Source organism: Nocardioides jejuensis, from assembly GCF_004337475.1.
Classification (GTDB): Bacteria; Actinomycetota; Actinomycetes; order Propionibacteriales; family Nocardioidaceae; genus Nocardioides; species Nocardioides jejuensis.
On record NZ_SJZJ01000023.1, the window covers coordinates 1 to 57,189 of the forward strand.

Annotated in this window: 53 protein-coding genes (1 of these 53 only partly in view); 12 read left to right on the plus strand and 41 right to left on the minus strand. The window is 70.3% G+C overall.

Features of this window, described 5'->3' with window-relative positions:
• Positions 1-30 precede the first annotated feature (30 nt).
• Positions 31-804, minus strand: coding sequence for a ParA family protein (locus tag EPD65_RS12720; protein ID WP_131584724.1), 774 nt, complete (start codon positions 802-804; stop codon positions 31-33).
• A 78-nt stretch (positions 805-882) separates the two neighbouring features.
• Here EPD65_RS12720 and EPD65_RS12725 point away from each other — a divergent pair, with 78 nt between their 5' ends.
• A complete protein-coding gene (locus EPD65_RS12725; RefSeq protein ID WP_131584726.1) occupies positions 883-1,767 on the plus strand; it encodes an SDR family NAD(P)-dependent oxidoreductase in 885 nt (294 codons plus the stop codon).
• Positions 1,768-1,770: 3 nt separating this feature from the next.
• Here the strand turns inward: EPD65_RS12725 and EPD65_RS12730 are convergent, their stop codons facing one another.
• From EPD65_RS12730 to EPD65_RS12750, 5 genes are read right to left on the minus strand one after another with little or no spacing between them, the layout of a single operon-like run.
• A complete protein-coding gene (locus tag EPD65_RS12730; RefSeq protein WP_131584728.1) occupies positions 1,771-2,391 on the minus strand; it encodes a MarC family protein in 621 nt (206 codons plus the stop codon).
• Positions 2,388-3,281, minus strand: a complete 894-nt coding sequence (locus tag EPD65_RS12735) for a PHP domain-containing protein (RefSeq protein WP_243640580.1) — start codon at positions 3,279-3,281, stop codon at positions 2,388-2,390. Before EPD65_RS12735 ends, EPD65_RS12730 begins: the two co-directional genes overlap by 4 nt.
• A gap of 31 nt (positions 3,282-3,312) precedes the next feature.
• Entirely contained in the window at positions 3,313-3,867 is a 555-nt protein-coding gene (locus EPD65_RS12740; RefSeq protein WP_243640581.1) for a DUF6758 family protein, read from the minus strand.
• A gap of 51 nt (positions 3,868-3,918) precedes the next feature.
• On the minus strand, positions 3,919-4,569 hold the full coding sequence (locus EPD65_RS12745) for a class I SAM-dependent methyltransferase (protein WP_131584730.1): 651 nt from the start codon (positions 4,567-4,569) through the stop codon (positions 3,919-3,921).
• Complete coding sequence (locus EPD65_RS12750) at positions 4,566-5,123, minus strand: histidine phosphatase family protein (RefSeq protein WP_131584732.1); 558 nt, start codon at positions 5,121-5,123, stop codon at positions 4,566-4,568. Before EPD65_RS12750 ends, EPD65_RS12745 begins: the two co-directional genes overlap by 4 nt.
• Before the next feature lie 54 nt (positions 5,124-5,177).
• On the opposite strand from EPD65_RS12750, the gene EPD65_RS12755 reads away from it, so the two are divergent.
• Positions 5,178-6,548, plus strand: a complete 1,371-nt coding sequence (locus tag EPD65_RS12755) for a cytochrome P450 (protein ID WP_165872999.1) — start codon at positions 5,178-5,180, stop codon at positions 6,546-6,548.
• A gap of 15 nt (positions 6,549-6,563) precedes the next feature.
• Here the strand turns inward: EPD65_RS12755 and EPD65_RS12760 are convergent, their stop codons facing one another.
• The 8 genes from EPD65_RS12760 to EPD65_RS12790 all read right to left on the minus strand — a co-directional run bounded on the left by EPD65_RS12760 (position 6,564) and on the right by EPD65_RS12790 (position 14,605).
• Positions 6,564-7,598, minus strand: a complete 1,035-nt coding sequence (locus tag EPD65_RS12760; RefSeq protein ID WP_131584734.1) for a MaoC family dehydratase — start codon at positions 7,596-7,598, stop codon at positions 6,564-6,566.
• Positions 7,599-7,659: 61 nt separating this feature from the next.
• On the minus strand, positions 7,660-7,827 hold the full coding sequence (locus tag EPD65_RS16330) for a DUF5302 domain-containing protein (protein ID WP_165873000.1): 168 nt from the start codon (positions 7,825-7,827) through the stop codon (positions 7,660-7,662).
• Between the two features lie 99 nt (positions 7,828-7,926).
• Positions 7,927-9,120, minus strand: a complete 1,194-nt coding sequence (locus EPD65_RS12765; RefSeq protein WP_131584736.1) for an acyl-CoA dehydrogenase family protein — start codon at positions 9,118-9,120, stop codon at positions 7,927-7,929.
• A 129-nt stretch (positions 9,121-9,249) separates the two neighbouring features.
• Positions 9,250-10,449, minus strand: a complete 1,200-nt coding sequence (locus tag EPD65_RS12770; RefSeq protein WP_165873001.1) for a phospholipase D-like domain-containing protein — start codon at positions 10,447-10,449, stop codon at positions 9,250-9,252.
• A gap of 124 nt (positions 10,450-10,573) precedes the next feature.
• A complete protein-coding gene (locus EPD65_RS12775; protein WP_131584739.1) occupies positions 10,574-11,716 on the minus strand; it encodes a hypothetical protein in 1,143 nt (380 codons plus the stop codon).
• Between the two features lie 14 nt (positions 11,717-11,730).
• Positions 11,731-12,870 carry a sulfotransferase family protein gene (locus EPD65_RS12780; protein ID WP_131584741.1) on the minus strand — a complete coding sequence of 380 codons (1,140 nt, stop codon included), beginning with the start codon at positions 12,868-12,870 and terminating at the stop codon, positions 11,731-11,733.
• Positions 12,871-12,872: 2 nt separating this feature from the next.
• Positions 12,873-13,085, minus strand: a complete 213-nt coding sequence (locus tag EPD65_RS12785) for a DUF6752 domain-containing protein (RefSeq protein ID WP_131584743.1) — start codon at positions 13,083-13,085, stop codon at positions 12,873-12,875.
• Positions 13,082-14,605 (minus strand): SAM-dependent methyltransferase, encoded by a 1,524-nt coding sequence (locus tag EPD65_RS12790; RefSeq protein WP_131584745.1) that lies wholly within the window; start codon positions 14,603-14,605, stop codon positions 13,082-13,084. The genes EPD65_RS12785 and EPD65_RS12790 overlap by 4 nt, the downstream gene beginning before the upstream one ends.
• Before the next feature lie 159 nt (positions 14,606-14,764).
• Between EPD65_RS12790 and EPD65_RS12795 the strand changes: the two genes are divergently transcribed.
• From EPD65_RS12795 to EPD65_RS12815, 5 genes are read left to right on the plus strand one after another with little or no spacing between them, the layout of a single operon-like run.
• Positions 14,765-16,705 (plus strand): alkaline phosphatase family protein, encoded by a 1,941-nt coding sequence (locus EPD65_RS12795; protein WP_165873002.1) that lies wholly within the window; start codon positions 14,765-14,767, stop codon positions 16,703-16,705.
• 19 nt (positions 16,706-16,724) lie between these two features.
• On the plus strand, positions 16,725-17,978 hold the full coding sequence (locus EPD65_RS12800) for a magnesium transporter MgtE N-terminal domain-containing protein (protein WP_131584749.1): 1,254 nt from the start codon (positions 16,725-16,727) through the stop codon (positions 17,976-17,978).
• Entirely contained in the window at positions 17,975-18,502 is a 528-nt protein-coding gene (locus EPD65_RS12805; protein WP_131584751.1) for a DUF1003 domain-containing protein, read from the plus strand. Before EPD65_RS12800 ends, EPD65_RS12805 begins: the two co-directional genes overlap by 4 nt.
• 57 nt (positions 18,503-18,559) lie before the next feature.
• Positions 18,560-19,705 carry an Mrp/NBP35 family ATP-binding protein gene (locus tag EPD65_RS12810; protein ID WP_131584753.1) on the plus strand — a complete coding sequence of 382 codons (1,146 nt, stop codon included), beginning with the start codon at positions 18,560-18,562 and terminating at the stop codon, positions 19,703-19,705.
• Positions 19,706-19,736: 31 nt separating this feature from the next.
• Positions 19,737-20,066: a sec-independent translocase gene (locus EPD65_RS12815; RefSeq protein WP_131584755.1), complete on the plus strand. Its 330-nt coding sequence runs from the start codon at positions 19,737-19,739 to the stop codon at positions 20,064-20,066.
• A gap of 29 nt (positions 20,067-20,095) precedes the next feature.
• On the opposite strand, the gene EPD65_RS12820 is transcribed toward EPD65_RS12815, so the two are convergent.
• On the minus strand, positions 20,096-20,623 hold the full coding sequence (locus tag EPD65_RS12820; RefSeq protein WP_131584757.1) for a hypothetical protein: 528 nt from the start codon (positions 20,621-20,623) through the stop codon (positions 20,096-20,098).
• A 186-nt stretch (positions 20,624-20,809) separates the two neighbouring features.
• On the opposite strand from EPD65_RS12820, the gene EPD65_RS12825 reads away from it, so the two are divergent.
• Both EPD65_RS12825 and EPD65_RS12830 read left to right on the plus strand, forming a co-directional pair.
• Positions 20,810-21,355 carry a LysM peptidoglycan-binding domain-containing protein gene (locus tag EPD65_RS12825; RefSeq protein ID WP_131584759.1) on the plus strand — a complete coding sequence of 182 codons (546 nt, stop codon included), beginning with the start codon at positions 20,810-20,812 and terminating at the stop codon, positions 21,353-21,355.
• The gene (locus EPD65_RS12830) at positions 21,352-21,879 is read left to right on the plus strand and encodes an Rv3235 family protein (protein WP_131584761.1); all 528 of its coding nucleotides are present in this window, start codon (positions 21,352-21,354) and stop codon (positions 21,877-21,879) included. The genes EPD65_RS12825 and EPD65_RS12830 overlap by 4 nt, the downstream gene beginning before the upstream one ends.
• Positions 21,880-21,960: 81 nt before the next feature.
• Here the strand turns inward: EPD65_RS12830 and secA are convergent, their stop codons facing one another.
• The 14 genes from secA to EPD65_RS12900 all read right to left on the minus strand — a co-directional run bounded on the left by secA (position 21,961) and on the right by EPD65_RS12900 (position 37,973).
• Positions 21,961-24,789 (minus strand): preprotein translocase subunit SecA, encoded by a 2,829-nt coding sequence (gene secA, locus EPD65_RS12835; RefSeq protein WP_131584762.1) that lies wholly within the window; start codon positions 24,787-24,789, stop codon positions 21,961-21,963.
• Positions 24,790-24,852: 63 nt separating this feature from the next.
• Positions 24,853-26,073, minus strand: a complete 1,221-nt coding sequence (locus tag EPD65_RS12840; protein ID WP_131584764.1) for a winged helix-turn-helix domain-containing protein — start codon at positions 26,071-26,073, stop codon at positions 24,853-24,855.
• Positions 26,074-26,082: 9 nt separating this feature from the next.
• The gene (locus EPD65_RS12845; protein ID WP_131584829.1) at positions 26,083-26,757 is read right to left on the minus strand and encodes a response regulator; all 675 of its coding nucleotides are present in this window, start codon (positions 26,755-26,757) and stop codon (positions 26,083-26,085) included.
• 56 nt (positions 26,758-26,813) lie between these two features.
• Complete coding sequence (gene hpf / locus EPD65_RS12850) at positions 26,814-27,434, minus strand: ribosome hibernation-promoting factor, HPF/YfiA family (RefSeq protein WP_131584766.1); 621 nt, start codon at positions 27,432-27,434, stop codon at positions 26,814-26,816.
• 93 nt (positions 27,435-27,527) lie between these two features.
• Positions 27,528-28,229 (minus strand): ComF family protein, encoded by a 702-nt coding sequence (locus EPD65_RS12855; protein ID WP_243640583.1) that lies wholly within the window; start codon positions 28,227-28,229, stop codon positions 27,528-27,530.
• Positions 28,230-28,438: 209 nt separating this feature from the next.
• Positions 28,439-30,145, minus strand: coding sequence for an LpqB family beta-propeller domain-containing protein (locus EPD65_RS12860; RefSeq protein ID WP_131584770.1), 1,707 nt, complete (start codon positions 30,143-30,145; stop codon positions 28,439-28,441).
• Positions 30,142-31,743 carry an MtrAB system histidine kinase MtrB gene (gene mtrB / locus EPD65_RS12865; protein ID WP_131584772.1) on the minus strand — a complete coding sequence of 534 codons (1,602 nt, stop codon included), beginning with the start codon at positions 31,741-31,743 and terminating at the stop codon, positions 30,142-30,144. Before mtrB ends, EPD65_RS12860 begins: the two co-directional genes overlap by 4 nt.
• Positions 31,744-31,745: 2 nt before the next feature.
• On the minus strand, positions 31,746-32,450 hold the full coding sequence (gene mtrA, locus EPD65_RS12870; protein WP_279387569.1) for an MtrAB system response regulator MtrA: 705 nt from the start codon (positions 32,448-32,450) through the stop codon (positions 31,746-31,748).
• Between the two features lie 35 nt (positions 32,451-32,485).
• Entirely contained in the window at positions 32,486-33,925 is a 1,440-nt protein-coding gene (ahcY, locus tag EPD65_RS12875; RefSeq protein WP_131584774.1) for an adenosylhomocysteinase, read from the minus strand.
• Between the two features lie 111 nt (positions 33,926-34,036).
• Positions 34,037-34,972, minus strand: a complete 936-nt coding sequence (locus EPD65_RS12880) for a DUF808 domain-containing protein (protein ID WP_131584776.1) — start codon at positions 34,970-34,972, stop codon at positions 34,037-34,039.
• Between the two features lie 28 nt (positions 34,973-35,000).
• Positions 35,001-36,020 carry an SIS domain-containing protein gene (locus tag EPD65_RS12885; protein ID WP_131584778.1) on the minus strand — a complete coding sequence of 340 codons (1,020 nt, stop codon included), beginning with the start codon at positions 36,018-36,020 and terminating at the stop codon, positions 35,001-35,003.
• A 15-nt stretch (positions 36,021-36,035) separates the two neighbouring features.
• Positions 36,036-36,200 (minus strand): Trm112 family protein, encoded by a 165-nt coding sequence (locus tag EPD65_RS12890; RefSeq protein WP_131584780.1) that lies wholly within the window; start codon positions 36,198-36,200, stop codon positions 36,036-36,038.
• Positions 36,197-37,573, minus strand: a complete 1,377-nt coding sequence (locus EPD65_RS12895; protein WP_131584782.1) for a phosphomannomutase/phosphoglucomutase — start codon at positions 37,571-37,573, stop codon at positions 36,197-36,199. The genes EPD65_RS12890 and EPD65_RS12895 overlap by 4 nt, the downstream gene beginning before the upstream one ends.
• A 31-nt stretch (positions 37,574-37,604) precedes the next feature.
• Positions 37,605-37,973 (minus strand): DUF3499 domain-containing protein, encoded by a 369-nt coding sequence (locus tag EPD65_RS12900; RefSeq protein WP_131584784.1) that lies wholly within the window; start codon positions 37,971-37,973, stop codon positions 37,605-37,607.
• A gap of 63 nt (positions 37,974-38,036) precedes the next feature.
• Between EPD65_RS12900 and EPD65_RS12905 the strand changes: the two genes are divergently transcribed.
• Positions 38,037-38,483, plus strand: a complete 447-nt coding sequence (locus tag EPD65_RS12905; RefSeq protein WP_243640584.1) for a metallopeptidase family protein — start codon at positions 38,037-38,039, stop codon at positions 38,481-38,483.
• Between the two features lie 18 nt (positions 38,484-38,501).
• Here the strand turns inward: EPD65_RS12905 and EPD65_RS12910 are convergent, their stop codons facing one another.
• The 3 genes from EPD65_RS12910 to EPD65_RS12920 all read right to left on the minus strand — a co-directional run bounded on the left by EPD65_RS12910 (position 38,502) and on the right by EPD65_RS12920 (position 43,043).
• On the minus strand, positions 38,502-39,887 hold the full coding sequence (locus EPD65_RS12910) for a DUF5719 family protein (RefSeq protein ID WP_131584786.1): 1,386 nt from the start codon (positions 39,885-39,887) through the stop codon (positions 38,502-38,504).
• The gene (locus EPD65_RS12915) at positions 39,884-42,700 is read right to left on the minus strand and encodes a glycosyltransferase family 2 protein (RefSeq protein WP_131584788.1); all 2,817 of its coding nucleotides are present in this window, start codon (positions 42,698-42,700) and stop codon (positions 39,884-39,886) included. The genes EPD65_RS12910 and EPD65_RS12915 overlap by 4 nt, the downstream gene beginning before the upstream one ends.
• An 88-nt stretch (positions 42,701-42,788) precedes the next feature.
• Positions 42,789-43,043, minus strand: a complete 255-nt coding sequence (locus tag EPD65_RS12920) for a WhiB family transcriptional regulator (protein WP_131584790.1) — start codon at positions 43,041-43,043, stop codon at positions 42,789-42,791.
• 257 nt (positions 43,044-43,300) lie between these two features.
• Here EPD65_RS12920 and EPD65_RS12925 point away from each other — a divergent pair, with 257 nt between their 5' ends.
• Complete coding sequence (locus tag EPD65_RS12925) at positions 43,301-44,062, plus strand: DUF3105 domain-containing protein (RefSeq protein ID WP_243640585.1); 762 nt, start codon at positions 43,301-43,303, stop codon at positions 44,060-44,062.
• 124 nt (positions 44,063-44,186) lie between these two features.
• On the opposite strand, the gene EPD65_RS12930 is transcribed toward EPD65_RS12925, so the two are convergent.
• Positions 44,187-45,272, minus strand: coding sequence for a mannose-1-phosphate guanylyltransferase (locus tag EPD65_RS12930; RefSeq protein WP_131584794.1), 1,086 nt, complete (start codon positions 45,270-45,272; stop codon positions 44,187-44,189).
• Between the two features lie 70 nt (positions 45,273-45,342).
• Between EPD65_RS12930 and EPD65_RS12935 the strand changes: the two genes are divergently transcribed.
• Positions 45,343-46,062: a TIGR03089 family protein gene (locus EPD65_RS12935; RefSeq protein ID WP_131584795.1), complete on the plus strand. Its 720-nt coding sequence runs from the start codon at positions 45,343-45,345 to the stop codon at positions 46,060-46,062.
• Between the two features lie 4 nt (positions 46,063-46,066).
• On the opposite strand, the gene EPD65_RS12940 is transcribed toward EPD65_RS12935, so the two are convergent.
• The 8 genes from EPD65_RS12940 to EPD65_RS12975 form a co-directional block, all read right to left on the minus strand.
• Positions 46,067-48,892 (minus strand): FG-GAP-like repeat-containing protein, encoded by a 2,826-nt coding sequence (locus EPD65_RS12940; protein ID WP_131584797.1) that lies wholly within the window; start codon positions 48,890-48,892, stop codon positions 46,067-46,069.
• Positions 48,893-49,086: 194 nt separating this feature from the next.
• On the minus strand, positions 49,087-49,869 hold the full coding sequence (locus tag EPD65_RS12945; RefSeq protein WP_131584799.1) for an ABC transporter ATP-binding protein: 783 nt from the start codon (positions 49,867-49,869) through the stop codon (positions 49,087-49,089).
• Positions 49,869-50,744, minus strand: coding sequence for an ABC transporter permease (locus EPD65_RS12950; RefSeq protein ID WP_131584801.1), 876 nt, complete (start codon positions 50,742-50,744; stop codon positions 49,869-49,871). Before EPD65_RS12950 ends, EPD65_RS12945 begins: the two co-directional genes overlap by 1 nt.
• Positions 50,741-52,720 carry a glycosyltransferase gene (locus EPD65_RS12955; protein ID WP_131584802.1) on the minus strand — a complete coding sequence of 660 codons (1,980 nt, stop codon included), beginning with the start codon at positions 52,718-52,720 and terminating at the stop codon, positions 50,741-50,743. Before EPD65_RS12955 ends, EPD65_RS12950 begins: the two co-directional genes overlap by 4 nt.
• On the minus strand, positions 52,720-53,907 hold the full coding sequence (gene glf, locus EPD65_RS12960) for a UDP-galactopyranose mutase (RefSeq protein WP_207891547.1): 1,188 nt from the start codon (positions 53,905-53,907) through the stop codon (positions 52,720-52,722). The genes EPD65_RS12955 and glf overlap by 1 nt, the downstream gene beginning before the upstream one ends.
• A gap of 47 nt (positions 53,908-53,954) precedes the next feature.
• Positions 53,955-54,887: a glycosyltransferase gene (locus EPD65_RS12965; protein ID WP_243640586.1), complete on the minus strand. Its 933-nt coding sequence runs from the start codon at positions 54,885-54,887 to the stop codon at positions 53,955-53,957.
• A complete protein-coding gene (locus EPD65_RS12970; protein WP_131584805.1) occupies positions 54,884-55,819 on the minus strand; it encodes a glycosyltransferase family 2 protein in 936 nt (311 codons plus the stop codon). Before EPD65_RS12970 ends, EPD65_RS12965 begins: the two co-directional genes overlap by 4 nt.
• A gap of 26 nt (positions 55,820-55,845) precedes the next feature.
• A protein-coding gene (locus tag EPD65_RS12975) for an LCP family protein (RefSeq protein WP_131584807.1) crosses the window boundary here: on the minus strand, positions 55,846-57,189 show its 3' portion. Its footprint extends 117 nt past the window's final position; 1,344 of the gene's 1,461 nt are visible here — the last part of the coding sequence; its start codon lies off the right edge, out of view; its stop codon occupies positions 55,846-55,848.

Below are 57,189 nucleotides of genomic sequence, written 5' to 3' on the forward strand. Positions count from 1 at the left end.
AGACTGACAGTTTCGCGCCGGGGTGATTCCTCAGCGAGCGGCGCGTGCGACGAGCTTCGCCGCCACCTCGCGGTACGCCGCAGCGCCCTTGCTGGTCTTGCTCGTCGCGAGGATCGAGCGACCGGCAGCCGGCGCCTCGGCGAACTTGATGGTCTTCGGGATCGGCGGCTCGAAGACGTCGAGCTCGTAGACCTCGGAGATCGTGTCGAGCACCTTGCGCGCGTGGTTGGTGCGGCCGTCGTAGAGCGTCGGCAGCACGCCCCAGACCTCGAGCTTGCGGTTGGTGAACCGGCGTACGTCGTGGACCGTGTCGAGCAGCTGGCCGACACCGCGGTGCGAGAGCGTCTCGCACTGGAGCGGCACCAGGACGCCGCGCGCCGCAGTCAGCGCGGCGACGGTCAGGACGCCGAGCGACGGCGGGCAGTCGAGGAGCACCCAGTCGTACGCCTCCCCCGCCTCGGCGAGGTCCTCGAGGACGCCCTTGAGGACCTGCTCGCGGCCCGTGCGGGTCAGCAGGTCGGCCTCGGCGCGGGCCAGCTCGATGGTCGCGGGCAGCAGGTCGACGCCGTCCTCGGTCTCGATGATCACCTCGCGGGCGTCGAGGCCCTTGGTCAGCACATGGTGCACCGACGCGTCGAGGTCCTCGGGGTCGATGCCCAGGGAGAACGTCAGGCAGGCCTGCGGGTCGAGGTCGACGAGCAGGACCTTGTGGCCGGCCTCGGCCAGCGCAGCACCGAGGGAGGCGACGGTGGTCGTCTTGGCGACGCCACCCTTCTGGTTGGCGATCGCGAGCGTGGTGGTCATCAGGGGCCATTGTGCCCGACGCGTGGGCCACGTCACGTGATGACCGCCCCGTGTCACCCCGCCACTACCCTTGCGGACATGGCTGACGCGCACGACCACGACCACGTCCACGGCGACGACTGCTCCCACGAGCACGACCTCCTCCCCCTCGCCGACCAGGAGGACGGCGCAGGCTGCGGTCCCGACTGCCGCTGCGGCCAGCCGCAGACCGCGCTGATCACGGGTGCGACCGCCGGCATCGGCCACGAGTTCGCGCGCCAGCTCGCGTCGTACGGCTGGAACCTGGTGCTCGTCGCGCGCGACGAGACGCGCCTGACCGAGGTCGCCGAGCAGCTCCACGCGGAGTACGAGGTCAACGTCGAGGTGCTTGCCGCAGACCTGGCCGACCCGGCCCGTCGTGCCGCAGTCGCCGGCCGCGTGGCCGACCCCGAGCACCCGGTCGACCTGCTGGTCAACAACGCCGGGTTCGGCCTCAAGGACAAGTTCCTCGACAACCCGTTCGCCGAGGAACAGCGCATGCACGACGTGCTGGTCACCGCCGTCGTCGAGCTGTCGCACGCTGCCCTGGGCGCGATGTCCGAGCGCGGCCATGGCGGCATCATCAACGTCTCCAGCGTCGCGGCGTTCATCCCGCGTGGCACCTACTCGGCCGCCAAGGCGTACGTGAACCGCTTCAGCGAGTGGGCGCACAACGAGTACGGCCCGCAGGGCGTCGCCGTCATGGCGCTGTGCCCGGGCTTCACGAAGACCGAGTTCCACGGCCGCCTCGGCATCGACCGCGACGCCTCGGCGCCGAAGTGGATGTGGCTCGACGTCGAGCGCCTCGTGAGCGACGCGATCAAGGACTTCGAGAAGGGCAAGGCGTTCTCGATCCCGTCGAAGCGCTACAAGGCGCTCGTGACGGCCTCCCGTGTCGTGCCGGGCCCGGTCAAGCAGAAGCTGCAGGGCCTCGGCCGCAAGTGAGCCTCAGGCAACGCCGGTGACGAACGCCCGGATCGCGTCGGCCAGCATCTGCACGGCGATCGCCGAGAGCAGCAGGCCCGCGATGCGGGTGACCAGCAGGACGCCACTCGGGCGGATCAGCCGCATGATCGGCAGCGAGAACCGCATCGCGACGTAGATGCACAGGTGCACGCCGATGATGCCCAGGACGACTGCGCTGAACGACCCCACGGAGTCGATCTCGCGCACGAAGAGCATCGTCGCGACGATCGCACCCGGGCCGGCGAGGAGCGGGGTGCCGAGCGGCACCAGGGCGACGTTCTGCTCACCCTTGACGCCCTTCTCCACGTCCTCGTCGCCGGTCAGCAGCTCGAGCGCGACCAGGAGCAGCAGCAGTCCGCCCGACGCCTGGAGTGCCGGCAGGGAGACGTGCAGGTAGTCGAGGATCTGCTGGCCGAAGACGGCGAAGGTGGTGATCACCAGCAGCGACACCGCCGGCGCCTGCCACGCTGCCCGGCGTACGACGGAGGCCGAGCGGCCCGAGGTCAGCGCCAGGAAGATCGGGATCGAGCCGGGCGGGTCCATGATCACGAAGAGCGTCACGAAGACCTCGGTGAGCAGGACGACGTCGAGGACCGAGCTCATGCCGTGACCACCTCCGGAGTCGTGCGACCCGATGCAGCGGCCGCCGCGGCCGCACGCGCGAGCAGGCGTTCGTACTCGCGCGGTGCCGTCGTGTTGCAGCCCAGGTCGTGACCGACCTTGCCGGCACCGTGGTGGTCGCTGGAGCCGGTCACGACGAGGTCGAGGTCGCTGGCGATCGCACGCAGCTGCCGACGGGTGTCGGGGCCGTGGTCCTCGTGGTCGACCTCGATGCCCGCGAGACCGACGGCGGCAAGGTCCGCGAAGCCCGCCTCGTCGAGCGGACCGGGGTCGTTGCTCCTCCCCCACGCGTGCGCGACGACGCTGACGCCGCCAGCCTCGGTCACCGTGCGGATCATCGGCTCGAGCGGCGCCGCATACCGGTCGACGTACGCCGGACGGCCCGGCCGCAGGAACTCGTTGAAGGCCTGCTCCCGGTCGCGCACCACGCCGGCCGCCACGAGTGCGTCGGCCAGGTGGGGGCGTCCGACGGCCGCAGCGTCGCCGGACACCCGGCGTACGTCGTCGAGGGTGATGTCGATGCCGAGGTCGTGGAGCTTGCCCAGGATCGCCGGCACCCGCGAGTTGCGGCCGTCGAGGACCTTCTGCAGGGCGTCGACGAGCGGACCGTAGGTCGGGTCGGGCAGGAACGCCAGCAGGTGCACGTCGCGGCCGCGGTGCCGGGTGCTGATCTCCATGCCGCGCACCAGGTCGAGACCGACCTCGGCGGCTGCCGTGGCCGCCTCATCCCACCCGGCCGACGTGTCGTGGTCCGTGATCGCGAGGACGTCGAGGCCGGCAGCCTTCGCCGCGTGCACGAGCTCCGTCGGCGACTGGGTCCCGTCACTCATCCGCGAGTGCGCGTGGAGGTCGATGCGGAGGTCGGGGCTCACCCGAGCAGCCTAGGGGACGCCCCCTTTCCACTCACCACTCCGTGGGCGCACTGCCGAACGGGACCGCGAGCAACGGCGCACCGATCCCCGAGGCGTCCGCGAAGTGCCACGCCTCGTGCATCAGCAGCAGCGCGGACGCGGGCCGCACCACGAGCCAGAGCCAGCGTCCGTCCGCCTCCCCTGCCAGCACCGACCGGTCGAGCTCGCCGGACACCTCGTGCGTGGAGACCGTCCACATCGGCACGGTGCTGCCACCGACCCGCAGCCGGGCGTCGGCCCGTCGGTTGGCGATGTCGGCGCCCGGGTCGGTCTGGACCGTGCCCGCCACCTTCGCGCCGAGGCCACAACCGGGCTCCTCGGCGATCGTCGTCAGCGACACCCCGCCGTCGTCGGGGCTGACGCCGTGCACCGAGACCAGCGTCGCGCGGGGCCGGCCCGGTTCCCCGACCGCACCGAAGTCCGCCACCCGCCACCCCGCGGCGAGCGGCCACGGCAGGTAGGTGGGGAACCCTGCGGTCCGGGCCAGGTGCTCCGCCATCGATGCGTACGACGGATGCTCGGGCCGCCAGAACTCGTCCGGCGCCATTCCCCCACGGTAACCCCGTGACCCGCGCCGGGTCAGCAGGCAGCAGGGCGCTCAGCGCCGCGCGGTCAGCACCTCGAACGTGCCGAAGACCGTCCGCAGCCGGTGCACCCGCTCCACCCCGGAGAATCCGGTGGCGTCCATCAGCTCGGGCACACAGCCCTCGACGTTGCGCTGGGTGTTGTCGAAGCCGTCCAGCAGCTGCACCGGGAGGAACGCCGCCCGCATCAGCGGGTCGTGCGGACGGCCCCAGTCACCGACCATGAGCAGGCCCCCGGGTCGCAGCACGCGGTGCATCTCCCGCAGCGCGGTCTCCTTGAGGTCCAGCGGCAGGTGGTGGAGGACCAGCGTGCAGACGACCGTGTCGACCGAGCCGTCGGCGTACGGGAGGAGGGTGGCGGAGCCGATCTGCCAGCGGACGTCGCCGGCGTCCTCCTTGGCCTGGGCGAGCGCCATCACGTCGGGGTCGAGGTCGAGGCCGGTCACCACTCCGGGGCCGAGGCGGGACGCCAGGGCGATGGCGAGGGTGCCGGTGCCGCTGCCGACGTCGAGCACCGTCGCCGGCTCCTCCTGCGCCACCAGGTCCACGATGCGCGGTCGCCAGTGCGGCTCGCGCATGGAGACCGCGATGGCGGTGTCGTAGAAGCGCGTCAGCCCGGCGAAGCCGAGCGCCGGGACGTGCCCCTCGAGGTCGGAGCGGCTCATGCGTTCCACCGTTGGATGACCGGGGTCTCGCGCTCCCAGCCGAGCACCGAGACAGTGGCGGTATCGAGGCGGAAGTGCGCGCCCGCGGCGACCGGCAGGCCGAGCCAGCGTGCGGTCAGCACCCGCAGCGCGTGGCCGTGCCCGAAGACGAGCGCCCGCTCGACGCCGCGGGTCCCTGCGACGACGCGATCCAGCCGGTCCCCCACCTCCTGCGCCGTCTCGCCGCCGACAGAGGGGTGTGTCCACACCGTCCAGCCCGGGACGCTCTCCCGGATCTGGGGCGTGGTCAGGCCCTCGTAGTCCCCGTACGCCCACTCGGCGAGGTCCTCGTTCGGCTCGGCGCCGGGGAATCCCGCGAGCTCCGCCGTACGCCGGGCGCGCAGCCGCGGCGAGGTCAGCACGAGATCGAACTCCTGCCCGGCCAGCCGAGCGGCCAACGACGACGCCACCCGCTCCCCCTCCTCGGTGAGTGGAAGGTCGGTGGTCGAGGTGTGTCGCCCGGCGCTCGACCACGCGGTCTCGCCGTGCCGCACCAGCCAGAGCTCGGACGTCATGGTTCCACCCTAGGGTGGAGGCGGCGCCCCGACCTACGCCCCTACGCTGCAACGGTGACGACCACCGCGCGGCTGCACCCCGGCTCCTTCCTGCTCGGCTCCACCCGCGAGCTCCTGGCCAACCAGGTCGAGTTCCTCGCCTCGACGTACGACGGGGAGCACGATGTGGTCCGCTTCCGGATCGGACCGCCGGGACCGCTGCGCCGCGAGCTGCACGCCGCACACGGCCCCGAGGCCGCCGAGCAGATGCTCAGCGCGAAGACGTTCGCGGGCTGGCGCAAGGACAACGTCTTCTACGACGAGATCCGCCTGGCGCTCGGCAACGGCATCCTCACCGCGCAGGACGACGACTGGCTGCGGCAGAAGCGCTTCGTGCAGCCGGTCTTCACCCGGGCCCGGGTCGACGGCTACCTCGAGGCGATGGTCGAGGAGATCGCGGCGATCATCGGCACCTGGGAGCAGCGGGAGGACGCCGAGGTCGACCTGCACGAGGAGATGACCGCCCTCACCCTCGCCATCGTCGCGCGCACCCTCTTCGGCGACGACCTCCACGAGCTGGCCGCGGAGGTCAGCGACTGGTCACCGGTGGCCAACGCCGCGATCCTCGGCCGCGTCGCGCTCCCCGCGCGCGTGCCGCTGGCCTGGCCGATTCCCGTCAACCGCACCATCCGCGACGCGCAGGAGCACCTGTACGCCGTGTGCGACGAGATCATCCGTCGCCGCCGGGCCGGCATCGACGTGGGCGACGACCTGGCCAGCCTGCTGATCGAGGTCCGCGACGGCTCGGACGCCCTGAGCGACGAGGAGATCCGCGACCAGATGCTCGTCTTCCTCCTGGCCGGGCACGAGACGACCTCGACCAGCCTCACCTTCGCCCTCCACCTGCTCGCGAAGCACCCCGACATCCAGGCGAAGGTGCTGGCCGAGGTCACCGACGTGCTCGGCGACGCAGCCCCCACTCCCGCGCAGGCACACAGCGGCCTGCCGTACACGACCGCTGTCCTCAAGGAGGCCATGCGGCTCTACCCGGCGGCGCCCTTCACCGGACGCCGGACGGTCGAGGACACCGACCTGTGCGGCGTACTCGTGCCGGCGGGGTCAGACGTCGTCGTCTCCACCTGGTCGATCCACCGGCGCGCCGACCTGTGGCCCGACCCCGAACGCTTCGACCCGGAGCGCTTCCTCGGCGACGCCGACAAGGGCCGTCACCGCTACGCGTGGATGCCGTTCGGCGCGGGGCCGCGCGCGTGCATCGGCCAGCACTTCTCGATGCTCGAGTCGGTTGCTGCGCTGGCCATGCTCGTGCGTGCCTTCGAGCTCGAGGACCGCACCGACGGCGACGTCCGGGTCGCCTCGGCCATCACGCTCTTCCCGCTCGACCCGGTGCGGACGCAGATCAGGCCCCGGCGGAGCGCCGGGGCCTGATCTGGATCCTGTGAATCAGCGCGGGATGAAGACCCAGTAGTCGAGGTCGAGCAGGACGCCGTCGGCGTACTTGCCCTCGTCGGTGCGCAGCGTCATCGACTCGTCGCGGCCGGAGGTGGCGACCAGACGCAGGCGCAGGGCACCGACGGTGTCGGAGATCTCGGCCTTGTCGAGCACCTCGGACCACGCATAGACGGTCGTGCCCGCGAACGCCGGAGCCACGTGCGAGCCGCCGTTGATCGCGGAGATCATCTGGGCGTTGGCCAGACCGTTGAACGACAGGGCGCGGGCCATCGAGATGACGTGGCCGCCGTAGATCAGGTTGCGGCCGTCGGGGCGCGCCTCCTTGTTGAAGTGCACCTTGGCGGTGTTCTGCCACAGGCGGGTGGCCTGCTGGTGCTCCGACTCGGTCAGCGTCACGCCGTCGACGTGGTCGATCTTCTCGCCGACCGCGTAGTCGTCGTAGCGGAACGGCTCGCCCGCGAGCGCGAAGTCGTACGCCGCGAAGTCCAGGCCCGCGGGGATCACGAGGTCCTCGACCGCGACGACCTTCGCCAGCTCCGGCAGCACGGTCTCGGGCGCCGGCAGCTCGGTGTCGCGCTTGTGCACCATCACCCAGCGGACCCACTCGAGCGCGGTCTCGCCGCGCTGGTTGGTCGCGGTCGAGCGCACGTAGACGACGCCGGACTTGCCGTTGGAGTTCTGCTTGAGGCCGATGACCTCGGACTTCGTGGACAGCGTGTCGCCCGGCACCACCGGCTGGTGGAAGCGGAGCTCGGCGTAGCCGAGGTTGGCGACGGCGTTGAGCGAGACGTCCGGGACGGTCTTGCCGAACGCGATGTGGAACGCGATCAGCTCCTCGACCGGGTGCACGGCCAGGCCCGAAGCGGCCGCGAAGACCGCCGAGGACGGGATCGCGAAGCGGGTCGGGTAGAGCGAGCCGTAGACGGCGCGGTCACCCTCGGTCACGGTGCGCGGCACGGCGTGCTCGATGACCTGACCGATCTGGAAGTCCTCGAAGAAGTTGCCCGGGTTCGTCTTGCTGCTCATGGGCAGCATCCTGCCGTACGGCGGACAGCCCGCGGGACCGGTGTCCGCCGTGATGTCGGCCTCAGGAACCGCCGCCGGCCTTGCGTCGATGCATCTTCGGAGCGCCACCGACCACCTCGGAGCCGTGGACCTTCTCCTGCGTGGCAGCACCCTTCGCGGTCGCGTGCGAAGCGCCGTTCTTCTTCTCCAGCGCCTCGCGCATCTTGGCCTTCAGGTCGTCGTTGCTCATGTGTCCTCCAGGAACGCAGCAGGGCCGGGATGTGCAGGCGTCTCCACCTTCACACCCCGGCCCCGCCGGTGTCGACCGAATAGCCGGATACGGCTCAGGTCAGAGCGCGTACTCCTTGAGGAGCTGGCGACCGATGATCATCTTCTGGATGTCGGAGGTGCCCTCGCCGATGAGCATGAACTTGACCTCGCGCATCAGGCGCTCGATCTCGTACTCCTTGGAGTAGCCGTAGCCACCGTGGATGCGGAACGAGTCCTCAACGACCTCGTTGGCGTACTCCGACGCGAGCATCTTGGCCATGCCGGCCTCGACGTCCAGGCGCTTGCCGCTCGCCTTGAGGCGGGCAGCGCGGACCATCATCGTGTGGATGGTCTCGACCTTGGTCGCCATCTCCGCGAGGCGGAAGAGGACGGCCTGGTGGTCGGCGATCTGCTTGCCGAAGGTCTTGCGCTGCTGGGCGTAGGAGATACCGAGCTCGAAGCCGCGCCAGGCCAGACCGCAGGCGCGGGCGGCGACGTTGATGCGACCGACCTCGACGCCGTCCATCATCTGGAAGAAGCCCTTGCCCGGCGTGCCACCGAGGATCTGGTCCGCGGCGATCTTGTGGTCCTCGAGGATGAGCTCGGTCGTCTCGACGCCCTTGTAGCCCATCTTGTCGATCTTGCCGGGAACGGTGACGCCCTGGGCGGTCTCGCCGAAGCCGGCCTCCTTCTCGACGATGAAGGTGGTCATGTTCTTGTAGACCGAGTCAGCACCCTCGTCGGTCTTCGTGAGGAGCATGACGAGCGTGGACGTCGCGCCGTTCGTGAGCCACATCTTCTGGCCGGTGATCGAGTACGAGCCGTCCTCGAGCTTGGTGCCCTTGGTCGAGATCGCGGAGACGTCGGAGCCGAGGCCCGGCTCGGACATCGAGAACGCGCCGCGCATCTCGCCGGTCGCCATCCGCGGAAGGTACTTGGCCTTCTGCTCCTCGGTGCCGTGCTGCATGAGCAGGTACGCCGCGATGAAGTGGGTGTTGATGACGCCGGAGACCGACATCCAGCCGCGGGCGATCTCCTCGACGACGAGCGCGTAGGTCAGGATCGACTCGCCCAGACCACCGAACTCCTCGGGGATGGTGAGGCCGAAGACGCCGAGCTCCTTGAGCCCGTCGATGATCTCCTGCGGGTAGGTGTCCGAGTGCTCCAGGTCCTGCGCGACCGGGATGATCTTGTCGTTCACGAACTGGCGAACGGTGGACAGGATCTCCTGCTGGATCTCCGTGAGGTCCTCGGTCTGGCACAGCTTGGCCATGGGGGCATTACCTTCCTGAGCGCGGGCGCAAAACACGCCGAGTCTAATGTGCGCAGGCCCTCCTCTGCGGACAGCGTCCGCATGAGAAGGGCCACGCGACTGGATCGGTCCGGGGACCGGCGAGCTGGATCAGCCCCGGTACGCCGGGGTGGTCGTCGGGTAGATGCCGAACTTGTGGGTGTAGTACGTGTTCATGTACGTGAAGCGCGAGAAGAACCCCTGCTGCCACGTGGACCCGATCAGACCGATGCAGAGCTCGTCGTTCATGAAGGACATGCCGGACCAGTTCTCCGAGCCGGTCCAGAGTGCGCGGGTCGCGACACCGTTGTAGGTGCCGCTGATCGCCATGCCCTTGAGGTGCGAGTAGAAGTCGACCGTCGAGGTGCCGTCTTCGTTGTAGATGTACTTGTAGTCGGCGCTGCGCACCGGGATGCCGGCCTCGCGCAGGATCTTGATGACCTGGCCGCCGGCGACGCTGGTGATGATCTTGATGTCGCAGCCCTGCTTCTTCAGCTGCGCGACCTCGTTGGCGATCCAGACACCGCGGTCGCCGTTCCAGCCGTACATCATGATCCGGATGGCGGTCTTGCCGTTGATGCCGGTGCCCGGCTGCGCCGCGCAGTCGATCGCCTTGAGCCGGTTCATCACCGGGTCCTCGGCAGCCGTGGGGGTCCGCGAGTAGCTGACCGTGCGCGTGGAGGCCTCGCCGTCCTGCGTCCGGTAGAACTGCGCGGTCAGGCCGGGCTGCTCGTAGTACACCCAGCGCGGGTCGACGGCCTCGTCGTACTTGAGCTCGTTGAAGACCTTCACGAACGCGTCGTGGAGGCCAGGCACGTTGCGCAGGGTGACCAGGTCGTTCCACTGGAGCTGCACGGCACGGTCGGTCATGTTGGCCGAGCCGGTGATGACGACGTCGCTCGCGCTGCCGCTGCGGGTGAAGGCGTAGACCTTCATGTGCAGGTTGCCGGCGCCGCCGCGGCACGAGCCGTGGCACAGGCGCAGGAAGTTCTGGTACTTCGGGTTGCCGCCGAGCTCGGTGCGGAGGCGACGCGTCTGCGGCGAGATCCAGTTGTCGTTGAGCACGATCTGGACCCGGACGCCGCGGCGGTGAGCCTTCACGAGCGCGTCAGCGACGTCCTTGCGGTCGAAGGAGTACGCCGCGATCTGGATCTTCTCGCCGGCCGGGGTCAGGTTGATCGCCGAGATCACCTGCTTGCCGAGGGCGTTGCGCGTCGCGGCCTGGGGCGAGACGGGGTTGTTGAACTTCTCCCCGTCCTCGAGCGCCTGGGCCGACGACGGCGCGAGCAGGGCGATGAGCAAGACGGACACGAGCACCGTGAGAACGCGGCGAAACACTTGGACTACCCCCATGAATCTGCTGAACGGTCAGTAGAACACACGCCACCGACGCCGTGGGCGGAACCGGACCTACATCACACGCGACCCCACAGAATCACGAGCGACCCAGGACCCGGCGCACCCTCCGCCGGCGCGAGCCGGCCTCTGCCTCGGCTGCCGCGGCCTCTGCCGCAGCCCGGGCCGCAGCAGCGTCGGCCGCCCTGCGGTCGCGGGTCTCGTCCATGCGGTCGCTCATGATCCGCGCGAGCGCATGGGCGGCGGAGTCGAGCAGCTGCTTCTCGCTCGTCACGAAGCCCTCGGCGGTGAAGGCCGCCGGTGCGGGATCGAGATCGGCGAGGTCACCGGTCACGTCGTAGCCGCCAGCCCTGATCGCGTCGGAGTAGCGCGTCGAGAGGTCGCGCACCCAGTCGGCGTACGCGGCGGGGATGCGGATCCGGTCGCCGTTCTGCGGACCGAGGACCTGCACGGCGAACCACCGCTTGCCGACCTCGCCGTAGACGTCGCGGAGCCGGTTCTCCTCGGGCAGGCGGTAGTTGACCCGGCGCAGCAGCTCGGCCTGGATCATGCCGATGCCCCGGTTCGAGCTCGCCACCTCGCGATCGAGGCGGGTCCAGTCGATGCCGAGCACCTCGCAGAACCGGTGCAGCAGCACCTCTGGATCCCCACCGGGCGCCGGCACCGTCACGACGTGGATCCGCTCGGCCGGGACGTGCGCTGACCAGCGCGTCAGGATCGCCGCGACGTCGGTGCTCCGCCAGTGCTTGCTGTGCACCTCCCCCTCGGTCGAGCGCATCGTCTCGAGGTAGCCGTCCCAGGTCGCGTATCCGCCGGACTGGATCAGCTGCTGCCAAGCGGACGGAATCTGCCGACCGAGGTCGCGCAGCGTGACGATCAGGTGCACCTCGCGGTCGCCGCAGGCTGCCAGGAGGCGCTCGATCTGGTCGTCCGGCGCCGGGGCGAAGGACTCCTCCGTGATCAGGGCGCGATCGCCCGGAGCCTCGGCGAGCTGACCGGGAAGGCGGTCCAGGGCACCCACGACCGATGCCGGGTCGAGGTGAGGCTGATACCGGTCCCGCGCGCGCAGCATGAGGTGGAAGGTGTCGCGCTTGCTGCCCGGCACCATGTCGAGTCCCTGGGCGGCGAGCTCCTCGACGTTCTGCCAGAAGATGCTCTGGAGGTAGGACGTCCCCGTCTTCTGGAGGCCGATGTGGATGTAGAGGGGCCGCACGCCGGTCATGGCCGTCATCCTAGTCAGGAGCCAGGCTCGGCCGAACGCCGCAGCCGGCGGCGCAGGCCACCGCGCTGTGACTCCGGAGCCGGCTCGTCGGCCGCGACGACGCGCGCCGCCAGGTCGTCGATCTCCGCCTTGAGACGGGTGTTCTCCTGGCGTGTCGTGCGCATCGTCGCCAGCACTCCGCGGACGGTGGCGGTCGCGACCTCCAGGAGCTCGCCCTCCGTCACGGAGGCGGGGTCCCGACCGGGGACGTTCGCCGGTACACGGAGCCGCTGCAGGTCACCCTGCACGTCGAATCCGGTCCCCTCGAGCCAGGCGACAGTCGCATCGGCGCGTGCCCGCAGCTCCTCGACCCGCGCCTCCGACGGCCGCGGGCGATCGCCGCCGCGTCCGACCAGCTGGCCGTGCGCGAGGAACCCACGCAGCCAGACACCCCGGTCCAGGGCGGTGCTGAAGTCGTCGAGGCCCGCGCTGACCCGCCGCATGAACTCCGCCTCGACCACACCGAGGGAGTTGTTCTCCCGCGCTGCGTCGAGCGCGAACGTGTCGGCGTCCGCGATGCCGAGGATCCCGGCGAACTGGAGCCACAACGTCTCCCGCGGCTCGCTCGCATCGGGAAGCACCAGGAGATGCACCCGCTCCGGGGGTACGACGACGGTCCACCGCCGCAGCACCTGCTCGAGATCGAGGGTCCGCCAGGTCCACTCCTCCCACGACGTGCCGTCGGCCGGGAAGTCGTCGAGGCCGCGCTCGAAGAAGCCGTGCTTGACGAACTCCTGCCAGTAGGACGCCACGACGGTCAGCACGTCGCGCGCCGTCACGACCAGGTGCACCTCGGCGTCGAGGTCGGCGATCGCGCGGGCCGCCTGCTCCTCCGTCGCCGCACCGAAGAACTCGTGGCTGATCACCGCGGGACCCTCGTGCGCGCGGACCTGCTCCACGATGCGCCCCCACGAGGTGCGCGCGGGCGCCTTCCGGTTGGGCAGGCCGGGGTGCTCGCGGACGACGAGGGTCGCCCACATCTGGTCACGCGCGTGCCGCCCCGGCAGCAGGATGCCCTGGGCGTCGAGCGCGTCCTTGTTGGCCCACAGCACCGACTGCAGGTACGTCGTTCCCGTCTTGGGCAGGCCGACGTGGAGGTAGACCCGAGACGCCACGCTCAGAGGCTGTTCTGGTACTTGGCCAGGAGCTCGGTGAGGCGCGCCTCGTCACGCTGCGCGACGGGCAGCAGGAGCTCGCTCACGATGTCGGTCAGCTCCGCCAGGCGGAGGTTCATCCGACGGCACTCCTGCACCTCGTCCTCGAGCACGCGGACGCGTCGACGCAGGTCGATCACGGCCGCGCCGCTCACCTTGCTCCGGAGCTTGCTCATCGATCCCATGCGACCACCATTCGACAGATACGGGAGGCGGATTCCGCCCCGTCCTTGCTGCTCACCGGGAGCACCTCCCGGCGTACGACTGTGCCACCGCTCTCGGCGATCTCGGCGGCGATGACCTCCGGCCGGAGCGGCCGGGCCTGGATCGACGCGGCGTAGCCGTCGTCGCCCTCGACCGCGAGGAACTGGAGATAGAGCCGACCGCCGGAGCGCGTCATCATCGCCGTCGTGCGCCAGAGCTCGCGACGGCCCCGCGCGTGGATCGAGTCGATCATGTGCCGCGACATCAGCACCCGCGGTCCGGGCGAGCGCGCGAGCAGCGCTGCCGTGCTCAGGGCCGAGCGGAGCTCGAGCGGGTTGAAGAAGAGGTAGTGGGCATCCAGACCCTCCTTGGCGGTGCGATCAGCCATCCGCGCATAGGCACCCCGGACGAAGTCGAGCCCGGTCGCCCGGACACCCTGCCGCGCGAACCACGCGACGTCCGTGCCGTAGCCGCACCCGAGGTCGATGACGTGCTGCGCGTCCGGCTCCTCCGCGGCGACCCACGACGCCGTGTCGGACGGCTCGATCGCCCGGCTGCGGCGCGCCGAGTAGTAGCGGTCCCAGATGTTGCGCCCGTCGCGGGTGCCGCGGAACCAGGCGTTGAAGCGCCGGTGCGTCGACTCCGGCGTCGGGAAGTGGAACGCCGGGTCCGGCACGCGCCACGTCGGGCCATACGTCGCCGCGAGGAACTTGTCGGTGTTGGCTGGCGCCGCGAAGTCGAAGCCTTCGAGCGACGCCGTGCCGAGCGGCGTGATCCACTCCCGCTTGAAGTCGGTGCGGATCTCGCCCATCAGGTGCAGCTTGCCGTCGAGCATGAAGCCGCCGAAGACGTCGAGCCCGCGCACGGACCCGTCCGACTCGCGCACGTCGACCTTGAAGGCAGCACCCGAGTAGCGCGTGACCGGATACCCGCGCGCCACGATCTCGCGCTGCAGGTGGAAGGACTCGCGCATGACGTCGACCGGGTGCTCGTGGCGCGAGACGTAGCCGAGGTCGGCATCGCTGTCGTGCCCGATCAGCTGACCGTTGCGCACGGCGCCCAGGAGCGTGCCGTACGCGATGAAGGCGTCGATGCCGAGGTCGTGGAGGACGTTGAGGACGTCGTCGATGGAGCGCATGAGCGGCGCCGTGTGCTCTGCGGAGCGGGTGTCGAAGGTCTGGACGCGGCGCCCCGACTTGTCGAGCGCCAGCGGACGACCGTCGGGCGTCTCGATCCGGATCCGGCCCTCGCCCGACCCGAGCGTGATGTCGTCGTCGAAGACGTCCTCGCCCGTCGCGTGCACCCGGATCTGCAGGCGCGCGGTGCCCTGCAGCAGCGGCACGAGCGTCGCCGGCCACTCCACGAGGTGACCGTCGCGCCCGGACGACGCGGCGTCGCGGTGCAGCCAGAACGAGAAGATCCGGCGCTCGTCGATGAGGACGTCGAGGATGACCTCTGCCTTCGAGACGGCGCGGATTCCCTCGTCGTCCACGCGAACGACGGTCACTGCGGACCGCTTCGACCTGCCACTCAAGCGCCGGGCTCCTGCTCTGTTTCGGTGCCGCCGTCCGGCCGCACCGTGCCCCGCATGATAGCCAGCACCGCGCGCGTCCTCGCGGTGATCCACTTCGCGCCGACCTACGATTCACAAGTGACTGGAGTGATTCTCGGGACGACCGACCCCTCGCGCGCACGGCGTACGGCGGGGGTGATCGCGGCAACCGTGGTCCTTGCCCTGGTCGTGACCGCGTTGCTGGTGCTGCGCTGCGGAGGCCTCCACGGGACGCAGCGGGCCGATCGGGCCGAGCACGCCTCCGACTCGATCTCGCGCCTGGGTTCGACCCGCTGGCGCATGGCGACGTTCAACGTCCTCGGCTCCGGGCACACCGATGGCCCGGGCGCCGACACGACCGGCTACCCCTCGGCGAAGGTCCGCATGGGCAACACGGTCGAGATCCTCAAGCGCGAGGGCCTCAGCATCGTCGGCTTCCAGGAGATGCGCCTGGACCAGTACGACGAGTTCAACGACCTCACCGGCACGGGATGGGACGTGTGGCCCGAGCGGCCGACCAACACGACCGTCTTCGCGCAGCGCCACATCGCCAACACCCTCGCGTGGCGGACGAGCACCTGGAAGGCCGTCCGCCAGGAGTACGCCCAGATCCGCTACATCAACGACGAGTCGACCGTGAACTACCCCGTCGTCTGGTTGAAGAACCGGGTCACCGGGCAGACCGTGATCGCGGCCAACTTCCACAACGTCTCGGACAAGTTCACCGACGAGATCGCCGGCGGCTCCGTGAAGCGCCGCGCCGAGGAGGTCGGCGACGAGATCGCCCTGGCCAACCGGTTGCGCGCGGAGAACCCGGATGTGCCGATCCTCTTCTCCGGCGACTTCAACGAGCGCGAGACCTTCTTCTGCCGGATCGCCGCCGCCACCGCGCTGCGTGCCGCCAACGGCGGATGGGCCACCTCGACGGGCTGCCAGCCGCCGTCGGCCCCGCTCCCCGTCGACTGGCTGCTCGGCACGACCCCGGCGACGTTCAGCGGCTGGACCCGCTTGCGCGACTCCCTCGTGAAGCAGACGACCGACCACCCCGTCGTCATCGCCCAGGTCGCCGTGCCGCCCGCCGTCGACGTGACCGCGCCGGTCGACCACGTCGTCCTGGTCTCCCTCGAGGGGGTCCGCTCCAAGACCATCGCTGCCCTGGGCGCGTCGGCGAGCGGCTTCAACCGCCTGCGCAAGTACGGCGCCTCCACCCTCAACGCCCGCACCGTCGAACGGACGACGAGCCTCAGCAACGTCACGTCCATGCTGACCGGTCGGCCGGTGAGCACCAGCATCGGCGGCCACGGCGTTGTCGACGGAACGTCGGCCACCACCGTGCACCAGACCGCGGGGCGGTACGTCGCGAGCGTCATGGACCTGGTCCACGACCGGGGCCTGCGCACCGCCCTCTTCACGAACGACCCCCGCGCCGCGATCCTCGACCGCTCGTGGAACGCAGCCAACGGGGCGTCCGACCTCAACTGGACGAACAACGGCCGCGACAAGATCAGCACCTACGGCTACTACGCCCGGCCTGGCGGCACGGCCGGAGCCCTCTACCGGAGTCTCGTCGGCAGCTCGCCCGCAGCGTTCACGTACGGCCAGCTCTCCCTGGCCGACGACGTGGGCCACGCCTCGGGGTTCAGCTCGGATGCCTACCGGTCCGCGGTGATCCAGGTGTCGAAGCAGGTCAACCAGATCGTCGACGCGATCGACGCGAACCCCGTGCTGGCCGGTCACACCCTGCTCATCGTGGCGGGTGAGCACGGCGGTTCGGGCACCAGCCACCTGAGCCACGACGTCCTCGCCAACGTGCGGGTGCCGCTCTTCGTGCGCGGTCCGGGCGTGCCCAAGGGCGCCGATCTCTACGCCATGAACCCGAACTACGTGGACCCCGGATCGGGCATCCCGGGGTATCACGGCGGTCAGCCGATCCGGCCCGCGATGATCGCCGATCTGGCCACAGCCGTCCTCACCCTTCCGGCGGTCCCGGGCAGCACGATGAACACGCAGCAGAACTTCACGGTCTTCGGGGCGCCGTGACCCACTACCGTTGGCTGACGTGAGCACCTCGCCCTCTCGCGTCTTCGTCGCCCGCCTCGCCGGGCTGCCGATCTTCGACCCCCTGGGCGACCAGGTCGGCAAGGTCCGCGACGTCGTCGTGACCATGCGCACCGACGGCCGCCAGCCGCGCGTTCTCGGCCTCGTCGTCGAGGTGCTCGGCCGCAAGCGGGTCTTCGTGCCGATGACCCGCGTGACCAGTGTCGACAGCGGTCAGGTGCACACCACGGGTCTGGTCAACATGCGCCGCTTCGAGCAGCGCAGCACCGAGACGCTCGTCGTCGGCGAGATGCTCGACCGCCATGTCACCGTGGTCGGCAGCGGGGTCGCCGGCACCGTCTACGACGTCGCGATGGAGCAGGGCCGCGCCCGTGACTGGGTGCTCTCCCGGGTCGCGATCCAGGAGGCCGGCAAGGGCCTGCGACGCCGCGGGCAGAGCCACGTCCTGGAGTGGGACGAGGTCGTCGGTCTCGCCCACGCCCACGCCGCCCAGGGCGCCACGCACCTGCTCGCCTCGCTGAGCGAGATGCGCCCCGCCGACGCGGCCAACATCATCCACGACCTGCCCCCCGAGCGGCGTACGGCTGTCGTCGCGGGCATGGACGACGAGCGCCTCGCCGACGTCCTCGAGGAGCTCCCCGAGGAGGACCAGGTCGAGATCCTCGAGCGCCTCGACTCCGAGCGCGCCGCCGACGTCCTCGAGGAGATGTCCCCCGACGACGCGGCCGACCTGATCGCCGACCTCTCCCCCGAGACGGCCGCCACCCTGCTCGAGCTGATGGAGCCGGAGGAGGCCGAGGACGTCAAGCGCCTCCTGTCGTACGGCGAGGAGACGGCCGGCGGCATGATGACGGTCGAGCCCGTGATCCTCGGCCCGGACGCGACGATCGCGGACGCACTGGCCCACGTGCGCAACCCGGACCTGACGCCGTCCCTGGCCTCGCTCGTCTACATCTGCCGCGCCCCGCTCGAGCCGCCCACGGGTCGTCTCCTCGGCGTCGCCCACATCCAGCGCCTGCTCCGCGAGCCCCCGTCGACCCTGGTCGCCGCTGCACTCGATGCCGGGCTCGACCCGCTGCGCGTCGACGCCTCGATCCAGGACGTCGCGGCACACCTCGCGACGTACAACCTCGTGGCGGCGCCCGTCGTCGACGACGAAGGCCGCCTGCTGGGCGCGGTCACCGTCGACGACCTCCTCGACCACATGCTCCCCTCCGGCTGGCGCGACCAGCGCGATCCGGGAGGGCGCCGATGAGCACCACCCCGAAGCGCCTCGACCTCCCCCGCGACAAGCGGCGGTCGCTGCGCGCCCGCGCGCTGAACACCGAGGACTTCGGCGTCTTCGCGGAGAAGTTCGCCCGGTTCATGGGCACGGCGAAGTTCCTGATCTGGATGACCGTCTTCGTCGTCATCTGGCTCGGCTGGAACACCATGGCGCCGAAGGACCTCCGCTTCGACCCGTACTCCTTCACGTTCCTGACGCTGATCCTCAGCCTGCAGGCGTCGTACGCCGCTCCCCTCATCCTTCTCGCGCAGAACCGCCAGGAGCAGCGCGACAAGGTGATCGCGGAGCAGGACCGGCAGGCCAACGCCCGGGCGCACGCCGACATGGAGTTCCTGGCCCGCGAAGTCGCCTCGCTCCGCATGTCCGTCGGCGAGGTCGCGACCCGCGACTTCCTCCGCGGTGAGCTCCGGTCCTTCCGCGAGGACCTGCTCGACGGCCTGGCCGAGCAGTTCACGGAGCTGCCCGAGGCCGGCGACGAGGACCACGTCCGCTGATCCTGCGTCCTGACCGGTGGCGGGAGTGCCGCGGGTGACCACGTACGCTTGGACACCATGAGCACCCCCACCCTCGAGCAGGTCAACGCCGCGCTGGCGACGGTCAACGACCCCGAGATCAAGCGCCCCATCACCGAGATCGGCATGGTCGGCTCCGTCGACATCACGGACGCCGGCGAGGTCACGGTCGGGATCCTGCTGACGGTGGCGGGTTGTCCGATGAAGGACACGCTCACGCGCGACGTCACCGCCGCGGTCTCGAAGGTCGCGGGCGTCTCTGGCGTCGCCGTCGACATGGGCGTCATGGACGCCGACCAGCGCGCGAAGCTCAACGAGACGCTCCGCAACGGCAACGCCCAGCGCGAGATCCCCTTCGCAAAGCCGGGCTCTCTCACCAAGGTCTACGCGATCGCCTCGGGCAAGGGCGGCGTCGGCAAGTCCTCGATGACGGCCAACCTGGCCATCGCGCTCGCGAAGCAGGGCCTCAAGGTCGGCGTCGTCGACGCCGACATCTACGGCCACTCGATCCCGGCCATGCTCGGCGTCGCGGACTCGCGCCCGACCCAGGTCGACGACCTGATCATGCCGGTGCCGACCGCCTCGGGTGTCTCCGTCATCTCCGTCGGCATGCTGAAGCCGAAGCGCGAGCAGGTCATCGCCTGGCGCGGCCCGATGCTCGACCGCGCCCTCGTCCAGATGCTCGCCGACGTCTACTGGGGCGACCTCGACGCCCTTCTCCTCGACCTTCCGCCGGGCACCGGTGACATCGCAATCTCGCTGGGCCAGCACCTGCCCAACGCCGAGGTCCTGGTCATCACGACGCCGCAGGAGGCCGCTGCCGAGGTCGCCGAGCGCGCCGGCACGATGGCCTCGATGATGCACCAGCGCGTCGTCGGCGTCGTCGAGAACATGTCGTGGATGGACCTGCCCGACGGCTCCCGCATCGAGCCGTTCGGCTCTGGTGGCGGCCAGCGTGTGGCGGAGACGCTCTCGCAGCGCTTCGGCTACGAGGTGAAGCTGCTCGGCCAGGTGCCGCTCGACCCGTCCCTGCGCGAGGGTGGCGACGCCGGCAAGCCGGTCGTCGAGTCCGACCCGACGTCCGCGGGTGCGCAGGCGATCACCGCGATCGCCTCGGCCCTCTCCGGCCGTGGTCGCAACCTCGCGGGCATGCAGCTCGGCCTGACGCCGTCCAACAAGTTCTGACCGGCTCATCGGGTCCGGCTAGGCTGCCCGCGTGTTCGACATCGGTCTGGGCGAGCTCGTCGTCATCGCCCTCGTGGTGGTCGTGGTCATGGGCCCCGACCGGCTGCCGGAGTTCGCCGCACAGGCAGGTCGTTTCGTCCGCCGCCTGAAGAAGTACGCCGACGCTGCTCGCGACGACCTGCGCCGCGAGCTCGGCCCGGAGTACGCCGACCTGGAGCTGCGCGACCTCGACCCGCGGCGGATCGTGCGCCAGCACCTCACAGACGCGCTGCGCGACGACCCGGCCGACGAGCCGGTCCGCGATGGCCTGCGACCGCTGGAGCCCGGCGAGCGGCCCCCGTACGACACCGACGCAACCTGAGGCGGCCTGAGACCTCCGCCGGCGCCGCCTCATCGGCGTACGGCTGCCAGCGCGGACCAGGCGACCACCACTGGCTGCCCCGCGTCAGGGTGCACCTCGACGAAGTCCGCACCGACGCGACCCACGCGACCCTCCACCCGGCTTCCGGAGCGCAGGCGGAGCACTGCTCGCTCCCCTGCCAGCCCGCGCAACGCTGACCCGAGGCCGAGACGGGACGTCACGGGCCAGGCCTCGGGCGCGACCGCGCCCGGGGCGACACCTCGGGCAGTCTCCACCGCATCGAGCAGCACGAGCCACGACACCCCGCCAGCCTCGATGAGGCACCAGCCGTCGGCCACGCGCACGAGCTCGCCGGACAGCGGACCGACGTCCTGCACGACGAGGTGGATCTCCTGGCCACAGCTCGCCATCAGCCGCGCCGCCAGCGAGACCCGGGCGTACTCGGCGCGGGCCCGCTCCTCGACCTCGAGGTGGCGCTCGGCCGTCCAGGCGCCGGACGCCTCCTGCTCCAGCTCATCGAGGAAGGTCGCCAGCCGGCGGTCGTGGTCATGGGTCATCTGCCACCTCCCGAGTGGTGTCGCACCCCATGAAACCTGTGTACGACAACCTTGACAATGCCCGAGAACCGACGTGTAGTGATGCAAACACACGCAAACGAACGGATCGGGGTCGTTCTCATGTCTCGGGAGTCTCGGCGCGCACCCGCCCTCAGGTGCCTTCTCGTCTGGTCTGCGGTCAGCGCGGTGACCGCCGCACTGCTCGCACTGATGCACCACGACATCGCCCGCACACGCGACACGCTCCTCCTCCGGAGCGAGCCCGGCGACTTCGCCGACGTCCTCGGGGCAGCAGCGACCGTGGCGGTCGGAGTGTGCGCCGTCTGGCTCTGGTGCATCACGACGGCCGCGACGCTCGAGGCGTTGCACGGAGTCCACGACGTCGAGCTGAGCGGTCTCCGCGGAGGCGTGCGCCGCCTGGTGCTCGCCGGTTGTGGCGTGGCCCTGGCGGCCGCGATCACGCCGGCGCAGGCCGACGACCTGAGCACCGTTGCCGGTCAGCCGCCGCAGCCCCTCGCCGCGAGCGCCCCTGCGCCGGCTCCCGGCCACACCGTGCATGCCGGGGAGTCGCTCTGGTCGATCAGCGCCGACCGCCTCGGTCCGCACGCGACGGATGCCGACATCACCCGCGAGTGGCACACCCTCTGGCAGGCCAACGCCGCCACCATCGGCGACGACCCGGACGTCATCGAGCCGGGTCAGCACCTCCAGATGCCGGAGTCGCTCCGATGAGCGCCGCGGCCGCCGAGCGCGTCTGGGCTCCCGCACCCCTCCGGGTCGTGCAGGAGACGCTCGACCTCGAGGGTGGCACCCTCGACCGGACCTCGTCGCGCCTCGGCTCCCCCGTCGTGCCCGAGACGTCCGTGCTGCGGGGCGCCGACGCGGTCGTCGTCGTTCCCGCCGTACGCCGCGACGTGCACCGCTGGGCGCTCGCCTTCGGCCAGGCAGCCGTCGAGACGGTCCTGGGAGACCGCCCGACGTCGCAGCTACTGCGCTGGACCACGCCATCCGTCCACCGCGAGCTCTCCTACCGCGCCCGGGTCGTCGCACAGGCGACCCTGCGCCAGGCGGGCGGCCACGGCCAGCGGCGCCCCTCGGTGCGGCCGCAGGTGCGTCAGGCGCGGGTCTGCTTCGTGGATGCGGGCGTCGCGGAGGTCGCCCTCACCGTGCAGTACGGTCCCCGGCTCCGTGCACTGGCGGCCCGCCTCGAGCTGCGCGACGGCCGCTGGCTCTGCACGGTCCTCGAGTTCGCCTGACCAGCCAGGCTGCAGAGACAACAGCGCCGTCCGGAGGTGGGGTCCCTCCGGACGGCGCTGTCCAGTCAGCTCAGGGTCAGGTCACCCGTTGACCCGGGTGGTCAACCCCGTGGGGCCTCCCGGGGCGCCGTGGCACTGCTTGAACTTCTTGCCCGAGCCACAGGGGCACTGGTCGTTGCGGCCGATGCCTGCGAACGGGTCGGCGACCGTCTCGCGGGTGACCGCGACCTCGCCGTCCTCGGTCGGACCGGCGTAGGAGAGGTTGCGGGGCTGCTCGGGGGCCTCGAGGCCCTTCGCCTTCACGACCGGACGCTGGGCCGACGGCGGCTCGGCAAAAGCACCCTCGTGCATCGGGCCGTCGTGCCGCGAGCCGTCGGCGTGGAAGTGGAACTCGCCACCCCCCGCGACCGGAGCCTCCTCGACCTGGACCTCGACGTTGAAGAGGTAGCCGACAGCCTCCTCCTTGATGCCGTCCATCATCGCGGTGAACATCTCGAAGCCCTCGCGCTGGTACTCGACGAGCGGGTCACGCTGCGAGTACGCACGGAGGTAGATGCCCTCGCGGAGGTAGTCCATCTCGTAGAGGTGCTCACGCCACTTGCGGTCGAGCACGGAGAGCAGCACGCGGCGCTCGAGCTCGCGCATCGTCTCCTCGCCGATCTGCGCCTCGCGGGCGTCGTAGGCGCCCTGCGCGTCGGTGCGGATGGCGCTGATCAGCTCCTCACGGTCGAGGCCCGCGACGCCGCCGGAGGTCGCGGCGAGATCACCGTGCTTGAGCGACACCGGGTAGAGCTGGCGCAGCGCGGTCCAGAGCGCGTCGAGATCCCACTGCTCGGCGTAGCCATCGGTGGCGCCCGTGACATAGCCGGCGACGACGTCGTCGATGAAGTCGCGGATCAGCTTCTCGAGGTCGGCACCCTCGAGCACCTCGCGGCGCTCGGCGTAGATGACCTTGCGCTGGCGATCCATGACGTCGTCGTACTTGAGGACGTTCTTGCGGGACTCGAAGTTCTGGCCCTCGATCTGACCCTGCGCGTTGGCGATGGCACCGGTGACGCGCTTGTTCTCGATCGGGACGTCGTCCGGGACCTTGAGCATCGTGAGGACGCGGTCGACCCAGTCCGACTTGAACAGCCGCATCAGCTCGTCCTGCAGGGACAGGTAGAACCGGGACTCTCCCGGGTCACCCTGACGGCCCGAACGGCCACGGAGCTGGTTGTCGATGCGGCGCGACTCGTGGCGCTCGGTGCCGACGACGTAGAGGCCACCGAGCTCCTTGACCTCGTCGTGCTCGGCCTGGACCGTCGCCTTGATCCGCTCGACGGTCGCCGGCCACGCCTCGTCGTACGCCTCGGCGGTCTCGCCGGTGGGCTCGAGGCCCTTCTTGCGGAGCTCGGCGTCAGCGAGGAACTCCACGGAGCCGCCGAGCATGATGTCGGTGCCTCGACCAGCCATGTTGGTCGCGACCGTGACCGCGCCCTTGTGACCGGCGAGGGCGACGATCTTCGCCTCGTCGGAGTGGAACTTGGCGTTCAGCACCGAGTGCGGGACGCCCTTCTTCTTCAGCAGCTGCGAGATGTGCTCGGACTTCTCGACTGAGACGGTGCCGACCAGGACCGGCTGGCCGGCCTTGTTGCGGGCGGCGATGTCCTCGACGACGGCGTGGTACTTCGCCTCCTCGGTCCGGTAGACGAGGTCAGCCTGGTCGATGCGGGCCATCGGCTTGTTGGTCCGGATCGGCACCACGCCGAGGTTGTAGATCTTGTTGAACTCGCCGGCCTCGGTCATCGCCGTGCCGGTCATGCCGGAGAGCTTCTTGTAGAGGCGGAAGTAGTTCTGCAGGGTGACGGTCGCGAGCGTCTGGTACTCCTCGCGGACCTGCACACCCTCCTTCGCCTCGATCGCTTGGTGCAGACCCTCGTTGTAGCGACGACCCGCGAGCATGCGGCCGGTGTGCTCGTCGACGATGAGCACCTCGCCGTTCATGACGACGTACTCCTTGTCGTTGCGGAACAGCTCCTTCGCCTTGATCGCGTTGTTCATGAACGAGATCAGCGGGGTGTTGACCGTGTCGTAGAGGTTGTCGATGCCGAGGTGGTTCTCGACCTTGGTGATGCCCGGCTCGAGGACGGAGATCGTGCGCTTCTTCTCGTCGACCTCGTAGTCGACGTCCTTGGTGAGGCGGGTCGCGATCTTGGCGAACTCGCCGTACCACCGGGGCTCGTCCTGCGTCGGGCCGGAGATGATCAGCGGGGTGCGGGCCTCGTCGATGAGGATCGAGTCGACCTCGTCGACGACGGCGAAGGCGTGGCCGCGCTGGACGCAGTCCTCGATGCTGGTCGCCATGTTGTCGCGCAGGTAGTCGAAGCCGAGCTCGTTGTTGGTGCCGTAGGTGATGTCGCAGGCGTAGGCCTCGCGACGCTCCGCCGGCGACATCGACGGCAGGATCACGCCGACGCTCATGCCGAGGAAGTGGAAGACGCGGCCCATCATCTCGGACTGGTACTTCGCGAGGTAGTCGTTGACGGTGACGACGTGGACGCCCTCGCCCGCGAGCGCGTTGAGGTACGCCGGCAGGGACGCGGTCAGCGTCTTGCCCTCACCGGTCTTCATCTCGGCGATGTTGCCGAGGTGCAGCGCTGCGCCACCCATGACCTGGACGTCGAAGTGACGCTGGCCGAGCACACGCTTGGCGGCCTCACGGGCGACCGCGAAGGCCTCCGGCATGAGGTCATCGAGCGACTCGCCCTTCTCCAGGCGCTCACGGAGCTCGGCGGTCTGACCGCGCAGCTCCTCGTCGCTCATCGGGACGAAGTCGTCCTCGATGGCGTTGACGGCCTTGGCAACGGCCTCCAGCTCACGGAGGATCTTGCCCTCGCCGATGCGGAGGATCTTGTCGAGCACGGCCACTGAGGTCGCTCCTGGTGAAGTCGTCGGGAAACGCGGGTCATGCTACCCGCGTCACAAACAGGGTCAGCCCCGTCCTGCAGCCAGCGCCACCGTGAGGGCCGGAGCAAGGTCGCCGCGCGCCCCCACCTCGATGTCACCGAGGCCCAGCCAGCCGGCGAGGCGGCGGAGCTCGGTCGCGAGCTCCTCGGCGGTCTCCCCCGGGGCATCCGGCTCCGAGAACGCTCCGGGCACCAGCAGCGTGCCCGTCGCGCGGTCCGCCTTGAGGTCGACGCGAGCCACCGGACGGTCGCCCAACAGGAACGGGAGGACGTAGTAGCCGTGCACACGCTGGGGCTCGGGCACATAGATCTCGATGCGGTAGCGGAAGTCGAAGAGCGCCTCCGCGCGCGCCCGCTCCCACACCACCGGGTCGAACGGGCTGAGCAGCGTGCGCGCCCTGACCCTGCGCGGCACGCGCGCCTCCCGGTGGAGGTACGCCGGGCGGCGCCACCCCTCGACCGTCACCGGCAGCAGCTCCCCGGCCTCGACGAGGTCGGCGACGGCGGCACGCGTGTCGGCGACACCCATCCGGTAGTAGTCGCGCAGGCACTGCTCGGTGGCCACGCCGTGGCTGACCGCAGCCCGCCGGATCAGCTCGCGGTGCGCGTCGGTCGGGGTCGGCGTCGGCGTCTCGAGCACGTGTCGGGGCAGCACCCGCTCGGGGACGTCGTACAGCCGCTCGAAGGAGCCGTTGCGCCCGGCGACGGTGAGGTCGCCGGCGTAGAAGAGGAACTCGAGGGCCTTCTTGACCTCCGACCAGTTCCAGCCCCAGTGGTCCTTGGTGCGCTCCGCGCCGCCGGTGAGGTCGGCGTCGATCTGGCGGGCGCTGCGGGCACCGCGCTCACGGACATCGGCCAGCACGTCGCGGACCAGGTCCGGCCGCTCGCGCGCGATCGAGCGGGGACCGCCCCAGGCGCGCTCATGGGCACGGGCCATCCGGTGCTGCATGTGCGGCCAGAGGTCGACCGGCATGTAGGCAGCTTCGTGGGCCCAGTACTCCACGAGGCGCCGCGGCCGCTCCTGCGCCGCGCGTCGCAGGAGCTCGGTGTCGTAGGGCCCCATCCGCGCGTAGAGCGGCATGAACTGGGCACGCTGCAACACGTTGACTGAGTCGATCTGCAGCACGCCCGTGCGGCTGAGCACGCGATCGAGGGTGCGCAGCGTGGGCTGCGCATGCGGCGGATCGAGAAAGCCCTGGGCGGCCAGCGCGACCCGACGGGCCTGGGCCCGACTCAGCGACTCCACGCGCGCTGCTTACGGGATGTCGAGCAGCTTTTCGCGGACGGCATACATGACCGCCTCCATCCGCGAGTGGAGCTGGAGCTTCTCCAGGATGTTGCGCACGTGGTTCTTCACAGTGTTTTCGCTGATGAAGAGCTGGCGCGCGATCTCACGGTTGTTCATGCCGGTCGCCACCAGGCGCAGCACCTCGAGCTCGCGCTCGGTCAGGCGCAGCGGCGAGACCTGATCGCGGTCGGGGCGCGACATCTGCTTGAACTCGTCGATCAGCTTGACCGCCATCGACGGGCTGATCAGGGACTGCCCGTCCGCGACGACGCGCACCGCCTGGGTGACCTCGTCGATCGAGGAGTCCTTGAGCAGGTAACCGGAGGCACCCGACTTGACCGCCTCGTAGAGGTCGGCCTCCTCGTCGCTGACCGTCAGCATGATGATCTTGGCCGACGGGACCGTCTCCTTGATCGCCACGCACGCCTCGATGCCGGAGCGCTTCGGCATCCGGACGTCGAGGAGGACGACGTCGGGGGCCAGGCTGGCGGCGAGGGAGGTGCCCTCCACGCCGTCGCCCGCCTGGCCCACGACCTCGATCGCCGGGTCGGTGCCCAGGATCATCGTCAGTCCACTGCGAAAAAGCTCCTGGTCATCCACAACCAGAACCCTGATCGGCTCACGCTCAGCAGAGCTATCCATCGCAGTCACCCGAGAATCATGGCAGAACGAACCGACAGAACTTGTCGCCTGACTAGTCAGCCGACCAGATCGAGCGAGATGACTCCATAGTCATATCCCTTGCGGCGGTAGACCACCGCCGGACGCTCGCTCTCCTTGTCGACGTACAGGTAGAAGTCGTGCCCCACGAGCTCCATCTCGTAGAGCGCCTGGTCAAGCGTCATCGGGTTGGCAGGGTGCGACTTCTCGCGTACGACGAGCGGTCCATCGCCGAGGACGGCGATCGGACCGACCTGGTGCTCGAGGACGACGTCCTCGGAGGGTGCAGCCTGGCTCGGCACCGACGCACTGCCGGCGAGGGCCTGGCCTACCGACACGGGCGTGTGGCGGCCGTGGTGCACCCGGCGGCGGTCTGCCGCGCGGCGCATCTGGGACGCCATCTTGTCCAGAGCCAGATCGAGCGCGGCCATCTTGTCGACGGCGCACGCCTCGGCCCGCACGACCGGGCCCTTCGTGAAAGCAGTCAGCTCGACGCGCACACTGCGCTCCTGCTGACGGGGGTTGCGCTCCTTCTCCACCTCGACCTGCATGCGGATGATCCGGTGATCGTGCTTCTCCAGGCGTGCGAGCTTCTCCTCGACGTGGCTGCGGAACCGGTCGGACACATCGCAGTGCCGCGCGTTGACCACAATTTCCATGGAGACCTCCGTGATTCCTCGGTGTCGTTGCTGGTTATCAGCGCTCCACCGTCATCCGACGGCGGAGGGACCGGAGCATGGAGTCGTCATCGTCTACGGCATCGACGTGGGTGCGGGGGCCCCGAGAGGGCGTCCCGCCGTGGCATCCACGGAACCGGACTGACTCCATGCACCGACGCTAGACCCGAACGCCAAACGATGAAAGGACTCTTGCTGAACTTTCGCTGTGGGTCTCACGGACCGGCGCCGGGCTGCGGCCACGACCGCGATGCCAGCGATGTCGACGCCGCTCGCTGCCAGCGCCCGCTGGGCTTCGCGGGCGGTGGATCCCGTGGTGAGGACGTCGTCGCACAGCACCACGACCGCTGCCGGACGACTCCGCGCCAGGCGCGCGAGACGTCTGCCGTCAACCCGCATCGCACCCGCCAGGTTGACTGCCCTGCCTGCGGCCGACAGCGCGCGCTGATCCTCCACGCGGCCCATCCGCAACAGCTCCGCGACGGTGACGTCGACGCCCTGACGGCGCAGCACCGATGCCGTACGCCGACAGATGTCGCGGACCGGCGCGTGGCCCCGCCGGCGCGTCGACCCCGGTCGGGACGGGACCGGCACGAGGACCACCGGGACATCCGGCGACTCCGGGATCAGACCGCTCACGGCTCCTGCGAGGAGCAGCCCGAGCGGGCGGACGAGTGCCAGCCGGTGGTGCTCCTTCAACCCGAGGACCAGTCCACGCAGGACGCCGGAGTACTCCCCCGCTGTGCGCGCCGGCGCAAGGCCGGCGGGACACGGCACCGGCTGGACGGGGCACGACTGCAGCGGCAACGAGGACGCGCAACCGGCACACAACTGCCTCCCGGGACGGCGGCACCCGATGCAGGCGCTGCCCGCGAGCAGGTCGAGGACCGGATCGACCCAGGTCCCGTCCGTCAGCACCGCCCCATGTCACCGTGCCGCGGGCAGCGGGACAACCGGCGATCGCCCCGCCTGTGGACGGACCCGCCTCAGCCCACCCCGGTGAGGGCCTGGACGTCCGCCTGTGGCGCGTCGGCGCGCACCGGACCGGTGCCGATCAACACACCCTTCGCGGTGACGGCCCAGGCAGGCTCACCGTCCGCGCCGGAGGAGACCACCCGGCGTACGTCGTCGAAGATCGTGTCGACGGGGAGAGCCTCGCGCACGTCGTCCGGGGCCCCGTCGAGGGAGACCCAGCGGAGCTGGGCGACCCCGCCGCGCTCGGTCAGCGCGACCACCAGCGACGGCCCGGACCACGCCAGGTCCCGCAGCCCGCGGGCGTCCGCGATCGGGGTGGCCGGCGATGCATGGACCGCGTCGGAGGACCAGTACAGCCGGCTCACCGCCACCACGTCGTGTCCTCCCTGACGCACGGCCGCGATCAGGCGGGTGCCGTCGCGCGAGACCAGCAGGTCCCTCACGTCTCGTCCGCTCACCCCGAGTATCGGCACCGCGACCGGTCGGCCGCCGACCACGACGCTGACGACGGCTCCCGACGTACGTCGGTCGAGCAGCCAGGTGCGTCCGGCAGCGTCCCAGGCCGGATGGGCGAAGTCCTCGCCGCGGACCGTCGTCGGTGATCCCGCGGTGTCGAGCGGTGCGATGCGCACCTCGCGCCCATCGTCGCGGACCCCGGCTGCGCGACGACCGTCGAGGTCGACGCCGATGTCGCGCAGCCGCAGGCCGTGCCAGACCTTCGCCTCCACCGGCTGTGCACTGGCACCGTCGAGTCGCACCGGGTGTCCGGCGACGAGGCCGAAGAGCCCGTCACTCGCCGACGCGTCGGCGGGATCGAGCTGGGATCCACGGCCCACCGGGATCTCCGTGAGCCCGCCCTCGAGGGTGAGCGGTGTGTCGTTGATACGCACCTCGAAGGTGCGCACGCCGTCGACCTGGCGCAGGGCCCAGGCCAGCTGGGCCGCGAGATCGGCCCGCGCACCCGGGGTGCCGAGCTCGGCCTGACCGGTGAAGTCGATCCTGGCCACACCGCCCGCCACCGTCACGGCGCCGTCGGCAAGACGGAGGTCCTGCAGGCGGTTGACCAGCCAGGGCGCTGCCGGGTCCGGGGGGCCGTCGAGGAGCGACCGCACGAGCGCGGTCGCGAGCTGACCTCCGCGGGGCTCGAAGACCGGCTCGGGCACCAGGATGGAGCGCGTCGGGTCCAGGAAGTGCACAGCGAACTGGCCGTACTCACGCGTGAACCAGCTGCGGCGGGCCAGCAACGCGTCAGGCAGTGCGTCGATCCGCCACTCCCCCTTGTCGCGGACGAGGCCGAGGTGGATCCGGCGTTCGTCGGCCGGCAGGGCTCCGCGCCAGCGTCCGTCGCCGTCCACCCAGTCGGCGTCGGCCAGCGTCAGGTCACCGGGAGCGGCGCCCGCCGCGGCGTCGACGCGGCCGTAGACGATCACGCGCTGCTGCGGCTGCCAGCCCTCGGCCGCCCGCGCCGTGAGGAACTCGCGGGCGGTCGAGGTCTGCACCGGGCTGGCCAGCATGGCGTCGAGGAAGCCGCTCACCACGGCACGCGCGGACGCCCCCGGCACTGGACCCGGCGGCACGTAGCGGATGCCGCTGTCGGACGTCGGAGCGGCACCATGGTCGGCCTCGACGGCGCCGTTGTCGGGCAGGCTCACGCACCCTGCGGAGGCCAGCACCGCGAGGAGAACGCCGGCCAGGGCCGTCCGGCGTACGGGTGTCACGGGGCGTCGCCCGCGTCGGAAGGCACCAGCGGCAGCGCGGACTGGCGCAGCAGCGCGCCCGCACGCCGCGGGACGGTGAGGCGGAACTGGGCGCCTTTGCCGGGCCGACCCCAGGCCTGCAGCCAGCCGCCGTGGAGGTGGGTGTCCTCGAGCGCGATGGAGAGGCCGAGACCGGTGCCGCCCGACGTACGGGTGCGGGCGGGGTCGGCGCGCCAGAAGCGGTTGAAGACCAGGGCCGATTCGCCGACCGCGAGGCCGACACCGAAGTCGCGGACCGTGACGGCGGCCGAGTGGTCGTCGCCTGCCACGCGTACGACGACACCGGTCGCGGGGTCGGCGTGGTCGATGGCGTTGGTGACCAGGTTGCGCAGGATCCGCTCGACGCGGCGGTGGTCGACCTCGGCCCGGACCGGCCAGTTCGCGATCTCGACCGTCACCGTCGTGCCCCGCTGGTCCGCGAGCGGCCGGGTCATGTCGACGACGCGCCGGGCCAGCTCGCCCAGGTCGAGGTCCTCGACGTCGAGGGCGGCCGCGCCCGCATCGAAGCGACTGATCTCGAGCAGATCCCCGAGCAGCCCCTCGAACCGGTCGAGCTCGGTCTGCAGCAGCTCCGCAGAGCGGGCGGTGACCGGATCGAAGTCACCCTTGGCGTCGTGCAGCACCTCCGCGGCCATGCGGACCGTCGTGAGCGGCGTACGCAGCTCGTGGGAGACGTCGGAGGTGAAGCGGCGCTGGACGCGGGAGAGCTCCTCGAGCTGGCGGATCTGCCGCTGGAGGTTGGCCGCCATCTGGTTGAACGACTGCGCGAGGCGGGCCAGGTCGTCCTCGCCGCGGACCCGCAGCCGCTCCTCGAGCTGACCCGCCGCGAGGCGCTCGGCCACGCGCCGCGCGAGCCGGATCGGGGTCAGCACCTGGTGCGTGACGGCCCAGGTCAGCAGGCCCACGAGCACGACGAGCAGCGCGCCCGCGGTGATCAGGGCCCGGCCGACGAGGTCGATCGTCTCCTCCTCCTGCTGCATCGGGAAGAGGTACTCGATGACGTAGCGCCCCCGGTCGGCGGGGAGGACGACGACGTGCCCGACGGCCACGCCCGCCACGTCGATGTCGTGCCGGGACGGGTCGGAGGCGTCGATCCGGACCCGGGTGAAGGACCACGACGACCGGTCGCTGTCGACGAAGTGACGCGTCAGCGAGGCCGGGACCGAGGAGACGTCGAGGCCCGGCGAGGAGCGGACGCCCGGGGCAGTGCTCCGGTCAGCGCTCACCGGGCCGGTCAGGACGACGCCGAACCCGCGCACCTGCCCGAGCTCGGCCAGCGGCTCGAAGAGCAGCGCCACCTGCTCGGCGGTGTCGTAGTCCGTGCCCGGAATCGCGGCGAGGCGCGTCTCGACCTCCTGGGTCTCGTGCGCGGCCTCGGCCACGGACGAGGCCACCTTCGCGTCGACGAGTCCCGTGCGGATCTCGCTCATCAGGAACCAGCCGGTCGCACAGATGACGACGGCGCCCAGCGCGATCGCGCTCAGCACGATCCGGACCTGGAGCGACCGGCGCAGGAACGCCGGCCCCCGGCGTAGCGCCACCGTCAGGCGGCCGGCCACGCTCAGCTGCGTCCGGCCTTGTAGCCGACGCCGCGGACGGTGACGACGATCTCGGGGTTCTCCGGGTCGAGCTCCACCTTCGAGCGCAGCCGCTGCACGTGGACGTTGACCAGGCGGGTGTCGGCAGCGTGGCGGTAGCCCCAGACCTGCTCGAGCAGCACCTCGCGGGTGAAGACCTGCCAGGGCTTGCGCGCCAGGCAGACCAGCAGGTCGAACTCGAGCGGCGTGAGGTTCACCGGACGGCCGTCGCGGGTCACGACGTGGCCGGCGACGTCGATCGAGACCGGCCCGATGCTGAGGGTCTCGGGGGCAGGAGCGTCGAGGCGGCGCACCCGGGCGCGGATGCGCGCGACGAGCTCCTTGGGCTTGAACGGCTTGGTGACGTAGTCGTCGGCCCCGGACTCGAGACCGACGACCACGTCCACCGTGTCGCCCTTGGCGGTGAGCATGACGATCGGCACGCCGGACTCGGCGCGGATCTCCCTGCACACGTCGATGCCGTCCTTGCCGGGCAGCATCAGGTCGAGCAGGACGACGTCGGGGCGGAAGTCGCGGAACGCCGCGAGGGCCAGGTCACCACGTGCGCACACGCGGCTCTCGAAACCCTCCTGACGCAGCACGATCGTGAGCATCTCGGCGAGGGACGCGTCGTCGTCGACGACGAGCACCTTGCCCTTGGTCGCAAAAGCGACGGTGTGATCGCTCACCACAGTGTCCTACCTCCGGCCCGACGTCGCCGCACTCAGTAGCGGTAGTGGTCCGACTTGAACGGACCCTCGACCGGGACGCCGAGGTAGTCGGCCTGGGCCTGCGAGAGCTCCGTCAGCTCGACACCGATGGCGTCGAGGTGCAGGCGGGCGACCTCCTCGTCGAGGTGCTTCGGCAGCACGTAGACGCCGATCGGGTACTCGTCGAGCTTGGTGAAGATCTCGATCTGCGCCAGCACCTGGTTGGTGAAGGAGTTCGACATGACGAACGACGGGTGGCCCGTCGCGTTGCCGAGGTTGAGGAGGCGACCCTCGGACAGCACGATGACCTTCTTGCCGTCCGGGAAGATCCACTGGTGGACCTGCGGCTTGATCTCGTCCTTGACGATGCCCGGGATCTTGGCCAGGCCGGCCATGTCGATCTCGTTGTCGAAGTGGCCGATGTTGCCGACGATCGCCTGGTGCTTCATCCGCTCGAAGTGCTCGACGCGGATGATGTCGAAGTTGCCCGTCGTGGTGATGAAGATGTCGGCGAAGTCGACGACCGACTCGAGGCGCTTGACCTCGTAGCCGTCCATGGCCGCCTGCAGCGCGCAGATCGGGTCGATCTCGGTGACGATGACGCGGGCGCCCTGGCCACGCAGCGACTCGGCCGAGCCCTTGCCGACGTCGCCGTAGCCGCAGATGACCGCGGTCTTGCCGGCGATCATGACGTCGGTGCCACGGTTGATGCCGTCGATGAGCGAGTGGCGGCAGCCGTACTTGTTGTCGAACTTCGACTTGGTGACCGAGTCGTTGACGTTGATCGCCGGGAAGAGCAGCGAGCCGTCCTTGTAACGGTCGTACAGGCGGAGGACACCGGTGGTGGTCTCCTCGGTGACGCCCTTGATGCCGGCGCCGATGTTGGTCCAGTACGTCGGGTCGTTGTCGAGGGAGCGCGCGAGGACCCGGAGGACCTCCTTGTACTCCTCGTTGTCCGTGCTGTCCTGCGAGGGAACCGCGCCCGCCTTCTCGAACTCGGTGCCCTTGTGGACGAGGAGCGTGATGTCGCCACCGTCGTCGAGGATCATGTTCGGGCCGATGGCGTTGCCGTCGGCGTCCTTGAACTGGAAGACCTTCTCGGCCTCGTCCCAGTACTCGGCGAGCGTCTCGCCCTTCCAGGCGAAGACCGGCGTGCCGTTGGGGGCCTCGGGCGTGCCGGTGCCAACGACGACGGCCGCGGCCGCGTGGTCCTGGGTGGAGAAGATGTTGCAGGTGGCCCAGCGGACGTCGGCACCGAGCGCGGTCAGCGTCTCGATGAGGACACCGGTCTGGATCGTCATGTGCAGCGAGCCGGCGATGCGGGCGCCCTTGAGGGGCTGCGAGGCGCCGTAGCGGCGGCGCATCTCCATCAGGCCGGGCATCTCGTGCTCGGCGAGGGTGAGCTCCTTGCGGCCGAACTCGGCCAGGGAAAGGTCAGCAACCTTGAAGTCCATGAATTTCCTCATGCAGTGAAGAAGGGTGTCTTGCGGTGCATCTGCACTCGTCCGGGATCTCCCGCGCACGACAGTGACCCAGCGTACAAGCGGGTCGGCGTGACCGACGACTCAGTGCGCCTCATCCGCGCCGTGGCGGTGCGGCAGCACGTGCAGCACGACCGCGACGACCGCGCCGACGACCAGGCCGACGACCGCGGAGCAGCCCGTGTTGACCAGCCAGCCGACGATCCCGCCGTGCACGGAGTGCTCGAGGTGGTGGACCAGCTCGTAGGGCGCTTCCCACCAGCCCAGCTCGTGGACGTTGACCAGCAGGATGTGGCCGCCGACCCACAGCATCGCCACGATGCCGACGGTCGAGAGCGTCGAGAGGACCTTCGGCATCGCGGCGACCAGACCGCGTCCGAGCTTCTGGATGCCGGCGGACTTCCGCTGGCTGAGCAGGAGGCCCACGTCGTCCATCTTCACGATCGCGGCGACCACGCCGTAGACACCGATCGTGATGGCGATCGCCACGACGACCAGGATCGCCAGGCGCGCCAGGAACGCCTCGTCCTTCACGGAGTCGAGGGCGATCACCATGATCTCGGTCGACAGGATGAAGTCGGTGCGCACGGCGCCGGCGATGAGCTGCTTCTCCTCGTGCGGCGTGTGCTCGACGGTCTCGAGGTCGCCGACGTGGTCGTCGTGGTGCGCGAACGCCTCCCAGACCTTCTCCGCCCCCTCGAACGCCAGGTAGGTGCCGCCGAGGATCAGCAGGACCGGCAGCGCCGACGGCAGGAACTGGCTGAGGAGCAGCGCCGCGGGAAGGATGAAGACCAGCTTGTTGCGCAGCGAGCCGATCGCGATCTTCTTGATGATCGGCAGCTCGCGCTCGGCGGCGATGCCGTGGACGTACTGCGGTGTGACGGCCGTGTCGTCGACCACCACGCCCGTCGCCTTCAACGTCGCCTTGCCAGCAGCAGCGCCGACGTCGTCGATCGAGGCCGCCGCGAGTCGGGCCAGGGCGGCGACGTCGTCGAGAAGACCGAAGATTCCTGCGCTCATGGCGCGAAGGCTATCGGCCGCGCGGTCGCTACTCCCCGGCCAGGCCCACGCCGAGGTACTCCGCGGCGTACGACCCGGCGAGGAGGAGGGACGCATAGCGCGCGACCTCGCTGCCGGCGTCACTCGCCAGCGCCTCCACGCGTACGCCGGCGCGCGCGGCCGCCGTCTGGAGCCGGCCGCGCTGCTCGCGCACGACCGGGTCGTCGGCACCGTCGTCGAGGACGATCAGCAGCGGTCGCAGGTCGGAGCCGTCGACCGGGTCGTCGAAGAGGTTGCGGGGTCGGGTCGCCTCGATCACCGGCAGCAGGTGCTCGGCATCACCGGCAAGCGCGCTGCGCCCGGACGAGCGGCGGAACTGCTCCGCCAGCCGGCGGGCGGCGCGGGCCGCGAGCGTCGATCCGCCCCAGACCAGCGGGAGCGCCTCGGCGAGCGCGATCGCGAGCTCCTTGGACGGGTTGGCCGCGAGGTTGGTGTGCGGCGATGCGGCCACCGCGACCGCGTCGAGCGACGCTGCAACCTCGTCCGCAGCGCAGGACGGCCCGAGACCGACGCGGTGCAGGAAGTCGAGCATGACCACGGCCGTCGCCAGCTGGTCTCCCGTGGTGGTCGGCAGCAGCGTGGACCAGCGGCCCTCGGCGTGCTCGGCCACCATCGACCCCGGACGGCAGGCCACGACGACCTGGCAGCCCCGGCGGACGGCCTCGGCGACGGCGGAGGCCGCGGCCGGATCCGATCCCTGCGGCGCCAGCATCACGACGAGGTCCAGGCTGCCGGCCCAGCCGGGCAGACCCGGCGCAGGCCAGGCGACGAACGGCACCGGACACCACGGCTCGAGCACGGCGCGGAGCAGCCGGGAGTCGGGCCCGGCGGCGATCACGGCACGCGGCCGCTCTCCCCCACGCTCGGAGACCGCCCGCACGATCGCGTCGGCTGCCTCACCCGCCTCGCGGCGTACCCGGGCACCCGACTCGGCGAGCTCGCGGAGCCGGAGGTCCGCCGCAGCCAGTGCCTCGGCATCGTCCAGACGCGCCTCGTCGAACTCGGCCATCAGTGCCTCCGTGCCTCAGGCCGGTCGGCGAGCTTCGTCGACGAGCAGCACCGGAATGTCGTCGCGGACCGGGTAGGCCAGGCCGCAGCCCTGGCAGACCAGCTCCTCGGCGACCGGGGCCAGCAGGCCCTGGCAGTCGGGGCAGCGGATGATGTCCAGCAGGCGGGGGTCGATCTTCATCGCTCGCTCCTGATCACGGTGAGTACGGCGTCACGGACCGAGGCCATGGTGGCCTGGTCCTTGCCCTCGGCGTTGAGGCGCAGCAGGGGCTCGGTGTTGGAGGCGCGGACGTTGAACCACCAGTCGGCGTGCGCGACGGTCAGGCCGTCGAGCTCGTCGATCGTGACGCCCGGCTGGTCGGCGTACGACGCCGTGAGCTCGGCGAGGACGGCGCCCTGGTCAGCGACGGTCGAGTTGATCTCGCCCGACATCGGGTAGCGCGCGTAGTCGGCGAGGAGTGCCGACAGCGGCTGGTCGGTCTCCGCAAGGGCCGCGAGCGCGTGCAGCGCCGCGAGCATGCCGGAGTCCGCGCGCCAGAAGTCGCGGAAGTAGAAGTGGCCCGAGTGCTCGCCGCCGAAGATGGCGCCGGTCTCGGCCATGGTCGCCTTGATGTAGGAGTGGCCGACGCGCGTGCGGACCGGGACTCCGCCCTGCTCGACGACGATCTCGGGGACCGACCGGCTGGTGATCAGGTTGTGGATGATCGTGCCGCCAGGCTCCTTGGCGAGCTCGCGGTGCGCGATCAGCGCGGTCAGCGTCGAGGGCGAGACCAGGCCGCCCTTCTCGTCCACGAGGAAGCAGCGGTCGGCATCGCCGTCGAAGGCGAGGCCGATGTCGGCCCCCTCCTCCAGCACCTTCTTCTGCAGGTCGACGAGGTTCTCCGGCTCGATCGGGTTGGCCTCGTGATTGGGGAACGTGCCGTCGAGCTCGAAGTACATCGGCACCAGCTCCGCCTGCTCGGCACCGAGGCGCTCGAAGACGGCCGGCGCGGTCAGGCCGGCCATGCCGTTGCCCGCGTCGGCGACGACCTTCAGGGGGCGACCCTTGACCGGGGCCAGGTTGAGCAGGTGGGCGGCGTACGCCTCGAGGACGTCGTGGCTGGTGATCTCCCCGATGCGACCCGACGTGGGCGCGGTGCCGGCCAGGACGAGGTCGCGGATCTCCGCGAGGCCGGTCTCCATGCCCACGGGCGCGGCGCCCGGACGGCACAGCTTGATCCCGTTGTACGCCGCGGGGTTGTGGCTCGCGGTGAACATGGCACCCGCGTGGCCGAGGCTGCCCGAGGCGAAGTAGAGCTGGTCCGTGGAGGCCAGGCCGATCAGGACGACGTCGGCTCCGGCCTGGGCCGCGCCGTCGGCAAAGGCACCGGCCATGCCCGGCGAGGACGGCCGCATGTCGTGGCCCACCACGACGGTGTCCGCACCGAGGACCTGGACGAACGCGGCGCCGATCCGGTGCGCGAGCTCCTCGTCGATCTGGGAGCCGACCAGACCCCGGATGTCATAGGCCTTGAAGATGGCATTGAGGTTCTCCGCGGAGAGCGTCTCGGGCATGGCGCCGAGCCTAGCGGTGTCCGGTCGGTGTTCAGTCAGAGGACAGGGCGCGGAGGTGTCCGCGCCGCGCCGTCTCGCGCATGCCGCCGTCCGCGAGGCGCGGGTGCACCGGCTCCGGCGGGGCGATCGGGCGGGCAGCCTCACGCACGGCGTCCGCCAGGGCGAGCAGGTCGTCGGTCGACGGACCGGCCATGGACGGGTCGGCAGCGAGGCGCAGGACCTCCCAGCCGCGCGGCGCCGAGAGGCGCTCGCTGTGGAACTCGCACAGGTCGTACGCATGCGGCTCGGCGTGGATCGCGAGCGGGCCGACGACCGCGGTCTGGTCGGCGTAGACGTAGGTCAGCGTCATCACGGCCGGACGGCCGCAAGCAGTCTTCGAACAACGACGGGCTGAACTCACGGAGCAGACGCTACCGCCCGATTCCTCCGCTCTGGCTGAGGCTCGCCCAGATAGGGTGCGGCCGTGGCTACGAGACATCGTCGGGACCGGCGCGGACGCGGCATGCGCGGCCCCGGCGTCCTGCCCGCGTGGGCCGGCGGTGTGCGCTCGATCCCGGCGCGGCCAACGCGCCGTGAGCGGTTCGACGACCTGGTGCTCGCGATCGCCGATGCGATCGACGCCCGGTGGCAGCGCGAGCTGCAGGCCGTCGGCACCCTCGAGTACGCCGTGGAGGACACGCCGCTCCTGCCCGAGGGCTGGGCGCACGACACCACTCCCCTCGCCTCGATGGTCCGGGGCGGCCCGGGACGGCCGCACCGCCTGGTCCTCTTCCGGCGTCCGATCGAGCACCGTGCTCCCGAGCGCGAGGACCTCGAGGCCCTCGTTCTCACGCTAGTGGTCGAAAACGTCGCCGAGCTCCTCGACCTGCCGGCCGAGGACATCGACCCGCGCTACCAGCCCGGCGACTGACCCGCGACTGACCCGCGACTAGCGCGGCGGCCAGGCCGGACGGACCGCAGGCACCAGCAGCTCGGTGGCGACGGCGCGGAGCGGCAGGAGTGCGGCGCCGTCCTTCGTCTGCGTGCGAACGACGGCGGCGACCGGTGCGTCCGCGTCGAGCGTGACCAGGTGCGCGTGCTTGGGAGCAGGAACCGCGAGCGTGGTGCCGGCGTTCAGCTGGACCGTCGTCTCCTGGCCGCTGTCCCACCGGACGGTGACCTTGCCTCCGGTCTCCCCCGCGGTGAGGACGAGGGTCGGCGCCCCGACGTCGGGCACGACGGAGGAGAGCAGACCGGTGCGCAGCTGGATGGCCGGGTGGTGGACCAGGTCGCCGGCCACGGTGGCGCGCAGCCCCGCTGCGACCGGGACGGTGGAGCGCACGATCAGCGAGGTGTCCTCGCTCCCGGTGACCTTCGCGAGCGCCTTGGTCAGGTCCGTCACGACGACCCGCCCTGCGGGGACCCGGATCTCGGCGACTCCGCTCGGGGCGAACGTGCTGCGCCCGCCAGCGATCGCGAGCGTCACCTGTGCCTCGCTGTGACCGGGGTTGACCAGCGTCAGCACGCGCGACGACGCCTTCCTGGTCAGGCCGGGCAGGACCTGGACGAGCGACGGCGACGCGCCGGCCGGCAGCGCATCCGTGCGGAGCGCCTCGCCGACCTTGCCGAACTCGTCACGCACGGACGCCGCCAGGCGTCCACGCGAGACGACGACCCGGACGGCCAGCTCGTGGGCGTCGGGAGCCAGCGACTCGAGGGCGAGCGTCGACACCTTCCCGCCGCTGATGGTCAGCCCACGCGACTCGATGTCCTGCAGCTCGCCGTCGGTCGACCAGATCGTGATGTCGGCGACCGCCGGGCCGCCGTCGGGGTTGGCCAGGGTCAGCGTCGACAGGTGCGAAGCACCCGACCCCGCGCCCACGAACCAGCGGACGCCACCCGGCGCCGCACACTCACGTGCGGACGGTCGCGGCTCGCCGAGCCGTGCCCCGGTGAGCCCGGGAGCCAGGCCACCCTCGGCGTGCAGGAGCACGCCCTCCGGCGAGTCGATCGTGCGACTGCCACCGACCTGCAGCGGCACCGCGGTCCGCGTGGAGGTGCCGGGCCTGCGCTGCGTGAGGGACCCTGCGTCCGTGCTGGTCGAGGCCGAGGCGATCCGGATCGAGCCGCGGTCGGACGCCGGGCAGAACAGGTCGGCCGACGTCAACGCGTGCGTCGTCGGCTCGTAGCGCGCGGTGTCGTGCTGCGTGTCGGCGGGAGCCTGGACGAGGAGCGCGAGCAGCGTGATCGCGGGCGCGCCAACGGCGATCGCGGTGGCCGGACGGACCTTGCGGGCGTTGCTCAGGGCAACGCGACGGCCGGGGAAGTCGTTCACGCGTCCTCCTCCTGTCGCGTCGGGCCACACAGGACGGCGACGACGAGAATCGCCAGGAGCTGGAGGGTCACCAGCACCCGGTGCCACCACGGGTCCTGGCCCGCCACCGCGTCACCCGCGGCGGACTTCTCCAGCTGCCAGGCGCGCGTGCGCGGGTCGGGCGCGCTCGCCTGGGTCAGGCCGTCGGCTGCGTCGAGCCCGGCGGCGACCTGGGCCGAGGCGGGCGTCGGCAGCAGGACGTAGTCGATGCCCTCGGCCGTCAAGGTGTCGAGGATCTGCGGCGTGGCACGGGAGACGAGCGAGCGGACCGCCCGGTCGAGGCGCTGGTCAGGGCCGGTCAGCGCGAGGACCTCGTCCTCACCGAGCGTGATCCCGGAGCCACGGTGGACCTCCCAGGTGATCCCCTTGTGGGCGTCGCCGCGGATCACCAGGACACCGTGCCCGCGTCCTTCGTCGGCCGCCTGCACCATGTACGCCGGGACGTCGGTGCCCGGGGGCCGGTCCAGCTCGTTGTCGCCGTCGAAGGCCCACCAGCCGAGGCCGACGACCGGCCCGAGGACCGCGACGAGCGCGATCAGGCCACCCACAACGAACCGCCAGTCCTGCGAGTGGACGCCGGTGCGCTTCGGGCGCAGGCCCTGGGCAGCCAGGACGGCGGCGCACACGAGCGCGCCCTGGATCACCACGACGAGGAAGCCGAGGCCCGGCCGGACCGGACCGGCCGGCAGCGAAACCGTGACGTGGCTGAGGATCGCGGCCACCACGGCGGCGACGGCCACGAGGATCCAGCAGGCCAGCACGGGCACACGGGTGCGTGCCCGGACGAGCGCCGCCAGACCGGGCACGAGCAGCAGGAGCCCGGCCCAGATCGGCGCGCCCAGGCCACCGACCCGGCCGGAGATGAGGTCGATCGCGGCCGGCGTCGGCGAGAGCCGACCGGCCTCGAGGAAGAGCGCCGCCGGGTCGTGGCCGATCATGCCCACCGCGCCCGGCAGCATGAGCGCCGCCGGGACCAGGAGCACGACGACGAGCGGGAGCCAGACGTCACGCGACGCGACGACGTCGCGCGCCAGGAGGAAGCCCAGGCCGAGGAGCACGGCGACGCCGAGCAGCGCGACCAGCCAGGCGGACGGCGTGAACGCCGTGAGCAGCGCGAGCATCGCGCCACCGCGCCAGGCGGCACGCCAGCGACGGTCGGCCGAGGTCTCGAAGAGACCGGTCACGACGTGGGCGAACCACGGCAGCAGCACGGCCGAGGCGACGATGCCGAAACGGCCCTGGCCCCACGCGCCCGAGGCGACGGGGACAGCGGCGTAGGCGATGGCGCCCCAGACCGCGACCGTGGTGTCGACGCGCCCGGTGACCAGCTCACAGACCGCACGGAGGAAGCGCCACGCTCCCCAGCCGGCGAACGGCACGGCGATCAGGAAGAGCACCGAGACGGCGACCGTCGGCGAGCCGAACAGCAGGGTCGCCACGAGCGCGAGCGGCAGGACGTAACCCGGCGCTGGCGCATCGGTGCCCTGACCGAGCTGGTGCCAGCCGTCGAGCGCGAGGTGCCACCAGTCGCCGGCCGCGGCGGGGGCCGGGCTCAGCGCGCCTCCGGCGATCGGCCCGAAGGCGACCCGTGCGGCCCAGAGGCCGAGGATCGCCGCTGCGGTGATCGCGAGGGCGAGCGGGCTGGTGAAGTAGCGGGCCACGAGGCCGGTGTCGTCGGCGAGCTCGTCCTCGTCGACGGGTGCGGGCGCGGGGAGGCCCAGGCGCTCGGCACGCGCGGCACGTCGGCGTTCGGCCGCGTCGCGACCCTGCAGCGCAACGGCGGACGCGAAGTCGGTGACGGTGTCGAGCCCGTGGCGATACGGCAACCACCACGGCGGCCGGAGCCCGGAGGTGGTGGCCACCGCAGCCGGGAGCTGTCGGCGGCGCCGGAGGATCGCCGGGAGATGACCGAGCGTGTTGAGCAGCGCCGCGAACTCGTCGCCGGCGTGGCCGGGCTGGCGCGCCAGGAGGTAGCCCAGCGCACGGAGCACGGTGCCGACGAGCAGGCGCAGGAGGCCGGGCAGGAACCACTTCTCGCGATTGACCAGCAGCGTGTAGAGCGCCGCCTCACGCTCGTAGCGGTGCGTGCGGGTCCGGCGTCCGGACAGCGCGCTCCGACGTACGCCGCGGTGGGCGGCCTCCGCGTGGAACACGACGGCCGAGGGCACCACGACGGTGCGGAGACCGGCCCGCGCGGCCCGCCAGCCGAAGTCGATGTCGTTGCCGTAGAGCGGGAGGTGACGGTCGAAGCCGTCGAGAGACTCGAGCGCGTCGCGGCGTACGAGCATGCCGGCGGTGTTGACGGCGAGGACCTCACGGACCTTGTCGTGCTGACCCTGGTCGTACTCGCCACGCTCGAGGCCGGTCTCGCGCCGGCCGGTGGCCGAGAGCGACACACCGAGCTCGAGCAGGCGGGACAGCGAGGGCCACTCGCGGAGCTTCGGGCCGGCGATGGCGGCGTCGTGCCGGGTCGCGGTCGCGAGCAGCTCGGCCAGCGCGGTGGGCGCCGGGTTCGCGTCGTCGTGCAGGATCCAGACCCACTCGGTGGTGACCTCCGGAAGCAGCCGGGCGATCGCCTCCGGGAAGGAGCACTCCTCCTCGCGAACCGCGTCCGCGCCGAGGGCCTCGCGCAGGAGGTCGGCGGAGTCGTCGCTGCTGCCGGTGTCGATGGCCAGGACGTGGTCGGGCTGCCGGGTCTGGCCGGCCAGCCCCTCGAGGACGGCCGGAAGCCAGCGGGCTCCGTCGTGGCTGACCAGAAGGGCGGTGACTGTCACGCAAGGGACCCTAACGGGTGAAGGGGTGAGGGAGAACGCGAAGACGGGGGCCCGATGGACCCCCGTCGTTCTCGATGATGACGCTGCTTCAGACTGCGCGCTTCTTCAGCTTGCGGCGCTCCCGCTCGGAGAGACCACCCCAGATGCCGAAGCGCTCGTCGTTGCCGAGTGCGTATTCGAGGCAGTCGCCCTGCACCTCGCAGGTGTGACAGACCTTCTTCGCCTCGCGGGTGGAACCACCCTTCTCCGGGAAGAACGCCTCCGGGTCGGTCTGCGCGCACAGAGCGCGCTCCTGCCACCCGATCTCCTCGACGTCGGAGTCAAGCAAGTACAGCTCACGCATGGGAACCCCCTTTTGTGTCGACCCTGAAAACTGCTGGCCCCATGTGTCCCTTGGCCTGGTGTCCCACACAACTTCCCCGCTGTGAACGACACTATGGGAATTACATGCCTGTCATGCACGGGAAGTCAAGCCCGGTTCTGCTATACGTCCGTCCAGTGATTCGCGTCTCGGCCCCACCCGTAGACTCCCCTCGACTCCTGCGGCGGCACGTCGCGGACGACCGACGACTGACACCCTACGAAAGGTGCCGAAGAGCCGTGGCCAGCTCCTCCTCCGACCGACGCGCCGCTGTCGACAAGATCCGTCGCGACGCGAAGCGCAGCGACCAGCGTCAGGGTCGGGTCATCCTCACCGTCGCCGTCATGATCGCGCTCCTCATCGTGGGCGGCGCCGCCTTCAAGCCGGTCAAGGACTGGTGGGACCTGCGCTCGCTCAACGGCGTGCAGCTTGCGGACATCGGCGCCAAGGCCAGCGTCTGCGGCCCGCGCTCGTTCAAGGCCGCCCAGGGCGACCAGAAGCACGTCGACCCCGGCACCTTCGTCGACTACTCCGCCGAGCCGTCGCCGCCGGCGTTCGGCGAGCACGAGCTGTACCCGGACACGATCCGCCGCAAGCTCTACACCGAGAAGGACCGCCCCCGCGTGGAGATGCTGGTCCACAACCTCGAGCACGGCTACACGATCCTCTGGTACGACGACACGATCGCCAAGGACGGCAAGCAGATGGACGACCTCCGCGGCATCGCGGAGAAGTTCCAGGGCACCGATGACTTCCGCCTGAAGATCAAGCTCGTCCCGTGGCTCAAGGCCGACGGCAAGCCGTTCCCGGCGGGCCAGCACGTCGCGATCACGCACTGGGCGAAGAAGGTCGCCGACGAGGACGAGAAGATCGCTAAGGCCGCCAAGGTCACCGCCGAGGCCGGCGTGTGGGAGTACTGCAGCGCGGTCTCCGGCGACGCCCTGAAGAAGTTCATGACGGCGTACCCGTACTTCAACAGCCCGGAGCCCAGCGCCGCCTGATCCACCGTCGAGACCCGGGTTTTGCCGTAGCGAAACCCGGGTTTTGCCGTCTCCAGACCCGGGTTTTGGCGGATGCGTTCACCAAAACCCGGGTCTCAAGGTGCCAAAACCCGGGTTTCGACGGTCAGACGAGGTCGGTGCGCCCGGCGTCCTTGAGCGCGCTGACGACCGCCTTGACGTCCTGCGCGTGATCCCGGCTCGCCACCAGCACGGCGTCCGGGGTATCCACCACGACGATGTCGTCGAGGCCGAGCACGGCCACGAAGCGGCCCCCACCAGGGATGACCAGGCCCGAGGAGCTGCGCGCGTGGACCAGGCTCTCGTCACCGAGCACGGTCAGCGCGCCCGAGGAGGCGTCCGGGTCGAGCAGGTCGCCGAGCGAGGCGAAGTCGCCGATGTCCTCCCAGTCGAACGCTCCCGGCACGACGGCGATGCGCCCGGCCGCAGCAGCCGGCTCGGCGACCGCGTGGTCCAGGGCGATCTTCGGCAGCGTCGGCCACAGGCGAGCCATCGCCTCTTCTCCCCCGGCCGCGATCGCGCGGAGGTCCGCCGCAAAACCGGGATCGTTCTCCGCGAGGAGGTCGAGCAGCACCGTCGGGCGTACGACGAACATGCCGGCGTTCCACCGGTAGTCGCCGGAGTCGACGTACTGGGTCGCGACGGGAGCCGACGGCTTCTCGACGAACTCCTTCACGTGGAACGCCGGGACGTCCTCCATCGCCTCACCGACGTGGATGTAGCCGAAGCCGGTCGCGGCGTACGTCGGCTCGATGCCGAGCGTGACCAGCCAGCCCGCCTCGGCGGCCGCGATCGCGTCGCGCACGCACGCGCCGAACGCGGCGCCGTCCGGGATGACGTGGTCGGCGGCGAAGGAACCCATCACCGCGTCGGGGTCCTCGCGCTCCAGGAGAGCCGCAGCCAGGCCGATCGCGGCCATCGAGTCGCGCGGCGTCGGCTCGGCGAGGAGATGCGCGTCGGTGACGTCCGGGAGCTGACGGGCGACGGCGGGCAGGTGCGCGGCCCCGGTGACGACCAGGATCCGGTCGTCGGCCAGCGGGCCGAGCCGGTCGACCGTGGCCTGCAGCAGCGAACGTCCCGAGCCGGTCAGGTCGTGCAGGAACTTGGGCGCTCCGGCGCGTGACAGCGGCCAGAGGCGGGTGCCTGCACCGCCGGCGGGGATGACGGCCCAGAAGTGGTCAACCGAAGTCATGCAGCGAAGGTTAGACGTCCCGGGTGTCCTCGGCGGTGTCGGTCCCCCGGCCGGTCCCTAGGCTGGTGCCATGAGCCCTGCTGCCCCGTCCACTTTCGCTGACCTGCTGGGCCGGATCCTCCGCGGGGAGCCGGGCCGTCCGCTGGTCACCTTCTACGACGACGCGACGGGCGAGCGCGCCGAGCTCAGCGGCACGACGTACGCCAACTGGGTCGCGAAGACCTCGTCACTGCTGGTCGAGGAGCTCGACATCGAACGCGGCAGCCGCGTGCTCGTCGACCTGCCGACGCATTGGCTCACGCCCGTGATGATGGGTGCCCTCTGGAATGTCGGGGCCGAGGTGACCAACGATCGCAGCGGCGCGGACCTCGTGGTCTGCGGCCCCCTCCGGAGCCGCCTGGAGACGTACGCCGACGGGCCGGCCCCCGTGCTCGCCTCCGCGCTGCTGCCGATGGGGGTGCGCTTCCGCGAGTCACTGCCGGCGGGCGTCCACGACTTCGGCATCGAGGTCTGGTCGCAGCCCGACGCGTTCGTCCCGTGGGACCCGGCCGACGGCAGCGAGACGCTCTGGCAGGGCTCGACGTGGGCCGACCTCACCACTCCCGGCACCTGGTCGGGTCAGCGGCTGCTGACCACGGTCAACCCGCTGGCCGACCCCGGCGTCCTGCTCCAGCCGCTGATGAGCGGCGGTTCGGTGGTGCTGTGGCGCAACCCCGACCCGACGCGGCTCGAGGTGCTCCGCAGTCAGGAACGCGTGACTGCGGAGCACCTCGTCGTCAAGGAGCCGTGAGCGCTCAGCCCAGCAGGTCGTAGCCCGCGAAGCCAGCGCCCAGGTAGCGGCGCGCGCCGAAGCCGGACGTTGTGCCGGGCAGCATCCAGAGCTGGCCCTTCGAGCTGCGACCGATGATGTCGGGACGACCGTCACCGGTGACGTCGCCGGCACCCATGACGCCGGAGAGGCCGGAGAGGTCGGCGGACAGCGACTTCGGCGTACCGAGGTTGCTGGGGAGCCAGGCCAGCGCACTGCTCGAGAGCACACCCGAGTCGAGCGTGCCGCCGGAGTCCCAGCGACCGAGGTCGATGAGGGAGGTGCCGCTGATCGTCTGGTTGAGGACCACCGAGCGCCCCAGCGAGGCCGCGCCGTTGCCGGGGAAGACGACCAGCTGGCCACCCTTGTCGGCCGTGAGGTCCGGCTTGCCGTCACCAGTCACGTCACCGGCGGCGGTCAGCATCGAGACCGAGTTGAAGTCGCGGGTGTCGATCGTCGTGCCACTGCCGAGCGTGCCGGTGCCCGTGCCGCGGTAGAAGACGAGGTCGCCGTTGGTCTGGCGGGTGATCACGTCGCCCTTGCCGTCGCCGTCCCAGTCACCCACGTTGAGCACGCGGTTGGCGTTGCGGAAGCTCGGGCCGGCGGCGATGGCACGGCCGACGTTGAAGCGACCCGTGTGGGGAACGACGACGAGCGAGTCCCCGGCGAAGCCGACCGCGTCGGGCTCCGGCGTACCGGTGACGGGGGCCGCGGCAACGCTGCTGAGCGATCCGAGGCTGCCGCCCGCCGGGATCAGCTTGCTGAACGCCCCGTTGCCGGTGCCCTGGGCGACGTACGTCGCGCCGTCGGTGCCGCGGACCAGCAGGTCCGGCAGGCCGTCGCCGCTGAGGTCACCGAAGCCGGAGACGACCGGGTAGTTCCAGACGCCCGGGATCTGGGTGCCGCTGCCGATGTGGCCCTGGCCGTCGCCGTCGTAGCGCCAGAAGTGGCCGCTCTTGTCGCGGGCGAGCAGGTCGGGGTGGCCGTCGCCGGTGAGGTCGCCGGTCGCCACCAGCTTGGTCATCGAGCCGAAGCCGTTGCCGATCCCGACCTTGGTGAAGCCGCCCGCACCGTCACCCTTGAAGAGGACGAGCGTTCCGGTGGCGGCGTTGCGGCCGATGATGTCGTTCGTCCAGCCGGCGTTGAATCGTCCGGCGGCCGTGAGCAGGTCGTAGCCGATGAAGATCTTCAGCGGCGTGATCGCCTTGCCGAAGGTGCCATCACCCAGGCCCGGGCGTACGCCGGCGGTGCCGGTGCCGGCCATCCGGACGAACATGTCGGAGCGACCGTCACGGTTCAGGTCGGGCGAGATGAACTTCGTGTCGTACTTCGACCAGCCGGTGCTCTTCGTGATCGGCGAGCCGAAGGAGAGCAGACCACCGGTCGGCAGGACCACGGCCGCACCGTCGCTGGCGCGACGCGCCACCAGGTCGGGCCAGGCCGAGCCGACCAGGTTGGGCACGCGCGGGTTGCCCGCGACGGGGGCGGGGGTGCCGCTGCCGCCGGCCAGCTGGTACTTGCGGGCAGCAACGCGGATGTTGGGGATCTGCGCGTACATGTACTTGCCCGGGCACGCGGTCTGGCCCGCGTCACGGTGGCCGTTGATCGCCTGGAAGTACTTCGAGCCCACCCACTGGCTGGTGTCGTCGGCGGCGATGCCGTACATGGAGAGCTTCCACGCGTAGAGCCGGGCGTAGGCGTCGAGCATCGCGGAGCTCGGCTGCACCTCCTCGAAGTTGCCGATGGCGGAGGCAGCGAACGAGTACGAGTTGTAGCCCTGCGTGTGCGCGCCGACGACGGCCTTGTCGACACCGCCGTAGCGGCCTTCCCAGATCCGGCCGAAACGGTCGATCAGGAAGTTGTAGCCGATGTCGTTCCAGCCCTTGGTCTTCGTGTGATACGCGTAGATGCTCCGCAGGATGCCGGGGACCTCATCCGCGGTGTAGTCGTTGGCGTTGACCGTGTGGTGGATGAAGCCCGCGGCGATGGTGCCGTACTCGACGGTCCCCTTGCGCCAGGACTCGTCGGCACCCCACTGGGCACGCGAGTAGATGGTCGGCCGCGGCACGGTCGTGGACGCCTGCAGCGTGATGTCGCCCTGGTCGGTGGAGAGGGTGGCGTCCTTGTCGACCGCGGACGACTCCCCCGTCGTGATGGCCGGCGCCTGCGTCGTGGTGTCGGCACTCGCACCCGGGCCGACGACCGCCATCTGCAGGTCCGGAGCCTTCACGCCCGGGGCGGTCACGACGCGGGTCTGGACCTCGTCCACATCACCGACGATGAGCGGGTCGGTGCCCGGACGCGCAGCGCGGCCCTCGGGGCTGGCCGGATCCGGGCCCTCGGACTCCTCGTACTTCACCTCGGACCAGTCGGACCATGCGCCGTTCTTGAAGGTGCGGGCCTGGACGGCGATGTCGTTGTCACCGAGCTTCGTCCCTGGCTGCCAGGTCACGCCGACCGTGCCGAAGCCGTCGACCTTGTGCGGCGGCGTCTGCACGACCTCGCCGCCCGTGGGCACGTCGACATGAGCCGGAGCGGCCGCCTTCTCGTCCACGGCGACCGAGGTGATCGTCGCGTCGACCGGAGCGGTCTCGACCCGGGCCTCCGGAGCCGGCGTCGGCACAGCGGGGCGCACTCCCCGCTGGGAGTGCGCCGGGGCCTTGGCGGCCGGGCCGAACTGCGCGGACGCGTCGGGCTGCGTCACGACGTCGAGCGAGATGACGTCGGCCGCGGGGCCGAGGACGGCGAACGCGGTGCCGACGATCAACGCCTGCTGACAGACGGTGACGAAACGGGTCTTGGTAAGGCGCATCAGTGGCTCTCCAGTGCGGGGAAGTGTCACAGGAGCCCCCAGTTTCACAACAGTCACAGCAGTAACGGAAGGGTTCGCGAGTAACTACAATCCTGTAATTTCCAGTCGACACGCCGACCATTTCCAGAAATGTCAAATCATCGGGACATGCAAACGGCCCCCTCCCCGGGTGGGGAGGGGGCCGTCGCTGGGCCTCAGATATCGGCGCCCATCGCGCTCTCGTCGTTGCCGGGATCGTCGTCGCCGTCGTCGTAGTGCAGGTACTTGATGCCGGCCTCGGGCTCGCCGTCGAAGCCCATGCGACCGTTCTCGAGGACGATCACGCGGTCGCACATCCGCGCCACCGAGGCGGCCGAGTGGCTGACGTAGAAGAGCGTGCGACCCGACGTACGGATCTCGTCGATCTTCGCCATGCACTTCTGGCGGAAGGGCTTGTCGCCCACGGCGAGGACCTCGTCAGCGAGGAAGATGTCGGAGTCCACGTGGATCGCGATCGCGAAGCCCAGGCGTGCACCCATGCCCGAGCTGTAGTGGCCGACCTCGCTGTCGATGTGCTTGCCGATGTCGGCGAAGTCGATGATCGAGTCCAGCTTGCGCCGGGTCTCGGCCTCGCTCATGCCGAACACGGCGGCGTTGAGGTAGATGTTCTCGCGGCCGGAGAGCTGCGGGTGGAAGCCGGCGCCGGTGGCGATCAGGCCGGCGATCCGGCCACGCGTGCGCACCGTGCCGCTGTCGGGACGCATGACGCCCTGCACCAGCTTGAGCAGCGTGCTCTTGCCGGATCCGTTGAGACCCATGAGGCCGATGGCCTCGCCCTGCTTGACCTCGAAGCTCACGTCGTCGAGGGCGAGGAAGGTGTCGCGCACCTTGTGGCCCTTCGCAGCAGCCACGGCGACCTGCTTGAGGGTCCGGTGGTACTGCAGGGTGAACTTCTTCGAGACGTTGTCGATCTTGATGGCGACCGTATCGCTGCTCATCAGACGCGCTCCGGAACCTTGTTGACGAGCTGGGAGAAGACCACCTGGCCGATGACGAGGATCACGAGGCCGGTCGCGAGGGCGATCAGGCCGTGCTCCATGAGGTGGTGCGGGAAGTCCTCGTGGAGCACCGTCTCGGGGTCGCTGGTCGTGCCGACCCAGAACGCGCGCTGCATGAGCAGGATGACGTTCGCGAGGGGGTTGGCGAGGTAGGTGTCGATGTGGTTCGGGAAGTTCTCTGCGATCTTCGAGAACGGGTACATCATCGGCACGCTGAAGCGGACGAAGTTCGTCAGGATGCCGACGAGCTGGCCGATGTCGCGGAAGAGCACGTTCGCGACGCTGAAGATCAGGCCGAACCCGGTGGCGACGGTGATCATGATCGCCACGGCCAGCAGGAACGACGCCATGCCGACCCAGTCCGGCGTCCAGCCCGCGAAGAGGCAGACGACGCTCAGGATGAGGACCGCCGGAGCGGAGTTGAACAGCGAGACCACGACGGACGAGACCGGGAACATCTCCAGCGGCAGCGCCATCTTCTTCACGAACGCCTTGTTGCGCACGATCGAGCGCGTGCTGGCGTTGAAGGTCTCGTTGAAGAAGTGGACGCCGATCAGACCCACGAAGACGTGGATCGCGAAGTGCTCCGTGCGGTGGCCCAGGCCCATGACCTTGCCCATGACGAACCAGTAGATGAAGAGCTGGGTCAGGGGGTTGAAGTAGCTCCACAGCAGGCCCAGGAACGACCCCGAGTAGCGGGCGTTGAGCTCGCGGCCGACCAGGAGGCGCAGCAGGTAGCGCTTCCGGGCGACGGCGACGAGGCCCGACTCCCCCGCGGGATCGACCAGGGGCAGCGAGGCGTAGTCGGGCGTCACTGCGCCTCCTCGATGCCGAACGTCCGGGCCCACGCCTCCTGCGACGTGACCTCACCGAGGCCGGCGCGGTACTGCTCGGCCAGCGTCGGCCACTCGCGCAGCAGGCGCTTGTGGATCTCGATCGTCTTCTTCATCGCGGCACGGAACTGCTCCGGGTCACGCTGGTAGAACGCAGCGGACGTGCCGTCGGGCATGGAGACGACGGCAGCGTCGAGGCCCGCCAGGCGGTACCACTTGGCGTCCATCGCGGGCAGCGCCGTCTCCGGGAACTCGCGCGACAGCGGGCGCACGCCCTTGAACTGGCGAACGGCGCCGATCAGCTTCGCCTTGCGCTGCTGCATCGCGCCCGGGATCTCGGCGTCCATGTCGCGCTTCTTCGGCTTGGCACGACGCGGCGCCGGGAAGGCGTCCGGGTCGGCCTTCAGGTCGGCGTCGCGCCACTCCTTGCGCATCTCGCGGATCTCGCCGAGCTTCGTCGGGAGGTCGGCGTGCAGCTTGCCGGGGCCGTCGAGCACGTCGAGGAGCGCCTGGTGGCGCATCTCGACCACGGAGTACTGCATCGACATCAGGTGCATGACCTGGTGCTGGAAGGACTCCGTCACCATCCGGCCACCACGCTTGAACGGCGAGTGGAGCAGCGCCGCCACGAAGCGGTTGCGCTGGTGGAAGTAGGCCTGCCAGTCGAGCGCGTCGTTCTTGTCGGTCCACGGAACGTGCCAGACGGCAGCACCCGGCATCGAGACGGTCGGGAAGCCCGCCGCCTGCGCGCGGACGCCGTACTCGGAGTCGTCCCACTTGATGAAGAGCGGGAGGCCCAGGCCGATGCGCTCCACGACCTCGACCGGGATCAGGCACATGAACCACGGGTTGAAGTCGACGTCGATGCGCTTGTGCAGCCAGCGCGTCGAGCGCAGGTTGCGGGCGCCGAAGTCCCAGTCCGGATGCACGGTCGGGGCCGAGTGCCACCAGAAGCGGTAGCGGTTGATGATCTCGCCGAAGCTGTGCAGCCGCGAGCGGCTGTAGATCGAGAACATGTGGCCGCCGACGATGGTGGGGCGGCGGGCGAGGTCACCGAACGTGACCGCGCGCAAGATCGACTCGGGCTCGCAGATGATGTCGTCGTCGAGGAAGAGGACGTACGCCGACTTGCCGGCGCGCAGCGTCTCGAGCTGCGCCCGGGCGAAACCGCCGGAGCCGCCGAGGTTGGCCTGCTCGATGACGCGGAGCTTGCCCTGCAGCGCCTTCTCGGCCGCCGGGAAGCCGGCGTCGTCGGCGACCTTCTTGGTGCCCTGCTCCATGACCAGGACCTCGTCGAGGAGGCCGAGCACGTCGGCGTCCGCGCCGAGGGACTCCAGCAGCGCGGCACAGAAGTCCGGGCGGTTCATCGTCGTGATGCCGACGGTGGCGGAGCGCGGGGCGACCCGGTCCTCCGGCACCTCGGCCGACCACGTCGCGCCGCTCAGGACAGCGTCGCCCTCACCGGTGATGACGTCGAACCAGTACCAGCCACCGTCCTGGAAGGGAACGAGCGTGAGGTCGAAGGAGACCGTGGTCTCGCCCGCGCCCTCGATGACGGCGTCGTCGACCTTCTGCGAGCGGCCGTTGGCCATCGAGCGGTAGACGATGACGTGCGCCCCGGGACCGGTCAGCGTGACGTCGAGGCGGACGGCGTCCACGATCGTCCAGCGGCGCCAGTAGCCGGCGGCGAAGCCGTTGAAGTACGAGCCGAACGAGAGCTCCTGGCCCTCACGGATCCGCACCGAGTGACGACCGAGCACGTCCTCCACGGCGACCTTCGCACCGGTCGAGGTCGACTGGCGCAGCGCGGCGTTGTTGACGGCCTTGGCGTTCTTGTCGCCGCCGATGGAGTCCTTGTCGGCGTCGAGGACGGCCGGCTCGGGGTCGACGTACAGCGCGAAGACGTCGGGGTCCTTGTCCAGCGGCATGATGAACCGCTGCAGCACACGGGTGGCCATCAGGCGTCCACTCCCCCGGACTTGAACTCGGCGCCGTCCGCGAAGTGCGGCTTCACCTTGTTGTCGTACATCGACAGCGCCGAGGCGATCGCCATGTGCATGTCGAGGTACTTGTAGGTGCCGAGGCGGCCACCGAAGAGCACCATCGGCTCCTTGTTGGCCAGGTCGCGGTACTTGAGCAGCTTCTCGCGGTCCTCGGCGGTGTTGATCGGGTAGTACGGCTCGTCGTCCGCCTCGGCGAAGCGGCTGTACTCGCGCACGACCAGCGTCTTGCCCTTGGTGTACGACGCCTCGCGCTCGGGGTGCAGGTGGCGGAACTCGAGCTCGCGCGTGAAGGGGACCTCGGGGTCGTTGGCGTTGACCACGCCGGTGCCCTGGTAGTCGTCGACCGGCAGGATCTCCTGCTCCAGGTCCACCGTGCGCCACGAGAGGCGACCCTCGGAGTTGCCGAAGTACTCGTCGACCGGACCGGTGTAGACGATCGGGACCTTGCCCTTGAACTCCGCGTTGACCTCGGGGTCGAGGAAGTCGACGTTCAGCCGGACCTCGATGTTGGGGTGGTCGGCCATCCGCTGCAGCCAGGCGGTGTAGCCGTCGACCGGCAGGCCCTCGTACTTGTCGTTGAAGTAGCGGTTGTCGAAGTTGTAGCGGACCGGGAGGCGCGTGATGATCTCCGCGCTCAGCTCCGTCGGGTCCGTCTGCCACTGCTTCGCCGTGTAGCCCTTGATGAACGCCTCGTAGAGCGGGCGGCCGATCAGGGAGATCGCCTTCTCCTCGAGGTTCTTCGCGTCCTCGGTGCTGATCTCGGAGGCCTGCTCCGCGATCAGGGCGCGCGCCTCGTCGGGGGTGTGGCTCTTGCCGAAGAACGAGTTGATCAGCGCCAGGTTCATCGGCAGGGAGTAGACCTGCCCCTTGAACTTGCCGAACACCTTGTGCTGGTAGTTCGTGAAGGCCGTGAACCGGTTGACGTACTCCCAGACCCGCTCGTTGGAGGTGTGGAAGAGGTGCGTGCCGTACTTGTGCACCTCGATGCCGGTCTCCGCGTCGAACTCGGAGTAGGCGTTGCCTCCGATGTGGGGACGCCGCTCGAGGATGAGCACCTTGAGGTCGAGCTCGGCGGCACAGCGCTCTGCGAGCGTCAGGCCGAAGAAGCCGGAGCCGACAACGACGAGATCAGGCTGGGTCACGATTCTCCTGGGGTTCGTCGGCGCTCACACGCCGATCGGGCGTGAGTCTAGCGAGACGGACGCAGTGCGGCCGGGGACGACGCGGGGTCGAGGTGACGCATCTCGCGGGCGGAACGGATGGCCTTGATCACGTTGGCGGCCTCGCCGCGGCCACCCCGCAGCGGGCTGAGCAGCACGACCATGATCATGATCAGCCACGGCTTGAGCCGGACCAGCAGGTTGCTGCCGTAGCGGAAGTGGACGACGAAGAGGTTCCGGTACATGTAGAACCCCTTCCAGCCGTCGAGCGCGTGCTGCTGGTTGAAGTCGAGCTGGCGCACCAGCACCGCGTCACGCAGGCAGACGATCGGGAACCCGGCGGTGCGGGCCCGGATCGCGAAGTCGACGTCGTCGTAGAAGATGAAGAACGACGGGTCGGGCAGGCCGATCGCGGCGATCACGTCGCGCCGGACCATGAACCCCTCGAACGCGACGTTCTCCACCTCGACCTCGGCCGGCATCTCCGCGCGCGTGGCGTAGGTGCTGTCGACGCTGGCCGTCTTGGGCTTGATCGCGAGCGGGTTGTCGAGGTCGAAGCGGATCGCCGCCTTCTCGACCAGACGCCCCTGCAGGTCTTCGCGGACCGCCATCTGGCACGGACCCTGGTGCGCCGCCATCACCTCGAGGAAGTCGGGGGCGGGCACCACGTCGTCGTCCATCAGGAGGATGCGGTCGTGGCCCGCGTCGTACGCCTGGAGCATGCCGAGGTGGAAGCCGCCGGCGCCGCCGAGGTTCTCCCCCGAGGTCGTGATGTGCATCGGCAGGTCGCTGCGGGCGTCGAGGACGGCGCGGGTGTGGTCGGTGCTGGCGTTGTCGATGACGAAGATCGCGTCGGCCGGGCGGGTCTGCGCCGCTAGCCCGTCGAGCATGCCGGTGAGCATGTCGGCACGGTTGAAGGTCACGACGACGACCGCGACGGTCTCGGTGCTGTCCGGGGTCACTGCAGGAACCTCCGGTGCCCCGAGAAGTCGTTGCGTACGCCGGCGCTGATGCCCTCGGCGCTCAGCTTGAGGCGCTTCACGCTCGGCCGGGTGAACGCGTAGAACCAGAGGGTCTTGAGGACGAAGGCAAGCACGAAGACCCAGCCGCGGAAGTCACGCAGGTTGACCACGTTGTTGCGGGCCATGCAGTAGTGCTTGAGGTCGCTCGGCGTGTGGTTGTACGTCGTGCGGCCGAACAGCATCGGCGTGCCGAGGTCGTCCGTGGCCGGGTGCAGGAAGTGCGCGTCGACGACGGTCGCGATCCGCGCGCCGGCCTTCTCGGCGCGCAGGCGGTACTCGTGGTCGTCGCCCCAGATGAAGAACTCCTCACGCGGCAGGCCGATGCGGTCGACCAGCTCACGCGTGACGAGCACGCCGTTGAACGGGATGACGATGTCGTGGAGCAGGCCGTCGTGCTTCGCCGCCTCGGCCTCGGCGTCCGCCATCGCGTGCACCACCTGGGCGCGGCCCGGCAGGCGAATCGGGAAGCAGAGCCGGCTCGGGTCCTGCTCGGCGAGGACAGCGGGCCCCCAGAAGTCGAAGTCGCCGCTGTGCTCCAGGAGCAGGTCGAGCGACCCCGCGACGGGAACGCCGTCGTCGTCCATCAACCAGGCCAGGTCGGCGCCGCGCTCCATCGCGAGCCGCAGGCCCTCGTGGAAGCCACCCGCGCCACCCTTGTTGGAGTCCAGCGTCACCGCGTGGACGGGTACGCCGTCGGGCGCCAGCGCTCCGAGCCACTCCCCCGTGCCGTCGGTCGAGGCGTTGTCCACGACGACGATCTCCGCCAGCTGTGGCGTCGCCCGGAGCACGCCGAGCAGCCGCTGGAGCAGGGCCTGGCGGTTGAACGTCACCACGACCGCCACGATGCGCGGAGCGTCAGGGGTCGGAGTCACGGCGCTCACCCTAGTGCGGGTCGAGGTCAGCAGGCCGACGACAGGTCGGTGCTGTCGTTGGCGGCGTAACCCGTCTCACGCGTACCGATCGAGCCACCGCGCTGCGTCTCGCCGTTGGGGGCTGAGGACGCCGACGGGACGACCGCCTTGCCGGCGGGCTTGCCGGCCTTGCCCTCTGCCTTGTCGATCGCCTGCTTCACCTTGTCGTGGATGAAGCCCATGTCGGGGTGCGCGGTGTCCCTGACGAGCGGCGGGACCAGCGAGAGCGTCGAGATCTTCTGCGAGCGGGCCTTCATCGCCAGCGGCACGAGCGTGGAGAAGTCACCGGTCGGGATGTTGGTCTCGATCATGCCGGAGGTCGCCTTGGCGATCGCACCGAACTTGCGGACCACCGTCTCCGGGCTGACCTGTTGCGAGAGGGCGTTGATCATGCACTTCTGACGCGCCATGCGGGAGTAGTCGTCGGAGTCGTGGCGGGCGCGGGCGTACCAGAGCGCCTCGAAGCCGTTGAGCCGGTAGTAACCGGTCTTGAGGTGCGTGTAGAAGCTGTCGCCGGGGAGGCCGACCGGGATCGGCTCGCGGACGTGCAGCTTCACGCCGCCGACCGCGTTGACCACGTCGCGGAAGCCCTGGAGGTTGACCATCGCCCAGTAGTTGATCTTGAGCCCGGTGATGCCCTCGATCGCCATCACGGTCGCGTCGATGCCGGGGTTGTCCGAGCCCTTGAAGAGGTCGGTGTGGTCACCGGCCCACGTGGAGACACCGTTGAGGTAGCAGGCGTCGCAGTTGAAGCCGTCGGGGAACTGCTTGTCCATGACGGAGCCCGGCGCGAAGTGGAAGTTCTCCATGTTGCGCGGCAGGCCGATGAGGACCGTGCGGCCGGTCTCGGCGTCGACGCTCGCGATCTGCAGCGAGTCGGGACGCATGCCCCAGCGGCTCGCGCCCGAGTCACCGCCGAGCAGCAGGACGTTGTAGCGGCCGTCGTTGGCGTTGCCGTTGCCGCCGTGGCCGGAGAGCTGGAGCAGCGCGTCGCGGCTCACCCCGACGATGTGCGCCCCGAAGAGGAGGGAGCCGGCGACGCAGAACGTGAGGACGGCGTTCATGCCGGTCATCGCGAGGCGGTGGTTCTTGACCAGGGTCAGCGGCTGGCCCAGGCGCCAGGCGTCGACGAGCAGCGCGAACCAGCCGACCGCGCCGGCGATCAGGCCGAGGCGAAGGAGGAGCAGGAAGGACGGGCTGGAGCCGAGCTTGAGCAGGAACGGGTGCCACACCAGGCCGATCAGGCCGAACAGCACGGCGAGCGCGATGAGACAGAGCACGATGCGGAGCGCGATCCGGCCGACCTTGCGGTTGCCAGCGACCAGCTGCGC

Excerpts from the sequence above, each read along its gene's own strand:
- EPD65_RS12720 (WP_131584724.1), bottom strand. The coding sequence starts at position 804 with ATGACCACCACGCTCGCGATCGCCAACCAGAAGGGTGGCGTCGCCAAG.
- EPD65_RS12725 (WP_131584726.1), top strand. The coding sequence starts at position 883 with ATGGCTGACGCGCACGACCACGACCACGTCCACGGCGACGACTGCTCC.
- EPD65_RS12730 (WP_131584728.1), bottom strand. The coding sequence starts at position 2,391 with ATGAGCTCGGTCCTCGACGTCGTCCTGCTCACCGAGGTCTTCGTGACG.
- EPD65_RS12740 (WP_243640581.1), bottom strand. The coding sequence starts at position 3,867 with ATGGCGCCGGACGAGTTCTGGCGGCCCGAGCATCCGTCGTACGCATCG.
- EPD65_RS12745 (WP_131584730.1), bottom strand. The coding sequence starts at position 4,569 with ATGAGCCGCTCCGACCTCGAGGGGCACGTCCCGGCGCTCGGCTTCGCC.
- EPD65_RS12750 (WP_131584732.1), bottom strand. The coding sequence starts at position 5,123 with ATGACGTCCGAGCTCTGGCTGGTGCGGCACGGCGAGACCGCGTGGTCG.
- EPD65_RS12760 (WP_131584734.1), bottom strand. The coding sequence starts at position 7,598 with ATGAGCAGCAAGACGAACCCGGGCAACTTCTTCGAGGACTTCCAGATC.
- EPD65_RS16330 (WP_165873000.1), bottom strand. The coding sequence starts at position 7,827 with ATGAGCAACGACGACCTGAAGGCCAAGATGCGCGAGGCGCTGGAGAAG.
- EPD65_RS12765 (WP_131584736.1), bottom strand. The coding sequence starts at position 9,120 with ATGGCCAAGCTGTGCCAGACCGAGGACCTCACGGAGATCCAGCAGGAG.
- EPD65_RS12775 (WP_131584739.1), bottom strand. The coding sequence starts at position 11,716 with ATGACCGGCGTGCGGCCCCTCTACATCCACATCGGCCTCCAGAAGACG.
- EPD65_RS12785 (WP_131584743.1), bottom strand. The coding sequence starts at position 13,085 with ATGAGCAAGCTCCGGAGCAAGGTGAGCGGCGCGGCCGTGATCGACCTG.
- EPD65_RS12805 (WP_131584751.1), top strand. The coding sequence starts at position 17,975 with ATGAGCACCACCCCGAAGCGCCTCGACCTCCCCCGCGACAAGCGGCGG.
- EPD65_RS12810 (WP_131584753.1), top strand. The coding sequence starts at position 18,560 with ATGAGCACCCCCACCCTCGAGCAGGTCAACGCCGCGCTGGCGACGGTC.
- EPD65_RS12820 (WP_131584757.1), bottom strand. The coding sequence starts at position 20,623 with ATGACCCATGACCACGACCGCCGGCTGGCGACCTTCCTCGATGAGCTG.
- EPD65_RS12830 (WP_131584761.1), top strand. The coding sequence starts at position 21,352 with ATGAGCGCCGCGGCCGCCGAGCGCGTCTGGGCTCCCGCACCCCTCCGG.
- EPD65_RS12845 (WP_131584829.1), bottom strand. The coding sequence starts at position 26,757 with ATGGATAGCTCTGCTGAGCGTGAGCCGATCAGGGTTCTGGTTGTGGAT.
- hpf (WP_131584766.1), bottom strand. The coding sequence starts at position 27,434 with ATGGAAATTGTGGTCAACGCGCGGCACTGCGATGTGTCCGACCGGTTC.
- ahcY (WP_131584774.1), bottom strand. The coding sequence starts at position 33,925 with ATGGACTTCAAGGTTGCTGACCTTTCCCTGGCCGAGTTCGGCCGCAAG.
- EPD65_RS12880 (WP_131584776.1), bottom strand. The coding sequence starts at position 34,972 with ATGAGCGCAGGAATCTTCGGTCTTCTCGACGACGTCGCCGCCCTGGCC.
- EPD65_RS12885 (WP_131584778.1), bottom strand. The coding sequence starts at position 36,020 with ATGGCCGAGTTCGACGAGGCGCGTCTGGACGATGCCGAGGCACTGGCT.
- EPD65_RS12890 (WP_131584780.1), bottom strand. The coding sequence starts at position 36,200 with ATGAAGATCGACCCCCGCCTGCTGGACATCATCCGCTGCCCCGACTGC.
- EPD65_RS12895 (WP_131584782.1), bottom strand. The coding sequence starts at position 37,573 with ATGCCCGAGACGCTCTCCGCGGAGAACCTCAATGCCATCTTCAAGGCC.
- EPD65_RS12920 (WP_131584790.1), bottom strand. The coding sequence starts at position 43,043 with ATGCGTGAGCTGTACTTGCTTGACTCCGACGTCGAGGAGATCGGGTGG.
- EPD65_RS12930 (WP_131584794.1), bottom strand. The coding sequence starts at position 45,272 with ATGACTTCGGTTGACCACTTCTGGGCCGTCATCCCCGCCGGCGGTGCA.
- EPD65_RS12935 (WP_131584795.1), top strand. The coding sequence starts at position 45,343 with ATGAGCCCTGCTGCCCCGTCCACTTTCGCTGACCTGCTGGGCCGGATC.
- EPD65_RS12940 (WP_131584797.1), bottom strand. The coding sequence starts at position 48,892 with ATGCGCCTTACCAAGACCCGTTTCGTCACCGTCTGTCAGCAGGCGTTG.
- EPD65_RS12945 (WP_131584799.1), bottom strand. The coding sequence starts at position 49,869 with ATGAGCAGCGATACGGTCGCCATCAAGATCGACAACGTCTCGAAGAAG.
- EPD65_RS12955 (WP_131584802.1), bottom strand. The coding sequence starts at position 52,720 with ATGGCCACCCGTGTGCTGCAGCGGTTCATCATGCCGCTGGACAAGGAC.